The organism is Modicisalibacter sp. MOD 31.J (assembly GCF_020147985.1).
GTDB lineage: Bacteria > Pseudomonadota > Gammaproteobacteria > Pseudomonadales > Halomonadaceae > Modicisalibacter > Modicisalibacter coralii.
In genome coordinates this window covers 282383-339499 of sequence record NZ_JAGXFF010000006.1, presented here as the reverse complement: position 1 = coordinate 339499, position 57117 = coordinate 282383, and the positions used below count along the sequence as shown (strand labels likewise).

Here is a 57117-nt window from a genome sequence, read left to right as displayed (position 1 = left end):
ATGGAAGCCGGGCGCCTGGACATCGTCTTCCTCGACTTCCCGGTGGGCAAGTCGACCCTGCTCGACAGCGAGGATGGCAACTACAAGGTGGTCGGCAGCATGATCACCAAGCCCAAGAAATACTTCGGCGACGGTTTCGGCATCGCCTTCCGCCAGCGTGACGAGGATCTCGCCAAGCAGTTCAACGAGGCACTCGCCACCCTCAAGGAAAACGGCACCTACGACGAGATCTACAACAAGTATTTCGAGAACCAGCAGTAAGCCGACCCGCCCCGGCCATGCCGGGGCGCCTGCCTCCCCGCTCCCTTTCCTCCCGGACTTCCATTTCCCCCTTCCCGCCTGCCAGTTCGGTTGGCTTGAAGGGCGCGAACGCCTACTCTGTGCGCATCCACGCAATCACTCAGGGCCGTCGATGATTCGCACCTTTCAGCTGCAGCGCCAGACCATCAAGGAAGTCACCGAAGAGACCCAGCCCCTGGCCAGCCGCCTGGGGCAGGCCACCTGGATCGACGCCCACGAACCCGACGACGCCGAGCGCGAACGGCTCAACGCCTTTCTCGCCGACGAGTTGCCCGCCACCGACGAGGTCGAGGAGATCGAGTCCTCGGCACGCTACTTCGTCGATGCCGACGGCATTCACGTGCACTCACTGTTCCTGTCGCAGAGCGAGGGGCGCCATGGCACCACCACGGTGGCCTTCATCCTGCAGCCGGAACGGCTGATCACCTTCCGCGATTGCGAACTCGCCGATTTTCGCCTTCTGCGGCTGCGCGCGCGCAGCGGCCAGGTCGAGGCCGACTCGGCCCAGAACCTGATGATGACGATCTTCGAGCAGAAGGTGGAGAATCTCGCCGACACCCTCGAGGACATCCATCGCAAGCTCGAGGACGTCAGCCACCTGGTGCTCGAAGAAGAGGACTCGGACCTCGAGGATGCCATCGACCAGCTCGCCAAGCTCGAGGACAGCAACGGCAAGATCCGTCTGTGTCTGATGGATACCCAGCGTTCGGTGTCGTTCCTGATTCGCCACCTGCGCGGCCACGGCGACATTCAGGAAACCGCCCGCGAGGTGATGCGCGACGTCGAGACGCTGATGAGCCACACCGCCTTTCTGTTCGACAAGATCAACTTCCTGATGGACTCGACCCAGGGCTTCATCAACATCCAGCAGAACCAGATCATCAAGATCTTCTCGATCGCCGCGGTGGTCTTCCTGCCGCCGACCCTGGTGGCCAGCATCTACGGCATGAACTTCGAGCACATGCCGGAACTCTCCTGGCCATTCGGCTACCCCTTCGCGCTGGGGCTGATGGTTGCCGCCGGGGTGTCACCGTATCTGTACTTCAAGCACAAGAACTGGCTCTAGCCCGCCACCCAGCGCCCGTCTCAATGAGCGTGGGTACCTCCGACATGTTCCACCGCCGTGGTGGGCGGCGTATCGGCCTTCTCCTCGTCGGCGGGCTGAGCGAGCTCACGCAGGATGCCGCAGGCGCCGGTCTCGCCATCGCCGCGACAGCGCGCCCTCAGATCGACGAGCGCTTGGCGCAGGCTCGCGAGCTGGACCAGGCGCGTCTCCACGTGGCCGATGTGCTCATCGATCAGTTCGTTGACCTCGGCACAGTCGCGTTCGGGATGATCGCGATGCATCAAGAGGGTACGGATCTCGCCGAGGGTCATGTCGAGCGCCCGGCAGTGGCGGATGAAGGTCAGGCGTTCCACGTGTGTGGCGTCGTAGAGCCGGTAGTTGCCGGCACTGCGTGACGGCTCGGGCAGCAGGCCCTCTCTCTCGTAGTAGCGAATCGTCTCCACCTGGCAGGCGGTCTGACGCGCCAGTTCGCCGATCTTCATGTCCGTCTCTCCCGTCGCTCGCACCACCCGGGGGCAGTTCCCGACACCAAGCGTCTTACCACCCCAAGGATACCAGTGTAGAGGCTTGGCCAAGCCTCTGACCATCCTCCCCCGAACGCCCCGTTGGCCATGAAATTGCTTGATGCATGGCATCACCACGCCGACCCGGAGGCGACATGTTGAACTACGGACTGGAAGCGGCACGCATCGATCCCCACCTCATGGCGCCCTATACCACACTACGGCTGGGGAACGGCACGACCTGGCGCGTGCCTCATCGCGAGAACGTCATCCTGTTGCCCAGCGACGCCCGTCGTCGCCGGTTGCGGCGGTCCGGCCTGCCGGCGAGCGCCCTGTGGTGGGATGCCCGGGGCATTCGCAACGCCCGCGAGCACTGGTACTGGCAGCCCGAGGTCTCGGGCGAGACGGCACCCTGGCTGGAGACCATTCATCGCAGCTGGCCCTACCATCCCCCCGGCTGGCTGCTCGACGCCGATCTGGTGGTGCTGCACGGCAACGCCTTCGCCCGCGAGAAGACCCGACGCCAGCACCAGCAGCGCGCCCTGATACGCTTCTGGCGGCACCGTCGAACGCCGCTGCTCTACCTGGCCATCGACGGCCGCGATGCCTGGCACATGCAGCGGCTGACCAGCGAACGCTGACCGCGCACCGTTGCGGGGCGAACCCGGCCCGAGCCGCACCGCGGACGGGCGACCTCCTTCGCTCTTGCCCGCCCTTGCGTGCTGCCAGCGCCGCCGCCGCGGGCCTCGGCGGATTGGCACGGAAACTGCTTTATCTTCCGTGCATCGCCTCAGCGGCGGTATCCCTCGCGGGTGCCGCCGCTCGTTTTATCCGCTCGCAGCGTCACGCCGCGCGCCGTTCGATCGCCTCGCGCATGAAGTTGAGGATCCAGCGCACCATCAACTGGTCGTCGACCGGCGCATTGAGCGAAGCCAACCCTTCGCGTACCCGGTTGCCGGGGATCTTGTCACGGCGCCGCGTCATCAGATCCGCCGAATAATCCTTGGCGAATTCCGGATGGCCCTGCACGCCGAGGAAGATCTCGCCGACCTGCATCACGTAGATCGGGCAGAAGTCGCTCTCGGCGAGCACACAGGCACCGGCGGGCAGTCGGCTCACCTGATCCTGATGACTGACCACCAGGTCCAGCCCCTCCTGCCACGGCTGCATCCACTCGGCGCGTTCGGTGAGACGGTTGAACGACATCCCCACGCCCCAGCCGCGTTCGCTCTTGACCACCTCGCCGCCCAGCGCCTTGGCGATCAGTTGATGACCGAAGCAGATCCCCACCAGCGGCTTGTCGGCGGCCCACAGCTCGCGGATGAACGCACACAGCGACTCGATCCACGCATCGCCGTCGTTGACGCCGTACTTGGACCCGGTGGTCAGCCAGGCATCAACGGCATCGACATCCCCGGGAATCTCGCCGTCGAGACAGCGCCAGACGCGAAATTCCAGGGTCGGATCGACGGCACTGAACAGCCGCTCGAACATCTCGGGATAGTTGCCGTGACGAGGCTGCAGCGCCTCGTCGACGTCGTCGCACTGCAGCAGGCCGATTCGCATATCGCAGACTCCTCGGTTGGCGAAAGTGGCGGTTTCGCCAATAGTCTAAAGGCGTCCCTCCACCGCCGACAGGAACACCGCCTGGTAGCGTTGCGCATCGAAGGCGATCGGGTTGGAAGCCGACGACGGATCCGCCACGGCCATCCGCCCCACCCGCTCGGCGCGGGCGCCATCGATGCCCAGCTCGGTCAGGCTGTGCGGAATGCCCAGACGCTCGCGCAACTCGAGAACCCAGTCGATCACCGCCGTCGTGCCCGGCTGGCGCAGATCGAGATAGCGCCCCAGGCGCACCATGGGCTCGCCGATCGCGCATTCGTTGGCCCGCAGTACATAGGGCATCAGCACCGCGTTGAGCGTGCCGTGGTGGGCGTCGTAGAGCGCGCCCAGGGGGTGCGCCAGGGCGTGCATCGCCCCCAGGCCACGCTGGAAGGCGGTGGCCCCCATCATCGAGGCCACCAGCATCTGCTGGCGTGCCACCCGATCCTCGCCGTCGGCATGGGCGGCCGGCAGGAAGTCGCGGATCCGGCGCATGCCCTCGACCGCGATACCCTCGGCCATGGGGTGGTAGTTGGGTGAACACCATGCCTCCATGCAGTGGGACAGCGCATCCATGCCGGTGGCGGCGGTGATCGCCGGCGGCAGCCCCACGGTGAGCTCGGGATCGAGGATCACCGTCTTGGGCATCATGCCGGGATGAAAGATGATCCGCTTGACCTCGGCCTGCTCATCGGTGATCACCGACGCGCGCCCCACCTCGGAGCCGGTGCCGGCGGTGGTGGGCACGGCGACCACCGGGACGACCGCCCGGCCATCGGCGTTCTTCCAGTTGTCGCCGATATCCTCCAGCGACCACAGCGATACCCCGTCGGCCTGCTTGGCCATCAGCGCCACCGCCTTGGCGGCATCGAGCCCGGAACCGCCGCCGAAGGCGATCACCCCGTCGTGGCCGCCATCGCGGAAGGCCGCAACACCGTCGGCGACGTTACGCCCGGTGGGGTTGCCCTTGATGGCGCTGAACACCGCACAGTCGAGCCCCGCTTCGCGACAGCGCTCGACGGCCGACGCGACCATCGGCAGCTCGGCAAGCCCCGGATCGGTGACCAGCAGCGGCGCGGTCATGCCCAGCGCCCGACAGGCATCCGGCAGCTCCCGGGCACGCCCCACGCCGGTGAGGATCTGGGCCGGATAGTTCCAGCCCGTGGTGAATCGACTCATATCGTCTTGGCTCATGATGACCTCGTTTCGTTAGCGCCATAAGCCTGAAGCTGTAAGCGTTAAGCCCCCCATTCAGCTTACGGCTTCAAGCATGCTTGAGATGAAAGGACTTGGGCCTCGTCAACGTCTCGTACCCCACCCGCGACAGCGAGCAGCCGCGCCCCGACTGCTTGACCCCGGTCCAGGCCAGCTCGGGGTCGAGATAGTCGCAACGGTTGGTGAACACCGTACCGGCCTCGAGGCGCCGGGCCAGCGCCTCGCCGGTGGCGATGTCGCGGGTGAACACCGCCGCGGTGAGGCCGAAGTCGCTGTCGTTCATCAGGGCCACGGCCTCGTCGTCGGAGTCCACCGCCATGATGCCCACTACCGGGCCGAAGCTCTCCTCGCGCATGACCCGCATGGAGTGATCCACCCCGGTCAGCACCTGGGGCGCCAGGTAGGCGCTGCCCGGCCGCGACAGCGGGTAGTCGCCGGGGTCGATCCAGGCCCGGGCCCCGGCGGCCACGGCCTCCTCGACCTGGCCGCGCACGAAATCGGCGGCGGCGGGCTTGACCACCGGCCCCAGGGTCGTCGCCGGGTCGGTGGGATTGCCTAGGCGCAGCTCACGGACCCAGGCCACCGCCCGCTCGAGAAAGGTGTCGAAGATCTCGCGATGGACGTAGAGGCGCTCGATGGCGCAGCAGCTCTGCCCCGAGTTGAAGAAGGCCCCGTCCATGACTCCGGGCACGGCGGTGTCCAGGTCGGCGTCGGCGCGCACGTAGGCCGGGTCCTTGCCCCCCAGTTCCAGCCCGGTGGCGATGAAGCGCCCGGCGGCATTGCGCTCGACCATCTCGCCGCCGCCAACCGAGCCGGTGAAGGCGACGTGATCGATGCGCGGGTCACGGATCAGTGCCTCGGTGGCCGCGTGGGAGAGGTGCAGGTGCTGGAAGACGCCTCCCGGCAGGCCGGCGGCGTCGAAGGCCTCCTGGAGGCGCTCGGCGCACAGCGGGGTCTGGGCCGAGTGCTTGAGGATCACCGCATTGCCGGCCATCAGCGCCGGGACGATGGCGTTCACCGCGGTCATGAAAGGGAAGTTCCAGGGCGCCACGATGAAGGACACCCCCAGCGGCTCACGGGTGATATAGCGGGTGAAGCCCGGCTTGTCGGGCAACACAACGGGGGCCAGGGCGGCCTCGGCCAGGCCGATCATGCCCCGGGCGCGCTCCTCGAAGCCGCCGATCTCGCCGCCGCCGGCGGCGATCGGCCGGCCCATCTGCCAGGTCAGTTCCTCGGCCAGGGAGTCGCGGCGAGCGACGATGGCGTCGACCATCGCCGAGCAGTAGCGGGCGCGCTGGCCGAGCGGGGTCTCGCGCCAGGCCCGCTGGGCCGCCACCGCCCGATCCAAGGCCGCCTCCACCCGGGCCGGATCGGCCAGCTCGCGCTCGACATAGACCGAGCCGTCCACCGGAGAAATCGTCTGTTGTATGGCCATGATCTGGCGTTCTCCCAATCAATATTGTCGCGTAGGAAACCTTGAAGACGCGTCATGAGCGAACGCAGGTCGTGCGCGGCCGGAGCGCAGGATCCGGAGCCTACTCCAGTAGGGGAGGAATCCTGACCGGTCTGGCGTTCCAGCACCGCCCGCGTACGAGATGCGCAGCGCAATAGCGTATTCATCGTTTCCTCAAATGATTTCGAAGTAGCGGTCCAATTCCCAGTCCGTGATATGCCGCCGGAACTCCCGCTCCTCCCACTCCCGGGTGGCGGCGAAGTGCTCGACGAAGGCATCGCCGAACAGCTCGCGCGCCGCCTCGGAGGCCCTGAGCCGCTGGGCGGCCTCCCAGAGGGTGGCGGGCAGCGCCTGGTGGGCCGGGTGATCCAGCTCGTAGGCATTGCCCTGGACCGGCTCGTCGGGCTCCAGGCGCTGCTCGATGCCGTATAGACCGGCGCCGATGGCGGCGGCCAGCGCCAGGTAGGGGTTGGCGTCGGCGCTGCCCAGCCGGTACTCGACCCGCTGGGACTTGTCGCTGCCGGGGATCACCCGCAGGGCCGTGGTGCGGTTCTCCACGCCCCAGGTGGCCTCGGTGGGCGCCCAGAAGCCGGGGATCAGCCGGGTGTAGCTGTTGATGGTGGGCGCGAACATCGCCAGCAGCTCCGGCATCAGCTTCTGCTGACCGGCCACGAAGTGACGCTGGACATCGCTCATCCGGTAGGGCTGTTCGGCATCGAAGAAGGCCGAGCGTCCCGAGTCGCGCTCGCGCAGCGACAGATGGATATGGCCGCTCTGTCCCGGGTAGTCGGGCGACCACTTGGCCATGAAGGTCGCCATCAGCCCGCGGCGCTGGGCCCAGACCTTGGTGAAGGTCTTGAACAGCGCGCCCTTGTCGCCGGCGGCCAGGCCACCATCCACGGCGATGGCCGCCTCGAGCACGCCCGGCCCGGTCTCCGTGTGCAGGCCCTCGATGGGGAAGTCCATGGTCTCGGCCAGCGCCAGCAGCTCGTGGTAGAGCTCGCTGTGCACCGAGCTCCTGAGCATGGAGTAGCCCATCATGTCGGGTGTCAGGGGCCTCAGGTTGCGAAAGCCCTTCTCGCGCACCGACTCGGGAGTCTCCTGGAACAGGAAGAACTCGTACTCCAGGGAGCCGAAGGCGTCGTAGCCCATCTCGCGGCCCCGCTCGAGCACCCGCTTGAGCAGCCCCCGGGGGCAGATGTCGCCGGCGGGGCCGGCGAAGTCGGCCAGGAACAGCAGCATGCCGCCGCCCTCGCGGGGCAGCTCGCGGCAGCTCTCGGGAATGACCCGTAGCGGGGCGTCGGGATAGCCGGTGTGCCAGCCGGTAAACTGCACATTGTCGTAGAGCTCGTCCTTGCTGTCCCAGCCCAGCACCACGTCGCAGAAGGCGAAACCATCCTCCAGGGCCGAGAAGAACTTCTCGCGCTGCATGTACTTGCCGAGCATCACACCGTCCATGTCGAACATGCCCACCTTGACGTGGCTGAGGCCGCGCTCCTCGACGATGCGCCGGGCATCTTCCGCGGTCTTGATGTCTCGCGCCTGCATTCCGCTCATCGTGGGGTCCTCGTTGAGTCTGTTGCTGTTGTTGTCGACGTCGTCGCCGGTCCACTGCCGGAGTGACGAGTCGTAAGGATTAGACCGTGCCCGGGGCCGGGTCTTCATCCGCCAGCTCCTGCTCGGCCCGGGCGATGGCCTCGAACTCCTCCTCCGGTGCCTGGGCTACCAGATGGTGACGGCTGTAGAGGCCGAAGTAGGCAAGCATCACGGCATAGAAGACCGCCGACCACAGGGCCGCCTCGACGCTGACCACGAAGGTCGACAGGAAAGCGACGATGGCCAGCCCGAAGGCCATGCCCGAGGTCAGGGTGCCGCCCGGGGTCCGGTAGGGGCGTTCGAGTTCGGGCTCGCGGCGGCGCAGCAGGATATGGGAGAGGGTCATCATGGCGTAGGAGATGGTGGCGCCGAACACCGCCATGGTGATCATCAGGTCTCCCTTGCCGGTGAGCGACAGCAGAAAGCCGATCACGCCGGGCACGATCAGCGCCAGGTAGGGCACCTTGCGCACGCCGGTAACCGATAGCCAGCGCGGCAGGTAGCCGGCCCGGGACAGGGCGAAGGTCTGGCGGGAATAGCCGAAGATGATCGAGAAGAAGGAAGCGATCAGGCCGGCCAGGCCCACCAGGTTGACGAAGCCGGCCGCCCAGGAGTCGGGGCCATAGACCGCCTGCAGGGCACCGACCAGGGGCGCCGCATGCTCGCTCATGGCCGCCGCCCCGGCGCCGCCGGGTGCCAGCAGCAGCACGCAGGCGGCGAACACCAGCAGCACCAGCATGGCGGTGATGATGCCCCGCGGCATGTCGCGGCCCGGATCCCCGGCTTCCTCTGCGGCCAGGGGCACGCCCTCTACGGCCAGGAACAGCCAGATGGCGAAGGGCAGCGCCCCCCAGATGCCCATGACGCCCTCCGGCAGGAAGGTCGAGGCCCCTACGGCCCCGGCAGTGGGGGCAATGTCGAAGAGGTTGTCAACGCTGAAGTGCGGCACCATGCCGACCACGAAGACCAGGATGGCCACCACCGCCAGCGCCGTGATGCCCATCATGATCTTCAGCGCCTCCCCGGCGCCCCACAGGTGGATGCCGACGAAGAGCGCATAGAAGGCGGCATAGACCAGCGGGCCATTGAGGCCGATCAGCTCGTTGACGTAGCCGCCGATGAAGATGGCGATGGCCGCCGGGGCGATGGCATATTCCAGCAGGATCGCGGTGCCGGTGATGTAGCCCCCCCAGGGGCCCAGGGCGCGCCGTGCGAAGCTGTAGCCGCCGCCGGCGGTGGGCAGCGAGGAGGACAACTCGGCGATGGACAGCACCATGGCGGTGTACATGATCGCCATCAGCACGGTGGCCACCAGCATGCCGCCGAAGCCGCCGGCGGCCAGGCCGAAGTTCCAGCCGGCGTAGTCGCCGGAAATCACGTAGGACACGCCGAGACTGGCCAGCAGGATCCAGCCCGCCGCGCCCTTCTTCAGCTTGCGTTTCTCGAGGTAGTTCGTGTCGACGGACTCGTAGTCCACCGAGGAGGGGTGGGAATGGCTCATCGAAGTCTCCCTATGGCTTCTTGTCATTGTCGGTGACGACCAGGCCGGGGCCCGACCGTGCAGGAATTGCCACGAGCTTGGGCCAGTGTGGTCCTCGGCGATTGCCGGCAGCAAACAGCATCGGCGTGGCCGACGGCTTGGCTATAGGTAAAATCGATAGTGCGTATCCAGGGTGCGTCCCAGGGCCATCCGGCCCCGTGACGGCGAGGTCTCAGAGTCCCTGGATATCGGGCACCACCCAGGGAAGGTGGCGCTGCAGTTCACCGAGGAAGCGGCCCTCCAGTAGGCGGCGGCTGTCGCGGGCCAACCGGGCAGGCAAGCCACCGAGCTCGTCCCGGCGTGCCACCAGGGTCAGGTCGCGGCGCAGGGGACCGAGGGGAAGCGGTACGGCGCGAACGTCGAGGTGATCCAGCCCGGCCTGGTAGAGGCACAGCGGGGTGGTGATGGTCCAGCCGGCTCCGCCGGCGACCAGGCTCAACACGGCGTAGGTGTTGTCCAGGTGCAGCCTGCCCGGCAGCTCCAGTTGGTTGAGGCGCAGGTGGCGCTCGATGGCCTGGCCGATCAGCGCCTGAGGGGTGTAGCGCACGAAGTCCAGTTGCCGAGCCAGCCAGCGCAGGTTGTCCACCGGACCATCCCAGTCCGCGGGCAGTACCAGCACGAAGGGCTCGCCGAGCACGGGATGGCGCTCAAGGCCGTCGTAGTTCTCCAGGCGATCGTCGGAGAGGATGATGTCCACGTGGCGGGTCAGCAGCGCATGGCCATGCATGTGGGAGAGCCCGGTGGTCAGGGTGTAGTCAGCGGTATGCCGGCGGATCACCTCCAGCAGCGGCTGGCCAACGGCAGTGGCCAGGGAATCGACCAGCGCCAGCCGCACCTGATGGAGTTGACGGTAGGTACGCCCCTGCAGCTCGCGACGCACCGCCCGGGCATCGTCGAGCATCTTGCGCGCCCGGTCGTAGAAGAAGCGCCCCGCCGAGGTGGCCTCCAGGGGCCGTGAGTGGCGCTTGAACAGCGGCGTACCCATCGCCTCCTCGAGATTGGCCAGGCTCTGCGAGACCGTCGACTGACGCACGCCCAGGCTCCGTGCGGCCGCGGTCTGACTGCCGCGCTCGAGCACTTCGACGAAGATCTCCATGCTGCGTAGATCGAATCCGAAACCGCCACGCATCCTGACCGCTCCCTGACATCGACACCGCTCTTCGGCCCCTCGCAGATACCACGCCAGCACTGGCAAGCGGCGGCGTCTCCCGCTATCGTAGCGCGTCGCATGCCATGGAGCCCGCTATGCGTACCACCGTTTCTTCACGTCCCGGGGCACTCGCCCGCCCCTCCTCGGCCTGGATTGGCTGGGGGCAGTGGATCGCCCTGATCACCATGACCCTCGACCACGTCACGCGCTATCTATTGCCCGAGGCCTGGCATGCCGACTGGGTCGGCTCGTCGCTGGGCCGCATCGCCTTTCCGCTGTTCGCCGGCATGGTCGCCTGGCACGCCCTGTTCAACACCCGCGATCCAATGCGCTACGCGCGACGCATCCTGATCATCGGCCTGATCGCCCAACTGCCCTATCTGACCATGCCGCGCGACGGCTTCCAGTGGAACATCTGCTTCACCCTGGCACTGGGTCTGTACTGGGGCAGCTGGCTGCGCAAACTCACCCGCCGCGACGCCACCACGACCTGGCGCACCGCCCTTCCGGTTCTGGTCGGTTCGCTGCTGGTCTGGCTATGGCTGGGTCCTTGGATGGAGTACGGGCATCGAGGGCTATTGCTGGTCCCCGCCTACATGCTGGCGATCCACGCACTGCACCGTGCCAGTGAGACACCGCTGGAACGCCTATCGTCCCTGGCCGCGAGCCTCCCACTGCTGCTGACGGCGGGGCTGATGAATCATTCCTCAATGGCCAAGTCGTTCACGGTCGCCACCGCCACGGTCGTCCTGCTGATGGCCATCGGCGCCTCACAGCGAATCCCCGCGATCGGCTATCGTATGCCGCGCCGTCTCTGGCTGGCCTGGTATCCGGCGCATTTCGCCGCTATCGCCATGCTTTTGTACCTCATACCGGATCTCGCTCGCTGAACGTCGGCCGGACCTCAACGATTCGAGTGGGCGTGACGGCGCTCCTCGAAGACCTCGAGCAGCGCCGCGTACGGCATCGGCCGAAAGAACCGGAAGCCCTGGAAGCAGTGACAACCGTGGGTCTCGAGAAAGGCCTGCTGCTCCGCGGTCTCGATACCCTCGGCGACCACGCTCAGGTGCAGATGCCCGGCCACGGCGATGATGGCCTGGACGATCGCCGCGTCGTTGCTGTCGTCGAGTTCCTGAATGAAGCTGCGATCGATCTTCAGCTCGTCGAGTGGCAGTCGCTTGAGATAGGACAGCGACGAATAGCCCACCCCGAAATCGTCGATCGCCAGTCCCACGCCGATCCCCTTGAGAATGCGCATCGTCTCGATGGTCTCGAACAGGTCGTCGATCAGCACCCCTTCGGTTATCTCGAGCTGCAAACGCGCCGGATCGATGCCCGAACGACTCACGCAGGACTCGACGGCCTCGATGAAGTTCGCCTGACCGAACTGACGCGGACTGATGTTGATCGACAGCCGCGGCAGGCAACGGGCATCCAGCCGCTGCAGGGTCTCGCAGGCCCGAACCAGCACCCAGTCGCCGAGTTCGAGGATCAGGCCGCTCTCTTCCGCCACCGGAATGAACTCGGCCGGCGAGACCATGCCGCGCTTGGGATGGTGCCAGCGCAGCAGCGCCTCGGCGCCGATGATATGCCCGTCGCTGTCCACCTGCGGCTGGTAATGCAGCTCCAGTTGCCCCGGGTTCTCGAGCGCCTGGCGCAGGTCCTGTTCGAGGGTCAGGCGCTGCAGGGCGACCACATGCATGCTCGGCAGGTAATGACAGGCCCTGGCGCGTCCTTCCGCCTTGGCCTGGTACATCGCCGTCTCGGCCTGCTTGATCAGATCGACGGCGCTTGTCTCGTCATCGCCGAACAGCACGAAACCGATGCTCGGGGTGATCTTGAGACTCCGCTCGGCGATCCGGTAGGGCACCGACAGGGCCTGCATGATGCGCTCGGCGACACGCCTGACGGCAGCACCGGCCTGGTCGTCGTCATGCCTGAGCGAGGGGATCATCACCACGAATTCGTCGCCGCTGACCCGGGCGGCGAGGTCGTCGTCGCGCAGCAGCGCGACCAGACGCTGGGCCGCGACGGTGAGTATCTGGTCGCCCGCCGCATGACCCAGCGATTCATTGACCTTCTTGAAGCGGTCGAGATCGACGAACAGCAAGGCACCGCGCTCGCCTCGCGCCCGACAGCGTACCCGGGTCTGGTCGATCCGGTCGAGCAGCAGACGCCGGTTGGGCAGCGCCGTCAGCGGATCGTAGAAGGCCTGGCGATGGATGGTCGCCTCGGCCTGACGGTGCTCGGTCAGATCCTCGACCACCGCCACCCCGCCGGTGATCTCGCCACGGGAATCGCGGATGCCGCTGAACAGCACACGCAACGGCCGCGAGACCCGGGTCAGGACCGACGTGTAGTCGCCTTCGAAATAGCCCTGGCCGACCGACAGCGCCTGGCTGATCCCGCGGATGAAGCGGGCATCCTCGAGCGTGCCGAACAGGTCCAGACCGATCACTCGCTCTCGCGTGGCACCCATGAACTCGAGCAGCTTGTCGTTGCAATCGATCAGCCGGCCATCCCGGTCGAAATGAAAGACCCCCAGCGGCGAGGCGTGAAAGATCGCCCGATAGCGACTCTCGCTTTCGCGCAGGTCGCGTTCGCGGGCCCCCATCTCGACCTTGAGCCGGATGTTCTCGTGCAACACGCGACTCAAGCGGTAACTGGCCACCAGCACGAAGGCCAGAAACAACGCGACCATCGTCGCGAGCTTCCAGGCCGGCCCGCTGCCGACCCAGGCATACTGGAGGGCCAAGGGTGCGATGAGAGGTACCAGAAACAGCGCCGCCACCCACCAGACGGACGCCAGCGTCGTCACGCCGGCGGCACCGACGCCGGCAATGGTGAGCACCAGGGCCAACTGGTATTGCAGATACTGATGGGGAAACAGCGCGAGACTCGCCGCCCCCCACAGGGCGCCGGACACCAGAGCACCGACGGCGGCGAGGCGCAACCAGCATGGCCGAGCCTGTTCGTCAGGCGGCAGACGGCGGTAACGGCGACCACAGTCCAGGCGGATCAGCGAGACGACGAGCATGGCGATGAACCACGCCAGCAACTCGGCGTGGGCGACCACCGGCCAGAGTACCCCGACCAGCAGCGCGGCGACCAACAGGCTCGCGACGACCGGCTGCCACACACCCTCGTAGAGCATGCGGACCTGCTCGCTGCGTATTCGGTGGCACGTTGGTTCGCTGTCCTGGTCTCTGCTCGGCAAGGCCGACGCCCCCGCTGTGTTCCCTGGTGATAGACCTAGACGCCCGATGATCTCCGGAGCGCACGACATCACTTCGCTCCTCGCGCCGGGTCTGTTTACAGACTTTGCATGTTTGTTTTCTCTTGTTTAGCGAACACCCGCCGGACGAATTAAGCAACCCGCAATAGGGCGAATTCGCGTCAGAAAATGCCTGGCGAGCCGAACGCCCCGACCTCCCCTACCCGGTTTTTCGGCAAGGATGGCGAAAACATGAATCAACGCCCCGCTCGCCCCTTCGCCGGGTGCCGTATACCCGGCAACGCTCTCGGGGCGAGGCGCCGATCCTTTGCAGCGACCAGGGTTGGACGCGTGCGGTTGCATCGCGCTCAGTCCTGCTATGCTTGCCAGGGTGGTAAGTTTCACCTCGAAAGACCTACCATCGATCATTGAGTCATCGCGCGACCGGCGGCGGGAAGCCAGCCGCTGGTCCGCACTACCGTTCAACGAGCCTAGGAAGACCGTATGAAACGCCCGTTTCGCATTGCCGTCACCGGTGCTGCCGGTAGTATCAGCAACTCGCTGCTTTTCCGCCTTGCCGCCGGGGAGGTGTTCGGCAACGACCAGCCCCTGATCCTGCAACTGATCGAGCGGCCGGAGGCCATGGAAGCGCTGCGCGGCATGGCGATGGAGCTCGAGGACTGTGCCTTCCCGTTGCTGCACAACGTTCGTCTGCACGACAACGCCGAGGAGGGTTTCCGTAACGTCGACTTCGCGTTCTTGATCGGCGCCAAGCCGCGCGGACCCGGCATGGAGCGCGCCGACCTGCTCGCCGCCAACGCCGAGATCTTCAGCGCCCAGGGCCGCGCGCTCAACGACCACGCCAATCCCGACGTGCGGGTGCTGGTGGTCGGCAACCCGGCCAACACCAACGCGCTGATCGCCAGCCGCAACGCGCCGGACCTGTCACCCGCCCAGTTCACCGCCATGAGCCGACTCGATCACAACCGGGCCAAGGGCATGATCGCCAACCGGCTGGGCTTCAACAGCGCCGACATCAAGAAGGTCGCCATCTGGGGCAACCACAGCGCCAGCCAGTACCCCGATCTGCATCACGCCGAGGCCATGGGCCAGGCGATCTGGCCAGAGCTGGATCCCAAGTGGGTGGACGACGAATTCATCCCGCGGGTCCAGAAGCGTGGCGCCGAGATCATCACCGCCCGCGGTCAGTCGAGCGCCGCCTCCGCAGCCCAGGGTGCCATCGACCAGATGCGCGACTGGTACCAGGGCACGCCGGACGACGACTTCGTCAGCATGTGCGTGGTCTCCGACGGCAGCTACGGCGTGACCAAGGGCATCGTGTTCTCCTTCCCGGTGCGTTGTCGCTACGGCCGCTACGAGATCGTCCAGGGCCTGCCCATCGACGACGCGGGACAGAAACGTATCGACGCCACCGAGAAGGAACTCCTCGAGGAGAAAGCCGCCGTCGAGCATCTGCTCCCCGACGAGACCGAGGCCCAGCATCTCGACATGCGCGCCACCCTGCGCTCCGGGGCGACACGCTACGGCGAGGAGGACACCCTCGACGACAGCGAGGCCAGCGTCCTGCGCACCGATCGCGTGCTGTAACCCCGCCCGCACCGGCGCGCCCGCCACGGGCGTGCCGGCTCCCCCAGCCCGGCCGCCCCCCCCCCGACGTGCCGGGGCTGACATTGCAATCCTCCTCGCGGCTTACCATGCTGGAAACACTGGCCCGAGGAGACGACCATGAACGACCGTGTATTCCTGATCACCGGCGCTTCCAGCGGCATTGGCGCCGCCACCGCCCGCGCCGCCCATCGCCACGACTACCAACTGGTGCTGGCCGCCCGCTCGGCGGACAAGCTCGAGGCCCTGGCCCGGGAGTTCGGCCCCGAAAAGGTGCTGACCGTCAGTTGCGACGTGACGTCCATGGAGGATCAGCGCGCCATGGTCGAGCAGGCCGTCGAACGTTTCGGACGCCTCGACGTGGTCTTCGCCAATGCCGGCCGTGGCGGTTCACCCGGTGGCTTCAGCGAGGCAGACCATCACGCCTGGCGCGACATGCTGCTGACCAACGTCTACGGGGTGGGGCTGACCATCCAGGCCACGCTGCCCGAATTGCGACGCAGCCACGGGCACATCCTGCTCACCGGCTCCGCCGCCGGCCGCGCCACCATACCCGGCTCGATGTACAGCGCCAGCAAGTGGGCGGTGAGCGGCATCGGCTACAACCTGCGCGAGGAGCTGCGCGGCAGCGGGATCCGCGTCACCCTGATCGAACCGGGTATGGTCGATACGCCCTTCTTCGATCAGGTCCCCGAGAACGCCCTGGAGGCACGCGACATCGCCAATGCGGTGATGTATGCCGTCGATCAGCCGGCCCACGTCGACGTCAACGAGATTCTCGTGCGGCCCACGCCGCCGCGCGACTGACGTCTCGACCAACTCTTGTGGGAGCGCTTGACGGGCGACAAGAAAAAACCCCGAAAAGCGACAATTTCCTCTGGCCTAAGCCGCAAAAATTTCGCATGCTGAGGCAGTCCGATAGCCAGACGATGGAGCCTCATGGACCCGGTACGAAGACGCAGTGACTGTGCCAGACCGGCGCAGTCGACCCAACTGCAGCGCGATTTCGATGTCAGAGACATGGAACGTCGCACCCGACTGATGCGCGTACTGACCCGTCGCATCGCCCTCTCCGAACTCGGCAACCGGGAAATCGCCCGGCGCGCCGGCATCCCTACCCAGCGCATCAGCGACCTGCTCGCCGGACGCCTGGAACACTTCTCCGCCGACGATCTCGAAGCCATTCACGACAGTGTGGCCGGCGTGGTCGATCACGAAGAAGCCCCCACGCGAATCACACCACCCTAAAGTAGGCGAATCCCACATCGTACAGATCATCCTGAAAACGTTTGAGTTCCTGGGGCAGCGGCCTTCAAGCCATCGTGCGCCGGCCCCAGTCACGACCGTTTGCGATCAGAGATCCAAGCTCGCTGAGAGCATCACAGTACGAGGCGCCCCCAGCGCCAGGGTTGTGAAGTGCGGCTTTGCCCAATAGGACTTGTTGGTCACATTTGTCACCGTGGCGCGCAACGTCAGCGGGTGTCCTGACATCGATGTGGTATACCGAGCACCTGCGTCGAACACGGTATGACCGGGAACTGACAACGAGTTGTCCGCATTGAGGTATTGCTTGGATACCGAGGTCGCGTTGGCCGTCAGTGTCAGGCCTTGTGTCGTGGGAAGATCCCACTCCGCCCCGAGCTTCGCCTGCCACTGGGGCACGCCCGTGGCCTGTTTGCCCTCATTGCGGGTATCAGTGGCTTTTGTTACCTCGGCATCCAGATAAGCAACACCCCCCATCAGGCGTACATCACTCAGGGGCGAACCAAAGAAGCCCCATTCCACGCCTCGGTTGCGTTGTTCCCCACCAAATGAGAAGACATTCGTGGCAGGATCGGTGTAGCTGCTCGGCCGCTTGATCTCATACACACTCAAGGTGTGGGCAAAGTCACCCAAGTCGAATTTAAGGCCAACTTCCTTCTGCTTTGTCTTGTAGGGAGCAAATATCTCGCCAGCATTTTCCGCCGTATTGGGTGCCGCTTCACCTTGGCTCAACCCCTCGATGTAGTTGGCATACACGGATACCTGGTCAGTGACTTCAACCAGAATTGCCGCGGCTGGCGTCGTCGCACTTTCTTCGTAGCGCTGGCCTATTCGCGCCCCCGTCGCGGCGAGGAAGCTTTCGTCGACGACCTCCTGGCGGCGCGCACCAAGGGTTAAGTGCACCTTGTCATCCAGAAATGACAGCGTGTCTGCGAAGCCGAAGCTGGTCAGGCGGGTTTCCGTACGGGTAATCGCCGGCACGGGAGAAGGCCGTTCTGGTTCTGGCCCCCACACTGGGTTGTATATATTTGAGACCCACTCTTGAGGTAAAAGGTTGATGAAACCGTTAAGATGGTAGTCTTCATTGTAGCTCGTTGCGTTGACCGCGAACTGGTGGCCTATCGAACCTGTTTCGAGGGTCCCCTTGAGGCCTATTTCAGCTGACTTACGCTCCATCTCATCGGAGACACCGCTATAATTTATCGCAAAGTCGCCAGCCTCATTGGTGATCTGTGGCGCCCCCATGATGGAATCGAATTCGGTCTTGCTGATACCCGCCAAGGCATAGGCTGTCAGTTGATTGCTCAGATCGAACTCACCATTGATCATGGCACCTTTGTCCTGGGTGTCATAGAAGCTCCAGGGCGGGTTGAATGCAACATCAGAGCTGGGCACCCTGGGCAAGGACAGCCCGGGTGCAAGCGTAAAGCCTCGCGTCACGCCGTAGATACGATCCTGACTTTGGTAAAGATCGGCAGAGATCCTCGCCCTCTCCCCTCGCCAGTCAAGCCCTAAAGCCAGTTGCTTGGCTGTTTTATCTTGCTCTTCCAAGGCAGTCTCGCCATCTCGATAGGTGCCATTGAAACGAACACCAAACTGTTGGTTCTCGCCAAAACGGCGGCCGATGTCGATATGACCACCAACATGGGCTTCCGACATGTAGCTTGTCGTCAGGCGTGTCAATGGCTCGTCGCCGGCGCGCTTGGTCACGAGATTGACCGCACCGCCTGCCGATCCTTTGGGGGGCATGCCGTTGAGCAGGGCCGAAGGCCCCTTGAGCACTTCGACACGTTCGAACATCTCGGGCGAGCTACGGTAATAGCCTGCCATGCCCGCCAGACCGTTGACGATCACATCACCCACGCTGGAGGGCAGACCACGAATCGAGTAACTTTCATTGCTCTCTCCCGGGATACCGCTCCTGAACACCGCCGGATCGGTCTTGGATATCACTTCCTGGATATCCGTCGCCTGCTGATCTTCAATGAATTTCTTCGTATAGGAGATGGTGGAAAAGGGCGTTTCCATGAAGTCCCTATCACCCAGAAACCCCATGCGCCCCCCCGTGGCTACTTGCCCACCGGCATACGGAACGGTCGGCTCGGCGGCATCTCCTATCACTTGCACCGAGGGTAGTATCATTAAATCTTCAGGGGCTTGGGGAGCGGTCCGCTTATCGTTGACATCCGTTTGCGTATCGACGGTCTGTGCCCCCACCCATGGGCTAGCCGTCAGGGTACCGATCGCCAGTCCAAGCAGTAGCGTTTTTTGCATGACAGCGACTCTGCAACCCAACGGGAATAGCCTGTGCGGGTGTACGGGCTTGGGTAGAAAGTGCGCGACATGGTCGTTGTAGAAGAGTTTCGTCATTTCAGATTCCTTTTAATTATTCCACGTTGAGCCAGGCTTTTGATAAATATATTTATAAAGCAAACGATAATCATTAATATTTATGTTTATAAAAAGATCTCGACGCCCGCATAGCATCACTGGCGGTATCCCTTGATGACATCGTCGATGATGAGCTCCAGGGACGTCACACTCGCCGCCGTAACGTACCAGGCCTCGGCATCGGTAAAGACCACGCGATCGTTCTTCCAGGCCTTGGTATCTCTCAACAGCGGGTTGCTCAGGGTCTCCGCACTCAAGGCGGGACGGTGCTCCATCACGGCGGTGCGATCCACTATGTAGATCACATCGGGGTTGGCCTGCTGAATGAACTCGCTGGATACCGGCTGACCGTGCAGCCCCGTTTCGGCTGTCGGGCTGGCTGGCGTCACACCCAGTGCATTGAAGACGAAGCCGTAGCGCGACTGCACACCGAAGGAGCGGAAAGCGCCATTGTTGTGCATCAAAATCAGCGCCTTCTCGGGGCGTTCCTGCGTGATGCGTTTGACGTCCTCTACCCTGGCGTCGAGTTCAGCCGCTTTTTCATGGGCGAGGTCTTGTTTCCCGAAGATCTGCCCCAGGGTCAGAAGGTGCTCCTTGATGACCTCTATGTGCTTGACCTCGCTGTCCCGGTAATCCACATCGAAATGGATCGTTGGGGCGATCTCGCTCAACGCCTTGTAGTGCTTCGCCTGGAGCGGCGTGATCAGAATCAGATCAGGTCTGGCCGCATGCACCTTCTCCAGGTTGGGTCGAACGATCGCTCCCGTGTCCACCACCTCGGGGTCGTCCTTGTACTGGGCGAGGAAATGCGGCACGAAGTCCTTGGGCATTCCGGCCACGGGAACGTCCAGTTGATCGAGGAAATCGACTTCGTTCATGTCGAGAGCCACCACGCGCTGCGGGCGTTTCTCGATCACGGTCGTCCCCAGCTTGTGCTCAACCGTTATGGGTCCATAGGACGACTGCTCGGCTTGCGCAGTGGCCGGTGATGTCGACGCCTGAGACGACTCCTCTGGCTCCCGGCCGCAGCCTTGCAATGCGACCATTACGGCGGTCAGGAGGGCAAACAGCCAATGCCCCGATGGATGATGGAAAATCATTTCATTTCTCCTGGTGGGTTGAAGTAGTTGCACAGGCAGCCACGCTCGTTCTGGGTAATCTCGAAATCCAGTCCGTAGAGTTCCTGTAGCCGGGCCTCGGTCACGACGTCTGACACGGGGCCGGCGCAATGCATCTCACCACCCTTCATCGCCACGATGTGGTCGGAATAGTTGGCGGCGAAGTTGATGTCATGCACCACCAGGATCACGGTGCGGCCGTGCTCGTCGCAGAGGCGCCGCAGCGCGCGCATGATCTGAACGGCGTGCTTGATGTCGAGGTTGTTCAGAGGCTCATCGAGCAGCAGGCACGGCGTCTGCTGGGCGATGGTCATGGCCAGGAAAGCCATCTGACGCTGCCCGCCGCTGAGCTCGTCGAGGTAGGCAGTGCGCAGCGGATCCAGCGTCAGGAAATCGATGGCCTCGTCGATGGCCTGGTGGTCATTGGCGGTCAGCGCTCCACGGCTGTGGGGAAAGCGGCCGAAGGCGACCAGTTCTTCCAGCGTCAGGCGCAAATTGAAATCGAGGGACTGGCGCAAGGTGGCGACACGCTTGGCGTAGTCGCCAATGCGAATATCCCCGATCCTGCTGCCCTCGATCAGAATGTCACCCCGGGTCGGCTCCAACAGCCGGGCGATCATCATCAACAGCGTTGTTTTACCCGCGCCGTTGGGACCAATCAGCGAGGTCAACCGTCCGGCCGGGAAACTCAGGTTCACGTCGCTGAGGACGGTTTTAGTGCCGTAGGTCTTGGAAAGGTCATGGATGCTAATCATGCCGTCCCCCGCGTACGCGCCATCAGCGCGAGGAACCAGGCGCCACATATCAGGTTGACCAGAATGCCGACGGTCGTTCGGTAATTGAAGATGTGTTCGACCGCTAGCTGGGCCAGGATGAACATCCCGATGGCAATGGCACTGCCCGTGGGTAACGTGACCCGGTGCCTGAAGCTACCGGCGAGCGCATAGGTGATGTTGGCGACGAAGATCCCCATGAATGCAGTCGGTCCGAGCAGACTGGTCGAAATGGCGACCAAGACGGCGATCAACGCGAGGAAAAACCGTACGCTGCGCTGGTAATCCACACCCAGGGATATGGCCTGATCGCGACCCAGCGCAAGCGTATCCAGCGTCGGCAGGGTATGGAGCGCTGCGACACACACCATCGCGACCAGTATCGCCGACACGAGCAGTTGCCCGGGCTCCGCCTTGCCAAAGGACGCCTGACTGAAGCCCTGCAGGATGGCAAATTCACCGGGACTGACCTTGTACTGGACGAACTGCGTGAAGGTGTTGATCACCATCGTCAGCACCAGCCCCAACAGCAGCAGGAAGTAGACGTTGTTCCTGCCATCGCGGAACAGCCAGCGATGGAGGGCCCACGAGTAGCCGAGCATCAGGAGAACGGACAGGAAGAAGTTACCGTTCCCGCCGAGCACGACCAGGCTCCGGGTGCCCATGGCGAGGACAGCCAGGGCTTGCAGCAGCAGGTAGAATGCCTCATAGCCCATGATCGACGGCGTTAATATCCGGTTGCCGGTGATGGTCTGAAACGCGATCGAAGACCAGGCAATGCAGACGCCGCCAATGAGCATGGCGGCCAGCCGGGCAAGCCGTTTAGGAATGACGTACTCGAAATCGAAGCCGGAACGGTAAAACAGGAAGGTCAGTGCCAGGGCGATGACCACCAGCCATACTGCGTGCCGGGAAGCCATGCGAATCACTTGTTCCTCCAGATGATGAGCACGAGAAACAGCACGCCGCCTATGCTGCCGGCCGTCAGCCCGATGGGCACCTCGAACGGGTAAATGAGCAGGCGACCGAGAATGTCACAGGCCAGCAGAAACGATGCGCCGCCCAATGCCACGACGGGCAAGGTGCAGCCCAGGTTGTCGCCATAGTGCAGCGCGACCAGATTGGGGATGACCAGTCCGACGAAAGGGATCGCCCCGACGGTGATGACCGTGGCGGACACAGTGACGGCCACCAGCATCAGGCCCAGCGCCACCGTAGCGGGGTAATTCAGCCCCAGGCTCGTTGCCATGCCCTCCCCCATGCCCAGCACGGTGAAGCGATGCGCGAACAGATAGGTGAGCGCGACGATCGGCAGGATCAGGTAGATGATTTCGTAATTGCCCTGGACGACCTTGGAGAAGTCCCCCAACAACCAGCCCTGCATGCTTTGCAGGATGTTGTGGCGGTAGGCGTAGAACTCGGCAATGGCACTGAGCACGCCGCCGTACATCAGGCCGATCACCGGAACGAGGACCGTGTTCTTGAAACGGATGCGGCGAACGATCGCCACGAAGATCAGACTGGCGGCGAAGCAGAAAACCAGCGCGAACAGCATCCTGCCAACCGTTCCCGTCGTTGGCATCGTGGTCAGCGCGACCAGAATACCGAGCTTGGCCGCATCCAGCCCGCCCGACGTGGCGGGCTCGACAAACTTGTTGCGGACCACGTGCTGGAGGATGACACCGCAGACGGACAGACCCACGCCCGTCAGCACCAGCGCCACCAGCCGAGGCAGGCGACTGGCCGTCAGCGTCAGCCGGGCATCGCTCACCGGCGAGAACAGCTGAGACCAAGCCAGTTGCTGCGCACCGACCAGCAGTGACGCCCCACACAGCAGGATGAACAGGCCCAACAGACTGGCGCGCATCAGGACGACGCTCCATCCGACGCGGCATGGGCAATGCGCCAGCCTTGGGCAGCCCGGTGCTGGGCAAGGAATTGCGCGTACCGCCCCTGAGTGTCGCGCAACTGTCCGGGCGTTCCCTGCTCGACGATCCGGCCGCCTTCCAGCACCACGATCTGATCGGCCATTGCCACCGTCGATAGTTGGTGTGCGATCACGATCAAGGTACGCCGGCCACGCAGCCGCGCCAGCGCCTGGGTGATGGCGGCCTGGTTCTCGACGTCCAGCGCGGCGGTGGCCTCGTCCACCAGCAGGATCGGCGCGTCCTTTAGCAACGCCCGGGCGATGGCGATACGCTGGCGCTCGCCACCCGACAGGCGTGCGCCGCCTTCACCGACCGGGGTATCCAGCCCCTGCGGCAGACGCGCGACGATCTCGGCCACGCCGGCCTGCCGCGCCGCCTCCATGACGTCGGCGTCGCTGGCATCGGCTTTACCCATGCGGATGTTATCGGCGATGCTGCCCGTGAACAGATAGCTGTCCTGGAAAATCTGGCTGATCTGGCCGGCCAGTTGCGCCTCCGACATCTGTTGCACGTCCACGCCGCCGGCTCGCACACTGCCCTGGCCCACATCGAAGAAACGCGCGATCAGCCGAACCAGCGTGGTCTTGCCCGATCCGGATTCGCCAATCAGCGCCGTCATGCTGCCCGGCTCGATACGCAGGCTCACACCACGCAGCACCTCCGGTTCATCCGGTGCGTAGCGGAAATGCACGTCCCGCAGTTCGACCGAGGCATCACGCGGTGGCTGCGGCGCAACGGGCACCGGTAGCGGTTGGACATCGAACAGTTCGCGGATGGCATCGAGCTGGCCACGCGCGCCACTCAGCACCTGGCCGTAGCCGGCCACTTCCAGCAACGAGTCGATGAAGCGGGCCACGAGCATCAGAGAAGCGATGACCGCGATGGCCTCGCCGGTCGCCAGCCCGCCACCCAGTTGGTCGCTCAACCACAGCCCCGCCGCGATGAGCAAGGCGGCAAACACGGCCTGCACGGCCCAGGCGTTCAGCACGCTCGACCCGGCCGAGAGCCAGATCAGCCGCGCGCCCGCTTGGCGTTGCTCCTCGAATACCTCTTCCAGCCAGCGTGTACTGCCACCCTCACCGTTGAAGGCGCGCAGCACCGACTGGGCCTGGGCGAACTCCACCACGCGCTGGCTGGCGTCGGCGAAGCGCCGATGGAAGGCCTCGTCGGCTCGCCGCGAAAGCCGGCCCGTCAGTAAAAGAACGCCCGCCAGCAGCGGCAAGGCGACCAAGGCGATCAGCCCCAGCGGTCCATGCAGCACGAGCAGGACCGCAACCAGCACCATCGGCGTCACCACGCCGGCGATGAGCGGGGTAAATACATGAGCCGGAAGCTGGGCCACGTCCATCATGCCTTGCGTGACGGCATGGCCGAGCCGGGCCGTGTTCTGCGGCGTGAACCAGCCCAAGGGAAGGCGTGCGACATGATCGCCCAGACGGTGCCGCCCACCTCGCAGGATGGCGACGCCTACACGCACACCCGACTGTTCCACGTAGCGCCGCAATATCCAGCAAACCAGGACTCCGGCCAACAGCACGCTCAGCCACGCAACCGTGCGCTGCGTGTCAGCGTTCAGCAGATGGGTCAGGATGGGCACCAATGCCGCGATGGTCAGCCCGCAGAGTACCCCGTAGACAACCGTCAGCCAGACGTAACGGCGGAAGATGGGCACGTCCTCGCCCAGCAGTTGGATAAAGGTCTTCAGCATGGCGGGCCCTCCCGGTCCGTCGTCGCTCCGTAGCCGCCCAGCGCCCAGAGCCGGGCATAACGCCCGTTGTTCGCCAGCAGTTGCCGATGAGTGCCTTGTTCCACGATGCCGCCATTGTCGAGTACGAGGAGTTGATCGGCGTGCATCACGGTATCGAGTCGGTGCGCGATGACCATCAGGCTGCGACCCTGCGCGAAGCGCGACAGCGCGCTTTGGATTGCCACTTCGTTGCCGGCATCGGCGGCGGCCGTGGCCTCGTCGAGCACGAGCACGGGCGGATCAAGCAGCACAGCGCGGGCGATGCTCACACGCTGGCGCTCGCCGCCGGAAAGCTGCGCGTCCTCGCCGACCACCGCGTCATAACCGCGTGGCAGGGCCAGGATGCGCTCGTGGATGTTGGCCGCACGTGCGGCGTCCTCGATTTCCTCCTGGCTGGCCGAGGGCCGCCCCATCGCGATGTTGTCGCGCACGCTGGCGTGGACCAGGCGCACCTCCTGCAAGACGAAACCGATGCGTTGGTATAACTGCGAGGTCTCGATATGCCGCAGATCCACGCCACCCAGTGTGATTCGCCCCTCGCTGGGATCGAAGAAGCGCAGCAGCAATCGGGCCAGCGTCGACTTGCCCGCGCCCGACGGACCGACGATCGCTGTGACCGTGCCGGGCGCCAGCGTAAAGCTGATGTTCGACAGCACCGGCCGTCCATCGCCATAGGCATAGCCGACGTTCTCGAAGCGCACCTCGTGTCCGGCGGGGCTCTGCTGCCGACCAGGTACCACCGGCTCCAGCACGGGCGTTTCCAGCAGCGCCAGCACACGCTGTGCCGCGCCCGTGGCGCTGTTGAGATCGTGCAGCATGGTGTGCAACAGCAGCAGCGGCGCACAGATGCCCGGTGCCACCAGGGCGAAGGGCAGTATGTCAACGGGCGCCATCCAGCCGCGAGCCGCGAACAGCGCGCCGAAGGCCAGCACCACGCCCAGCACCGTGACCGGTGCAATCATCGCGTGGGCATGGGCCATCATCGCGACCAGCGGGCGGGTAAAGCGGATGAAGGCATCGGCGAAGGCATCGACGGCCTCACGGTAGCCGCCATGCGCCCGGCCGGTTGCGCCGAAGGCCTTGACCACGGGAATACCGCCGACGAACTCGACGGCGGCGCTGTTGATACGGCCAAGCCGCGCGACGAACTCCTGCCTGTCTGAGCCGCTGGCCTTCATGGCCCGGTGCAGGAACAGGAAGAAGCCGGGGAAAGGCAACAGTGCGACGATGGCCATGCGCCAATCCATCGCAAACAGGTAGACGACCGAGATCAGGATCGCACCCGCTGCGCGCCCCACGGCCGTGTAGAAATGCGCGGTCAAGCTGTGCAGCGTGGCAATGTCGTCCTGCATCGCCTGCTTGACCTCGCCCGAGGCCCGGCTGGTGAACCAGCCCAGCGGTACCTGGGCCAGCCGCCGCGCCGCGGCCAGGCGCAGGTGGTGGGTGATGCGGTTGTCGGCCAAGTGGGCGATCAGCTTGCCGGCCGATACCAGCGCCATGCCGGCGAACATGCAGGCCACACTGGCGATGACCGTCCACCAGAGCGCTGCCGCTCCCTCCCGCGTATCGCCTGCGTTGCCAAGGGCAATACTGGCGATGTGGGCAATGCCAGCCAGCGGCACCAGAGTGAGCATGGCGCCCCAGGCAGCCAGGATGGCCGCGACTGTCAATTGCCCTCGTATCGGCTTCAAGACCCGCCTGATCGGGCCAGGCTCCCCGAACCTGATCAAATCCTCGCCCCCTCTCACGAAAACTCCCTGAACCCACAATTGGCTAAAGGATGATTCACCCTTGGTGCCCCAAGCATCCCGCCAACCCCTTGTCCGGTATCGCCGACAATCCGCTATCTCGGCCCCTGCAAGCCCGCACGACTTCAATCTTGAATGATAATTACTATCATAAATGTAAACGAAATGTGCAATTAGTTGCAACCCATAAACTAAATGATGCAAAGTCGTCCAGAGTCAGGAAATAGGCGACGCGACGACCAAGGACACCGCGATGACATCACCGGAACGCCGCAACCCACGAGGTCGCGGACGCCCGCCGACGATCACGCGTCAACGAATCGCTGACGCGGGCATCGAGATAGGTTTGCCAAACATCACCTTCACTGGCGTAGCCGCGGGGCTGGGCGTCAGCCATATGGCGCTCTATAACCATGTGCCCAGTCTTGAGGCGTTGAAGCACCTGGTGGCCGAGGAGATCTTCAGCCGCTGGCAGATTCCTCGCGCCATCGGCAACGGCCGTGAGAGCTTGAGGGACTACCTGCTGCTGTTCGCTGTTTCTGTGCGGGACTTTGTGAAGGCGCACCCGGGCGTGACGCCTTACGTCATTCGCAGGATGGCGACGACCCAGTCCATGCTCGACAAGATTGCCGGGCATCAGCGTCACATTGCCGAGGCCTACGGGCTGTCATTGGCGCAAGCACGTTGGCTGCTGGCGACCGTGGCCTTCCACGGCATGGCCGTGGCCGATACGGTGTATTCGGTCGCAGACCGGGAGCCAGCCGTGGATACAGACCGCGCCGAGGAAGAAACCGAGATGGAAGGCGAGCTTAGTCAGGGGATGCACGCTCTCGTCATCGGTGCGCTGGCGATGCTGGAGGACGAGGGCTAGACCGGCAGGTGGACGATCGCCCCGCGTACCGCCGAGGCATCGAGCCACAGCTTGCCGACGCAGATCGGCAGGCGAAAGCGCCGACGGCCGGCCGCGCCGGGATTGAACAGCAACCGGCCGTCGCGCCATTCGTTGCGCGGCTTGTGGGAATGCCCGTGAAGGATGACCTCGGCGGCGGTCGCGGCATCGGCGTCGGCGATGTCGTGCACCAGATGCAGCCGGCGGCCGTTGACGTTGAGATCGAGATGCGCCGGCAACGACTCGGCCCAGCCGGCGGTGTCGATGTTGCCGCGGACCGCGAATACCCGCGCCCGATCCTCGAGCCGCGCGAGGATCGCCCGGTCCTCCTCGCGCGCCCCGACATCGCCGAGGTGTACGATCGCCTCGCAGTCCGCCAGCACGGTCAGCGCCTCGGGGCGCAACTGACCGTGCGTGTCGGCGATCACGCCCAGCGGCGTGGCGATGTGCAGCGTGGTCACGGCATTCACTCCGGCAGGTCGCTGACCGCCCCCAGCGAGGCCGAGGACACCGTGCGCGCGTACTTGGCCAGCACCCCGCGCCGGTAGCGCGGTTCGGGCTGTCGCCAGGCGGCGCGACGACGCTCCAACGCCTCCGCGCTCAGGGCGACATCGATGGTATCGGCCTCGGCGTCGATGGTGATCTCGTCGCCGTCCTCGACCAGCGCAATGGGGCCACCGTTGAACGCCTCGGGGGTGACGTGGCCGACCACGAAGCCGTGACTGCCGCCGGAAAAGCGCCCATCGGTGATCAACGCCACCGCGTCGCCGAGGCCGCGCCCCATGATCGCCGAGGTCGGCGTCAGCATCTCGCGCATTCCCGGCCCGCCGCGCGGCCCCTCGTAGCGGATCACCACCACGTCGCCGGCCACCACGCTGCCATCGTTGATGCGCGCCTGGGCCTCCTCCTCGGAACCGAACACCCGTGCGCGGCCGGTGAAGCGCGTGCCCTCCTTGCCGGTGATCTTGGCCACCGCCCCTTCCGGCGCCAAGTTGCCGCGCAGGATGCGCAGATGGCTCTGTGCCTTCACGGGGGCGTCGAGCGGCTGAATGATCCGCTGATCGCTCGGGTAGGGCGCGACGTCGGCGAGATTCTCGGCCAGCGTACGCCCGGTCACGGTCAGGCAGTCGCCGTGCAGCAGGCCGGCATCGAGCAGCGTCTTCATCAGCGGCTGGATGCCGCCGATCGCCACCAGTTCGCTCATCATGTAGTGGCCGCTCGGGCGCAGGTCGGCGAGTACCGGGACGCGCTTGCCGATGCGCGTGAAATCCTCCAGCGATACCTCGACGCCGATCGCGCTGGCCATGGCGATCAGGTGCAGCACCGCGTTGGTCGAACCGCCCAGGGCGATGACCACGGTGATGGCGTTCTCGAACGCCTCGAAGGTCATGATGTCGCGGGGGCGGATGTCACGCTCGAGGAGCTCGAGCACCGCGGCGCCGGCGGCGCGGCTGTCGTCGCGCTTGGTCTGCGACACGGCGTTCTGCGCCGAACTGCCAGGCAGGCTCATGCCCAGCGCCTCGATCGCCGAGGCCATGGTGTTGGCGGTGTACATGCCGCCACAGGAGCCCGGCCCGGGGATCGCCGTTTCCTCGATCTGCTTGAGTTCGATGCGATCGATGTCGCCGCGGGAGTGCGCGCCCATCGCCTCGAACACCGAGACGATGTCGGTATGATTCTCGCCCGGCAGGATGGTGCCGCCGTAGACGAACACCCCGGGCCGGTCGAGGCGTGCCAGGCCGATCATGCAGCCCGGCATGTTCTTGTCGCAGCCGCCGATCGCCACCACGCCGTCGAAGCCCTCGCAGCCCGCCACCGCCTCGATCGAGTCGGCGATGATCTCGCGCGAGACCAGCGAGTACTTCATGCCCTCGGTGCCGTTGGCGATGCCGTCCGAGATGGTGATGGTATTGAAGATCACGCCCTTGCCGCCCGCCGCGTCGGCCCCGGCGCGCGCCTCGTCGGCGAGCCCGCCGATATGGCTGTTGCAGGGTGTCACCTGGCTCCAGGTCGAGGCGACGCCCACCTGCGGCCGGGTGAAGTCCTCGTCGGAAAAGCCCACCGCCCGCAGCATGGCACGACTGGCGGCCTTGCCGGGGCCGTCCACCACCGGCGCGGAATGGCGACGGCGCTTGTCCGGGTTGTGCTGATCGCTCATGGGATCTCCTTCGGGGCTGTTCGTTGTGGTGTCAGCATATAGTGCGTCCAGTCTGAAAGCCCGCCGGGTGCCACGCAAACGCCACGCCCACCTCAAGCGGCTCACTCCACTTGCCAGGCCCGACGCGGGCGAAGCGCGGCGACCAGCAGCGCCACCAGCGCCGACGCCGCCAGGGCCCCGACGAAGGGCGCCAGGGTCGGCGCGCCGCCGGGAAAGCTCGCAGCCAGCAAGGCATCGCCCAGGCTGCCGCGGAGGATCCAGCCCGGCAGGATCGCTCCCGCCAGGCCGGCCAGCGCCCCGGCCACGGCGGCTTGTGTGCTCATCCGCGACCACAAGCCCAGCATCACCGGCACCACCGCCGTGGCACACAGCAGGTCGGCGATCAGAAACAGTCGCAGCACCGAGTAACCCTGCAGCGCCACCAGCACCGCCGGCACCATCAGCGCCACGGTGATCCAGCGCGCGCCCCGCAGCGACAGGCCACTCCGCGTCTCGCGCTCGCTTTCGCCGACCAGCAGCGAGGCGATGCCGTTCTGCAGGGTATCGACGCTCGACGCCACCAGCGTCACCGCCAGCACCAGGGCGAGCAGTGATACCCAACCGGGGGCCAGCAGGGCAAAGAACGGCATCGGCGGCGTGCCCAGGCTCGCCCCGCTCATCGCCGCCAGGATGCCCAGCCCGCCGATCACCGCCACCACTACGACGGTGGTGATGCCGCCCAGCAGCGCACCGCGCCCCAGCGACCCGACGTCACGAGCCGCCCAGACCCGCTGCCAGTAGCCCTGATGGAAGAGATTCGCCGTGGTGACCGCGATCACCAGCGTCACCGCCACGCCCCAGGCCTCGCCGGCCGGCACCGACGGCAACGCGGCGTTCGTAGGCAACGCCGGCATGTCGACCAGCACCGCGCTGCCGACCACCACCAGCAGCACGCTCAACAGCAACGCCTGCCAGCGGTCGGTGGCCAGGCTCGCCCGCAATCCGCCCCAGGCGGTGTAGGCCAGCGTGGTCACCGCCACGGCGACGATCACCACGCCACCCGACAGCGGCGAGAGCAGCGCGGTGATACCGCCGATCGCGCTCAGTTCGGCGGCCAGGAAACACGCCATGTAGAGAACCGAGATCAGCGCCACGTAGCGCCGCACACCATCGCCGAAACGCACGGCGGCGAACTCGCCGATGCTGCGACCCGCCGGCAGGCGGCGCCGAATCGCCGGCCCGCACAGCGCCAGCACCACGAACGGCAGCGCCGAGCCCACGGCATAACCGGCGAGCGCCAGCGGGCCGACGAAGGCACCGACCTCCGGGGGCGCGAACAGGATCCAGGCCCCCATGCCCGAGGCCAGGAACGACAGCCCCAGGGTGGTGGCGGACTGCGAGTTCCGCGCGGTCATGTAGTCATCGAGTCGCAGATCGCCGCGGCCGCCGCGCAGCCCGAGAATCGCGAACAGCACCAGCGCCGCGCCCAGCGCGGCCAGGGTCGCATAAAGCATGTCGCACTTCCTCCGCCGGCATGAACCGGATCAGGTTCCAGGGTCAGCGGTGTGTCGTGACCGCACTCTCAGCCCGCTCTCGCAGGACTCCCCTGGCGACAATGAATGTGGAATTTCGTTAAAGATTCGCGCGCGAATGTCGATAACTCGTGTTATCCGCTCATCTCTCGTCGATGCGCGGCACTCGAGCAGTGTATCGGCGTCGAACCGGCACGCTACCCTATCAAAATGCCAGGCAACGAGCAGTCATCGAGAACGAGCCATGATGAAATACAATGAAGCCAAGGAGCATGTCCCGGGACGCCTGCATCGGATCCTCGACGACCCCTATCAGGCCTTCGTCAATGAGACGCCCGAACGCTGGGAGCATCTGAGCCTGGCCCTGCATGCCCTGCTCGACCGGGCGCTGAACCAGGACACGCTCACCCTGCGCGTGATTCATGGCTGGGAAAACGGCAATTTCGACCCGGCCAGCCTCGCCCACAGCGACCACCTGATTCACGACATCGACGACATCCGCCAGGTATCGGCCGTCTATGAAAGCGCACGGGACGCCATCGAACCCGCGCCCTGCGATGCCGGCTCGCTGCTGCAGGGCCAGCTCGACGACGCCATCCGCCGCGCCGAGGACACCGGCCAGCCCATCGACGAAGAGACCCGGCGCAACCCGGCCCGCTGGCCGACCTTCGAACAGGGCCTCTATCTCTATACCTTCTTCAAGGTCTACAACCGTCTCACCTACGGCGAGGACGACAGCTATCGCTCGATCCTGTGCCAGACCCCCGAGGGTGAATGCGAGATCCACGAGTTCCATCTCGAGGAGGGCGAGTTCGCCATCGTCCTGCCCACCGACGAAGCGGCCACGGCAGCGACGCAGTTGATCCTGCACGAGAGCCAGCTGGAACCGATGAGCCAGTTGCTCGAACGTTGCCGGATCACCGCGTGTCTTCAATAGACCGGTAGTCACGACGCGGCTCAAGCGCGCGCTCGGCCTGACGAGGCTCGCGCGCGACGGCGATTTTCGGCACCATGGTTCGCATCGAGTCGCCGAGGATTCCGCATGAGCCAATTCTGGCGGGATGCCGCCCTGCCCTTCGTCGAAAGCCGCCGCGCCAGCCATAGCCGTGCCTGCTATCGCGCCCACAGCCATCCCACGCTTTCCATCGGCGTCGTCGATCAGGGCCAGAGCCTTTTCCAGTGCGCCGACCAGCACGCCACTCTGACGCCCGGCAGCCTGGTCAGCATTCCGGCCCATGCGGTCCACGCCTGCAATCCCCTGCCCGGCCGCGGCTGGAGCTATCAGATGCTCTATCTCGATCGCGCCTGGGTCGCCCATGTCCTGGGCGACGACAACGCGGATATCGACACGACGGCCTTCGTCGGCGAGTCGCCGACGGCCTACCGGGCGTTCTGCCGGCTCAACGACCTGCTGTTCTCCGGCGCGTCCGTCAGGACCAAGCAAGCGGGGCTGATCGACTTCCTGGTCGCGCGTCACTGGCGCGGCGGGGCCGCCCTGCTTCTGAAACGGCCCGCGGCGACGCGCCTGCAGGCCATCCAGGACCATCTACTGCAATCCCTGGCGCACCCACCCGGGCTCACGGCCCTGGCCCGCAAGCACGCCATGAGCCGCTATCAGTTGATTCGCCTGTTCCGGCACGAGACGGGGCTGACCCCGCATGCCTGGCTGCTGGATCAGCGTATCCAGCGAGCCAGGCAACGCCTGCAACAGGGCGCCGCACTCGCCGATCTTGCCCAGGAACTCGGCTTCGCCGACCAGGGCCACTTCCAGCGCGTCTTCAAGGCGCGGGTGGCCAGCACGCCGGGAGGCTATCGCCTCGGCTAAGGAAACGCTGCATAAATGCCTGCGCGGACTCGGCGTCCCCAACGAATCGCTTCGTTGCGTGGTACTCGAAAACTCGCCTAACTTCACGTTATGTCTCGTTTTCTCCGTTCCATGCGCCTCGCGCTTCATCTCGCTCGTCGATTTATTCAGCATTTCCCTAGTCGCTGCACTTTTCTTCAATACCCCGGCGGCGGCGTCCGTCAGCATGGCGGTTCCTGGATACCGAGGGACCGTCATGCTGCAACAATTCCTGCTGGTCGCCGGGGCGCACTTCCTCGCCCTGTTGAGCCCGGGGCCCGACTTCTTTCTCATCCTGCGTTACGCCATCGTACGCGGGCGCTGGCCGGCGGCACTGGCTTGTCTCGGCATCGCCCTGGCCAACGCCGCCTTCATCGCCCTGGCGCTGCTGGGGCTGATGGCACTCAGCGCGCACAGCGAGTTGTTTCTCGCCCTGCAATTGGCCGGTGCCGGCTTCTTGATCTACATGGGGGTGAGCTTCCTGCGCCACGCCGGCCGGACCCGACTCGGGCAAGCCAATGTCGATGCCGGCTCGCAGAGCGCCTCGCTGGGCGCCCTGGCGGCGGGGCTGGCCTCGGGTCTGCTCAACCCCAAGAACGCGCTGTTCTACGCCAGCCTGTTCGCCCTGCTCAACGCACGCGACACGCCGCCGACCGTCCAGGGTCTCTATGCGGTGTGGATGGTCGGCGTGGTGCTGGGCTGGGACCTGCTGGTGGCGCGCATGGCGGGGCACCCACGGCTGATCCAGCGCCTGGGGCGCGGCCTCAAGACCATCGAGCGGCTCGCCGGCCTCGCCCTGCTGCTGCTGGCGCTGGGTATCGTCGCGTCGCAGCGTCAGGCACTGTGGGCGCTGCTCGCGGGGTGACGGCACACCGCGAGAGGTGGCCGACTCAGCCCATCGAGATGGTGCTGTTGATGCCGAGGGAGACGTTCTCCGGCTCGAACCAGCGCGACGTCACGGTCTTGGTCTGGGTCCAGAAGGCGATCGCCTGCTTGCCGTTGGGTCCCAGGTCGCCGAGCTTGGAGCCGCGCGAGCCGGTGAAGCTGAAGTAGGCCACCGGCACCGGGATCGGCACGTTGATGCCTACCTGGCCGACGTCGATGTCGGCCTCGAAGCGCCGCGCCACCCAGCCGGAGTTGGTGAAGATCGCCGTACCGTTGCCGTTGGGGTTGGCGTTGATGAAGTCGATGGCCTCGTCGAGGGTCTCGACGCCGACCACGCACAGCACCGGGCCGAAGACCTCCTCGCGATAGATCGTCATCCCGGCGGTCACGTCGGCGAAGATCGTCGGCCCGACGAAGTTGCCGTCCGGATAGCCGTCGACCGTCAGCCCACGGCCATCGAGACGCAAGGTCGCCCCCTCGCTGACGCCCTGACCGATCAGCCCGACCACCCGGTCGCGGGCCGCCGGCGAGACCAGCGGCCCCAGGTCGGCGTCGCGCTGGGTACCGGGACCGACCTTGAGATGGCGCGCCCGGTCGACGATCTCGTCGAGCCAGTCACGCGCCTCGCCGACCAGCACCAGCACCGAATTGGCCATGCAGCGCTGGCCGGCGGCCCCGAACGCCGAACCCAGCACGTTGTTGATCGCCTGACTGCGGTTGGCATCGGGCATCACCACGCAATGGTTCTTGGCGCCCATCATCGACTGCACGCGCTTGCCGGCGGCACCGGCACGCTCGTAGATGTGCGTGCCGACCCGGGTCGAGCCGATGAACGACAGCGCCTTGATGTCCGGATGGTCACAGAGCCGGTCGGCGACCTCGGGGCCGCCGTGAACCACGTTGAGCACCCCGGCCGGCACGCCGGCCTCGTGGGCCAGCTCGACCAGCCGCATGGTCGACGACGGATCCTGCTCGGAGGGCTTGAGCACGAAGGTATTGCCGGTGGCGATGGCCAGCGGAAACATGAAGCACGGCAGCATGATCGGGAAGTTGAACGCCGTGATCCCGGCGCCCACGCCCAGCGGCTGATGCAGTGAATAGACGTTGACGTCGCTGGCGGCATTCTCGGCGATCTCGCCGAGCTGCAGCGAGGTGATCGAGCAGGCATGCTCGACCACTTCCAGCCCGCGACCCACCTCGCCCTCGGCGTCGGGCAGGGTCTTGCCGTGCTCCTCGGTAATCAGCGCGGCGAGCTCGGCGGCGTGCTCGCGGATCAGTGCCTGAAAGGCGAGCATGATCCGCATGCGCTTGGCCAGCGGCACCTTGCGCCAGGTCCGGAAGGCATCCTTGGCGCTGGCGACGGCACGGTCGACCTCCTCCAGCGAGGCGAATGGCACCCGCGCGACCACCGCCTGGGTCGCGGGATTGACCACGTCGCGCCACTCGCCGGACTGCGAGGGAACGGGCTGGCCATCGATATACAAGGCGATTTCACGAACGGACATGCTGGCGGCTCCTGACGGCGCGAGCGCGGCAGCGGCCGGCTCGCCGATTGTGGTTGTTCTGCGCGCGGTGCCGCGGGTAACGGCAGACCCGGACAGACGCGGCGACTCATCCCCTCAAGATTAGTCACACCCCGATTCGCCGGACAATAGGTGAATCCCCAGAGAGCGTGTACGAGATCGCCGAGTGCCGCCAGCTTGCCATCCCCCTCTCAGGTGCCGCAGAACGTCCGGAACACCCGCTCGCTCGGTGCCGCCGGCAGCGTGTACGCCTCGCGGCCGGGCTGCGCCTCGAAGGGCCGCGCGAGCACCTCGCGCAGGGTCTCGAAGGGCGCGAAATCGCCCTCGTAGGCCGCCGACAATGCTTCCGCGACCCGGTGGTTACGGGGGATGTAGCATGGATTGACCCTGCGCATCCGCGCGGCGATGGCGGCCCCGTCGGCGTCCTCCTGGGCCAGTCGGGCCTGCCAGCGCTCCAGCCAGGCCTCGAGGGGCTCATGACGCTCGGTCAGCTCGAACAGTGCCGGGCGGGCCTCGGCGGACTCGGCGACGTCGGCCAGTTGGCGAAAGCTCAGGGTGAAGTCGGCACCGCCGGCCTGCAGCGCCTCGAGCAGCGACTCGGCGAGTTCGACATCCCCCTCTTCCTCGCGGGCCAGGCCGAGCTTGGCACGCATCACGGCCAGCCACTCGGCGTCGTACTGGCCGGGGTAGCCCTCGAGGACCCGGGTCGCGCGCTCGACGCCGCGCTCACGGTCGTCGTCGATCAGCGGCAGCAGGGTCTCGGCGAAGCGCGCCAGGTTCCACTGGACGATGCCCGGCTGATTGCCGTAGGCGTAGCGCCCGCGCTCGTCGATGGAACTGAACACGGTGCGCGGATCGTAGGCCTCCATGAAGGCGCAGGGGCCATAGTCGATGGTCTCGCCGGCGACCGAGGTGTTGTCGGTGTTCATCACGCCATGGATGAATCCCACGCCCATCCAGCGGGCCACCAGCGCCGCCTGGCGCTGCTGCACGGCCTCGAGAAGCGCCAGGTAGCGTTCCTCGTCGGGCCGCTCGGCGAGTTCGGGGTAATGGCGTGCGATCGCCTCGTCGGCCAGGGTGCGCAGCGCGTCGACATCGCCCCGGGCGGCGAAATACTGGAAAGTCCCCACCCGCAGATGACTGTCGGCCACCCGGGTCAGCACGCCGCCAGGCTCGGGCACGCGGCGCAAGACCCGTTCGCCGCTGGCCACCGCCGCCAACGAGCGGGTGGTGGGCACGCCCAGCGCGTGCATCGCCTCGCTGACCAGGTACTCGCGCAACACCGGGCCCAGCGGCGCCCGACCGTCGCCGCCGCGGGAGAACGGCGTGCGACCGGCGCCCTTGAGTTGCACGTCGCGCAGCCGGCCGTGGCGGTCGGTCACCTCGCCGAGCAGCACCGCCCGGCCATCGCCCAGGCTGGGCACGAAGTTGCCGAACTGGTGACCGGCATAGGCCTGGGCCAGCGGCTCGGCACCGGGCGGAACCCCATTGCCGGAGAACCACTCGGTCGCCTGGCGCTCGTCGAAGGCCGCGAGATCGAAACCCAGCTCCTCGGCCAGCGGCCGGTTGAAGGCGACCAGGCGGGGCGCCTCGACCGGCACGGGATCGAAGCGGGCGAAGAAATGCTCGGGCAGGCGCGCATAACGCAGGGTGAAGGGGGAAAACATGGGCGCTCCCATCGATGACTGAACTCGGATTACCTTCACCATAAACCATAGTGAATTGGTCAACTATGCCGACATGGCAGCCACCCGGAAAACGTGCCAGAGCGACAGGCCGCCCTCGGCTGGCCAAAAGATAGCCGTCGTCGCGAACCCGTTCGCGCCCACCGGAATGGCTCAGCCGACCTCCAGCGCCCTGACGCTGGCCACGAAGTCGCTGAATCGCTCGCCCTGGATCAGCACGTGCTCGCGCAGCTGGCGCTCGGCCCGTTCGGCGTCGCCACTCTCGATGGCCGCGACGATCCCGCGATGCTCGTCCAGCGAGGTCGCCAGGCGGTGGCGCACCTGGAGCTGCAACCGCCGGTAGGGCTTGAGGCGCTGCTTGAGCTGGTGCGCCTCGCGGGCCAGGAAGCCGTTGTGGCTGGCCGTGTAGATGCCGTGGTGAAAGACCTCGTTCTCGTAGTAGTAGGCGTCGGGATCGCCGAGCTCGGCGGCGGCCTCGCAACGAGTCAGGGCGTCACGAAGCGCGACGAGCTCCTCCGGCGTGATACGGCGTGCCGCCAACCGTCCGCACATGCCCTCGAGTTCCGCCATCACCTCGAACATCTCGATCAACTGCTCGATGCCCACCTTGGCGACGAAGGTGCCCTTCTTGGGTGACACCGTGACCAGGCCGCTGGCGACCAGTTGCTGGATCGCCTCGCGAACCGGGGTGCGCGACACCTGGTACTGCTTGCCCAGCGCCTCGGGGTCGAGCCGCTCCCCCGGGGCGCGCCGCCCGTTGATGATGTCGTTTTCCAGCGACTCCTTGAGACGCTGGGCGTTCGACGGTTTCTTGCCGCTCACGGCTGCCTCCCCTCTTCGCGGCGCCGAGGTCGTCGCCTCGGCGCCCTCACCACGGTGCAGCGGTAGCATCGCCGTGCTGCCACCAAGGTCTACCTGCCCCGGTTTGACACGGGTATTCCGGACCGCCTATTAAAGTATACATCAGCATCGCTGATACATATTACACAACAACAAGTTCAGGAGACGCCATGAAAACCTCCCTCAAGATCGCCCTCGCCACCCTCGGCCTGAGCGCCGTCGTCGGCGGCAATGCCGCCGCGGAAACGACACTGCGTGCCTCGCACCAGTTCCCCAAGGGGGATGTCCGCGACAAGATGGTGCAGATGATCGCCGACGAGGTGGCCAAGGCCGACGTCGACCTCAAGGTGCAGGTCTATCCCGCGGAATCGCTGTTCGGCGCCAAGGAACAGTGGTCGGCGCTGGTCCGCGGCCGTCTCGACATGACCGCGCTGCCGCTCGACTACGCCAGCGGCCGCCATCCGGAGTTCTCGGCGACGTTGATGCCCGGTCTGGTGCGCAACCACGAACGGGCCCAGCGCCTCAACGATTCCCAGTTCATGGACATGATCAAGACGGTGATCAACGATGCCGGCGCCCGCGTGCTCTCGGATGCCTGGCTGGCCGGCGGCTTCGTCTCGGACAAGCAGTGCATCACCTCGCCGGAGACCGTCGAGGGCCAGACCCTGCGCGCCGCCGGGCCGGCCTTCGAGGAGATGCTCGCCAGCGCTGGCGCCTCGATCGCCTCGATGTCCTCCTCGGAGATCTACACGGCGATGCAGACCGGCGTGCTCGACGGCGCCAATACGTCCTCGGGCTCGCTGGTCTCCTACCGCATCTTCGAGCAGGCCGACTGCCTGACCGCCCCCGGCGAGAACGCGCTGTGGTTCATGTACGAGCCGATCATGGTCTCCGAGCAGAGCTGGCAGAAGCTCGACGAGAAGCAGCAGCAGGCGCTGACCGACGCCGGCGAGAAGGCCGAGGCCTACTTCGCCAAGCAGGCCGCTGATCTCGACCAGGAGCTCGTCGACGTCTACAAGGAGCACGACGTCGAGGTGGTGACCATGTCGCCCGAGGACTTCCAGGCCTGGCTCGACGTCGCCAAGCAGAGCGCCTACAAATCTTTCGCCGAGAAGGTGCCCAACGGTCAGCAGTTGATCGACGCCGCGCTGGCCGTCGACTGAGGCGGCCATGAAGCCCTCTCTCGATGCCGCGCCCCTCGACCACGCCGTCCACCCGGCTGCCTCGCGCGAGGCAGCCCCGCCTGCTGCGACGCCGGAGGGTGTCATGCCACACGCTCAAGCCCGCTCGACGGGCCCTCGCCACGGGCTGGTCGGCGGTTATATCCGCCTGATGGACGGCCTGTCGATCGCCACCGCCGTGCTCGCCGGCGCCCTGCTGGTGATCGGCGTACTGGCCGTCTGTCACATGATCTTCGTGCGCTCGGCGCTCGGCGACAACACCACCTGGCAGACCGAATTCGCGGTCTTCGCGGTCACCGCGTCGATGCTGTTCGGGGCGCCCTACGTGCTGATGACCGGCGGTCACGTCGCGGTCACGGTACTGCCCGACACCCTGGGTGGCAAAGCACGGCAGATCATGCGCGGGCTCGCCGCGCTGGTCGGCCTGGCCTTCTGCATGGCGCTGACCTACGGCGGGTGGCACTACTTCCTCGAAGCCTATGGGATGGGCTGGACCACCGGCACGGTCTGGAACCCCCCGCTATGGCCGGCGCTGCTGCCGCTGGCCGTCGGCGCCAGCCTGCTCACGCTGCAGTACATCGCGGAAATCCTGCGCGGCGAGCGTGCCGTCGACACTGAACAACAGAGCGGAGGAGATACCTGACATGGATCCCATCACCAGCGGCATCCTGGTCATCCTCGCCCTGTTCGTGCTGATGGCCATCGGCACGCCCATCGCCTTCGCCCTCGGCGCGGTATCGCTCGGTGCCCTGGTGCTGGGCAGCGGCATGCGCGAGCTGACCTACTTCGGCGAGACCTTCTTCGAGAGCATCGCCTCGTTCGGCTTCGTGGCCATTCCGATGTTCATCCTGATGGGCGCCGCGGTCGCCTCGTCGCCCACCGGCCGCGATCTCTACCGCTCGCTGGATTTGTGGCTGGGCCGCGTGCCGGGCGGGCTGGCGATCTCCAACATCGGTGCCTGCTCGATCTTCGCCGCGCTGTCCGGTTCCTCGCCCGCCACCAGCGCAGCGATCGGCAAGCTGGGCATTCCCGAGATGCGCAAGCGCGGCTACCCGGACGGTGTCGCCGCCGGTTGCATCGCCGCCGGCGGCACCCTGGGGATCCTGATTCCCCCCTCGGTGACCATGATCGTCTACGGTATCGCCACCGAGACCTCGATCGGCCGCCTGTTCATGGCCGGCGCCCTGCCCGGGCTGATGCTCGCCGGACTGTTCATGGCCTGGACGCTGATCGCCTGCAAGCTGGCCGGGGGCTACGGCAGCCCCATGGCCGACGCCGGCGCGGCGATCAAGCGCAACGTCGAGGGCAACCTCAGGGCGCTGGTGCGGGTGCTGCCCTTCCTGGCCGTGGTCACCGGGATCCTCTTCACCCTCTACGGCGGACTCGCCACGCCCTCCGAGGCCGCCGGCGCCGGGGCCTTCCTGTGCCTGGCCCTGGCGATCGTGGTCTATCGCATGTGGCAGGCCAAGCCGCTGCTGGTGATCCTGCGCGACGCCCTGCGCGAGAGCGTGATGATCATGCTGATCATCGCCGCGGCGGAGATCTTCGCCTATGCGCTCTCCTCGCTGTACATCACCCAGACCTTCGCCGGGGCGATCGCCGACCTGGCGGTCAATCGCTGGGTACTGCTGGCCGTGATCAACCTGTTCCTGCTGGTCGCCGGCTTCTTCCTGCCGCCGGTGGCGGTGATCGTGATGACCGCGCCGATCCTGTTGCCGATCATCCTCTCGGCCAACTTCGACCCCTACTGGTTCGCGGTGATCCTCACCATCAACCTGGAGATCGGCCTGATCACCCCGCCGGTGGGGCTCAACCTGTTCATCATCAAGGGCATCGCCCCGGACATCGCGTTGAAGGATATCCTGCTGGGCAGCCTGCCCTACGCCCTGTGCATGGTGGTGGGCATCGTGCTGCTGTGCCTCTTCCCCGGGATCGCCACCTGGCTTCCCGACCTGATCCTCGGCTGACAACCGCCTCGGAGTCGCGACCATGAACACCAGCTTCCTGCAGGATCTGTTCAGCACCATCACCCGCCGCGATGCGCTGCGTCGACGCCGCGCCGGCGGCGACGCCCCGGCCGATCATGCCCAGCTCATCGAGGCCTGCCGACAGCTGCTCGACAGCGACGGCGAGGCCTCGAGCATCGCCCTGGCGAGCCGCGCCCTGGAGCGCTACGGCCGGCTCGACGCCGCCGAGAAACGCCGCTTCTTCGAGCGCCTGACCCGCGACTTCTCGGCCGACCCGGAGCGGGTCGACAGCGCCTACGCCAGCTACCGCGAGTCGCGCGACAACCGCGACCTGCAGACACTGTTCGACGCCTGCGAGCCGCGCCGCCAGGAGCTGCTACGCCGGCTCAACCTGACCAGCGGCGGCACCCACGAACTGGTCAAGATGCGCGAGGACCTGCTCGGCATGCTCGACGGCGGCGACGAGCTGCGCGCCCTGGACGCCGACTTCAAGCACCTGTTCGCGTCCTGGTTCAACCGCGGCTTCCTGGTCCTCAAGCGCATCGACTGGAACACCCCGGCGGCGATCCTCGAACGGATCATCCGCTACGAGGCGGTCCACGAGATCCACGACTGGAACGACCTGCGCCGGCGCCTCGACGATCGCGACCGGCGCTGCTTCGCCTTCTTCCACCCGGCGATCGGCGACGAGCCGCTGATCTTCGTCGAGGTCGCCCTGCACAAGGGCCTGCCGGACCAGATCCAGTCGATCCTCGACAGCACCCGGCGCGACGTCGACGATGCCGATATCGCCGACACCGCCGCCTTCTTCGGCATCAGCAACTGCCAGACCGGGCTGCGCGGCATCTCGTTCGGCAACTTCCTGATCAAGCAGGTGGTCCAGGAACTCAAGCAGGAGCTGCCCAACCTGCGCCACTTCGTGACCCTGTCGCCGGTGCCGGGCTTTCGCCAGTGGCTGGAGAGCACCCAGCTCGGCGAGGACTCGCCGCTCGACGACGAGGCCCGCGAGACCCTCGCCCACCTCGGCGATCCCGACTGGCACGACGACCCGCAACGCGCCGCGGCGCTCAAAGACGTGGTGCAGCCACTGGCGGCGCGCTACCTGCTGCACGCGAAGAACCGCCACGGCCTGCCGCTCAACCCGGTGGCCCGCTTCCACCTCGGCAACGGCGCCGAGCTGCATCGCATCAACTGGCTCGGCGACGTCTCCGCCAAGGGGCTCGAACAGGCCGCCGGGCTGATGGTCAACTACCTCTACGTGCTCGACGATATCGAACGCAACCACGAGCAATACACGACCGAGGGCACGATCGCCTGCGCCTCCCGCGTGCGCGATCTCGATCGGCGTGGGCGAAAGCTGCTCAAAGGAGACGTCGTAAAATGAACCACAACCTCTTCGCCACCTTTGCCGAGCGCATGCACGAGCGCGGCGACGCGCCCTTCGTCACCACCCGCGACGGTCATGGCTACAGCTACCGGCAAGCGCTGGAGACGACCGCCCGGCTGGCCGGCGCCCTGCACCAACTGGGCGTCCGCCCCGGCGACCGGGTCGCCGTGCAGGTCGACAAGAGCCCCGAGACGCTGCTGCTGTATCTCGCCTGCCTGCGACTCGGCGGCGTCTACCTGCCGCTCAACACCGGCTATACCGCCGCGGAGATCCGCTACTTCCTGAACGACGCCGAACCGGCACTGTTCGTCTGCCGTCCCGACGACCTCGACAGCGCGCGCCGCGTCGCCGAGGAGACCGGCTGCCCCCAGGTCGCCTCGCTGGGCACCGCCGTCGACGGCAGCCTGATCGAGCACATGCAGCGCGCCGCACCCGTGGAGGTCATCGAACCGCGCGACGACAACGACCTGGCGGCGATCCTCTACACCTCGGGCACCACCGGGCGCTCCAAGGGCGCAATGCTCACCCACAGGAACCTCGCCTCCAACGCCGCCTCGCTGGTCGAGGCCTGGCGCTTCACCGAGGCGGATCGGTTGATCCACGCCCTGCCGATCTTCCACACCCACGGCCTGTTCGTGGCCTGCAACGTCTGCCTGATGGCCGGCGCGAGCCTGTTGTTCCTGCCACGCCTGGACATCGACGCGATCATCGACGAGCTGCCCCGCGGCACCACCCTGATGGGCGTGCCGACCTTCTACACCCGGCTCTTGCAGGACGAACGCCTGACCCGCGAACTGACCGCCGACATGCGCCTGTTCACCTCCGGTTCGGCACCGCTGACCGCCGAGACCCATCGCGAGTTCGCGCAGCGCACCGGGCACGCCATCCTCGAGCGCTACGGCATGACCGAGACCAACATGAACACCTCCAACCCCTACGACGGCGAGCGCATCGCCGGCACCGTCGGCCGCCCGCTGCCCGGAGTGGAGATCCGCATCACCCAGCGCGAGGGCCACGCGCCGGTGCCTGACGGCGAGATCGGTATCCTCGAGGTGCGCGGCCCCAACGTCTTCGCCGGCTACTGGCGGATGCCCGAGAAGACCCGCGAGGAGCTGCTCGACGACGGCTTCTTCATCACCGGCGACCTGGCGCGCATCGACGAGCACGGCTACGTGCAGATCGTCGGCCGCGACAAGGACCTGGTGATCTCCGGCGGCTACAACGTCTACCCCAAGGAGGTCGAGCAGATCATCGACGAACTCGACGCCGTGGTCGAATCGGCGGTGATCGGCGTGCCGCATCCCGACTTCGGCGAGGGCGTCACCGCGGTGGTGGTGCGCCGGCCCGGCGCCACGCTCGAGGAAGCGCAGGTGATCGAGTCGCTGGCCGGCCGGCTGGCCAAGTACAAGCAGCCCAAGCGGGTGTTCTTCGTCGACGAACTGCCCCGCAACACCATGGGCAAGGTGCAGAAGAACCAGTTGCGCGAACGCTACGAGGCCATCTACACGACCTCGTGACGGCTCGGGTCGCGACTCGTGATGATCGAGCATCGAGCGCTTGGCCGGGCGCATCCTGGTCAACGGCTGGCCGACCGGGGTCGAGGTGTGCCATGCGATGGTTCACGGCGGGCCCTACCCGGCGACCTCGGACTCGCGCACCACCTCGGTGGGCTCGGCGGCGATCCATCGCTTCCTGCGCCCGGTGTGCTACCAGAACCTGCCGGACGCACTGCGTCCCGAGGCACTCAAGGAGGCCAATCCGCTCGATCTCAAGCGGCTGGTCGACGGCCGGCGCGAGGGCTGAGCGCCGACGGATCACCACCGGCACATGACCCCGACGGGACGGCTTCGGCCGTCCCGTCGTCGTTTCGGGCCGGAAAACAGCTACCCATCATTGCCCTCGGGCGCCTGACGGGCCAGCTCGCGCAGATGCTCGATCAGTACCCGCGCGGCCGTCGACAGCGGCTCGTCGCGCAGGTGCTCGACGCCGAACGAGTTGGGCTGACTGACATGCGTCAGCCGCCCGATCACCAGGTCGAGACGCTTGTATTCGATCAGCAGACGGTCGCTGGTCAGCTCCTGCAGGCTGACCGTTGCACAGCACATGCCTCGGTGGCGATGGCCACCGGCCGCGTGCACACCCCGGCCACCACCAGCGCCGCACCGGCCAACAGCAACGTGCCGGCAGTGGCGCAGACGGCCAGCACGCCACCGATGCCGAAGACAACGCCCCCCAGCGCCGCCCCCAGGGCGATTGCCAGCTGGATCGAGGCGACGATCAAGCCACCACCGCTCTCGGCTTCGTCCGGCACGACACGAGTGATCCAGGTCGACCAGGCCACCGGCACGGCGCCAAAGGCGAAGCCCCACAGCGCGACCATGAGGGCATCGGTCCCCATCGAGAAGCCGCCCAGCGTTGCCATCAACCAGCCCAGCGCGCCCATGACCAACGGCATCAGCAGCAGCGTTAGACGCAGGCTGCGCTCGAGCAGATACCCCGCAACCAAGGTGCCGAGGAAGTTCGCTACCCCGAACGCCAGCAGGGTCGATGAAAGCGCATTGATCCCCATGTGCGACACGCCCTCGAGAAATGGACGGACATAGGTAAAGAAGGCGAAATGGCCACAGAACACGAGCAGGATGGCCACGATACCGACCATCATGCTCGGTCGTTTCATCACGCTCACCAGCGTGCCCAGCGGCGCGGGACGCTCCGGCGTCATGGTCGGCAAGGTGACGTACTGGAAGATCAGCGTCAGCACCGAGATCGCCGTCGCGAGCAGAAAAACGCTGCGCCAGCCGATCAGGTCGCCGAGATAGCTGCCCAGCGCCGCGGCACTGATGGTGGCGATGGGGACTCCGGCGAAAAGCAGCGACAGCGCGCGCGGCACGTCGTGCTCAGACACCAGTCGCATGACGGTAGCGGCGGAGAGCGCCCAGAATCCGCCCAGTGCCAGTCCCAGCAGCACACGCCCGGCCAATAGCCAGATCAGATCCGGCGAGTAGGCGACCAGCAGATTGGCGGCGATCATCAACCCGGAAAACGCCAGCAGCACATGGCGACGATCAAGTCGCTGGGTCACAGCAGTAACCAGCAGACCGGAGAGCAGCGCCACCACGGCGGTGGCGGTGACAGCCTGGCCGGCCTGACCTTCGCTGATCGCCAGAGAGTCCGCCATCGGAGTCAGCAGGCTGGCCGGTAGAAACTCGGCCATCACCAGGCTGAAAACGCCCAGCGTCAACGAGAAAACGGCGCTCCAGGCGCCTCGGGACGCTCCCGTCGGGCGCGTATCCTGCGAGTCGTTCGTGGTCATGGGAAGCATCCATTGTTCATTGAGATGCTGTGTAGGCTAAAGCGGCACCACAAGATCGGCTATCATCAAAAATCCAGAATCTTTGATCTTGAGTCCAAGATTATGACAAAGCCCTCCATGCCCCAGCCGGCCGCTCCGGACCCGCGCACCCCATCCCCCGATATCCGAGCGACCGACACGCCGCCACCGGTTGGTCAGTTGCCGCACGAGGAGTCCAGCGAGTGGATCAACACTCTGTTGCTCGGGATGCGTCTGTCCGGCTTGAACTACCGGCGAATGCAGATGAGAGCGCCGTTCGGCATCGCCTTCGATACCGATGCCCTCTGCGCGCAATTTCATTTCATCGCGCAAGGTTCAGCGATCCTGCGAATCGGCGACGAGGTCCAGCGGCTTGAGAGCGGCGACGCGGTGTTGCTGCCGCGCGGCGGGTATCACTGCCTGCTCTCCTCCCCCGGGGTGGAAAGTCGCGACATCGAGCAGATCGACGCCATCCCGCTCTGCGACTCGTTCAGCTGTATCGACGACGGCTCGTCGCGCTTCGAGCAAGGCCAGGGCGTGCGTCTGTTCAGCGGCTGTATGCGGTTCGATCTTGGCGGCATGCAACCACTGATCTCGATGATGCCCGCCGTGATGCATGTGGGTACGCTGCTGTCGCGCTATCCGGAAATGCTGCCGATGCTCGAGGCGATGGAGCGCGAGGCGTGCCTGAACCGGGCCGGCGCCGCCGGCATCCTGTCGCGGCTCGCGGACGTGGTGGCCGCCAGTATCGTACGCGGCTGGGTCGAATGCGGCTGTCGGGAAATCGGCGGCTGGGTCGAGGCGCTGCGCGACCCGCGCCTGGGCAGGGTGATCGTCGCCGTCCACCGCGAACCAGGACGCCGATGGAGCGTGGCCGACATGGCAGCGGAAATGGGCAGTTCAAGGTCGGCCTTCGCGGCACGTTTCCGCAGTACCCTCGGCGTTTCGCCGCTGGACTACGTAACGCAGCTACGGATGCGACTCGCCACGCAGTGGCTCCGCGAGAAACGCCTCTCCATCGATCAGGTCGCCTGGCAGCTGGGCTACGGCTCCCAGGCAGCCTTCAGCCGCGCGTTCAAACGCGCGACCGGGCAAACACCGGGCGAGGCGAGGGTCGGTTGACGACCATGCCCTCCTGCCACGATGCCGCCCGCCGGGTTACGCCATCGTCAGTGACGCCCCCGTCCCCCAAGGAGAAGGGACTCAAACGCTGAGCCCTCAAGGAAAGTGTTCCACCAGGTAGTCGATCAGGGCGCGCACCCGCCGCGGCAGCAGCGTCTTCTCGGGGCGCAGAATGGAAATGGCGGTGCCGACCTGGGTGTCGCGGTAGGCATCCAGCAGGGGGTGGAGCCGCCCGGCCGCAAGATCTTCGGCCACCATGTAGCGGGGCAAACAGGCGATCCCCCGCCCATGCAGGCAGGCGGCATGCAGGGTCTCCAAGGAATTGGACAGGAAGCCGGGCCGCCAGCGTGGGCTTTCCCGCAGCCCCCACATGGAGACGCCCCGTGCCAGGTTCAGGAACAGGCAGGTATGGCGCGCCAGCTCGTCGAGGCTCGCCGGCCAGCCGTGTCGTGCCAGACGCCGGGTTGCTAAGCTCTGTCTGAAAAGTCGGCGAGCGATGGCCAGACAAGGCAAAAATTGACGAAAAAGCGGAGTTTACAAGCCGTAAATGAGCATTTTGACCGGGCTGGCGCACCAGTCAATTTTTAACGCCGTATGGGCGAGCGCAGACATTTTTCAGACAAAGCGTAGGCCCGCGCTCGGGCGTTGGATGACAGAGCCGTGCGTGCAGCACTGACACGGGTGCGTCATCACCGATAGTATATCTGCCCACCGGAGCACTATAGTTCGTCGCACCGCGATACCAGAACCATGGCAACATCCAGCCCACCAACCCGCGGCACGTTTGATTAACAGGGATCCCTATGGACGGGCGTATCACCGTTCAGAGCGAACGAGCAATCACGGCGAATGAACTGACTTATGCGAAGCAGGTTCTGGTGCTCAAGCGCATCGAGCTTCGCGCCTACATGCTGATCGGCGCCTTCTTCCTCGCCATGGCGGGGACACTGATACCGGTGCTGGTTTTCGGGCTGTCGCGGGCAAGCCTTTTTGCAATACTGCTCTTGGGCGTACCACTCGTGGGTCTTTGTTTTTACGTCGGCCAGGGGATAGGCGGCCAGGGGCGCAAGAAAAAGGCCGTACTCGAAGGCAAGGTCTTTTCGCTCAAAGGCCCAGTCACTTATGTCACCCACCACGTGGAAGGCGCCCAGGATCAGGTGTTCTTCATCGGAGACATCATACTCCGACTGCCCCCCGCGACATCACCGATTGCCTTCGCCGCCAGTGAGCAAAACGGGTATCGGGAAACCGAGTTGGATGTCGTTTTTATCGAAACCCGCGCGAAGCAAACGCCGAACGGTGAAGGCGGCGACACAAAAAGAGAAGCGGTCGTGGTGTATCTCGAGGACTACATCGATATCGATACCGTACTCAGTCGGCATGGCCGGCACTACCTCATCTGGGAGTGCGTAAGCATGCTCGTAGTGACGGTTTTTTGTCTGGCCGTCGGTCTTTTGGGCTTTTTATATGTCTTCCCGACAGAACGGTTGCGGGAAACGAATCTACTGGTCCTGTTACTGGCCGCGCTCACCGACATCGTGATCGTCGCGCTTGGCTGTTACCTCATTAAAAAGCTCTACGTGGCCGTGCGTCAGTGCCTGGACCCGCACTACAGGCCCAGTACATATAGTGAACGTCTCAGCGGCAAACGATAGGGCCTGGGGCAATACTGCGGCGGCAGCTATTGCTCGAGAAAGGCCTACGCAATCTCGTCACCGGGCGCCTGCCGGGCCAACTCGCGCAGATGCTCGATCAGTGCCCGCGCGGCCGTCGACTGCGGTTCGTCGCGTCGCGTGATGATCCCGTAGTAGTCGAGCGGCTTGCCGATGACGCGTTCGAGCAGCACGTACTGGCCACTCTCCAGAGGGCGGCGCAGCACCGACCACGGCAGTACCGCCAGCATGTCCGAGTTCAGCAGGAGTTGCAGGGTGGCCTGGATGGAGGTGGTCTCGACGACATCGTCGGGGGAGGCCACGCCCTGCGCCGCCAGCGCCGCCTCGAACACGCCGCGCATCGGGCTGGTCATGGGGTGCAGGATCCATGGCCAGCGGCTGAGCGTGGCCAGATCCGGCATGCCGTCGCCTGCCGCCAGGGGGTGGCCGCGGCGAACCACCACGCGCAGCGGCTCGTCGCGCAGGGGCTCGAAGTCGAACTGATTGTGCTGGCTGACATGGGTCAGCCGCCCGATCACCAGATCGAGGCGCTTGTATTCGAGTTCCACCAGCAGCCGGTCGCTGGTCAGTTCCTGCAGGCTGACCGACAGCCTGGGGCGCTGGCGCTTGAGCCGGGCGATCGCCGCCGGCAGGATCTCCGGCGCCGCCGCGGCGATCGCGCCGATCAGCAGTTTGCCATAACCGCCCTCGCGCAGGTCGTTGATGTCACTGACCAGCCGGCCCGCGTCGTTGAGCAGTCGCCAGGCATGGCGGATGACCTGTTCGCCCAGTTCGGTCGGCTGCATGGCGCGCGGCAGCCGCTCGAAGAGCGCGACGCCGAAATACGCCTCGAGATCGCGCAGCATCTTGCTCGCCGCCGGCTGGCTGAGATGCATGGCGCGTGCCGCGGCGTGCATGTTGCGGCTCTGGTCCAGTGTGGTCAGCAGAACCAGATGCTTGAAGCGAAGCCAGCCGAAGAGACTGGTGGATGACAAGGAATCCATGGACCGGCTCCAGGACGTGAGACACACGCCTTCCGATAACCCAGAGTGATTGCAGCTATAAAATAGTGATTGGAAGGTTATCGCAGTTCCCGCCTACCTTGCCAACAGACTCGACTCCCGGCGTTGTCCGGCAATACGGCAAGGAGCAGGCATGACCACCATCACCCATCTCGACGTGCGGGATATCCGCTTCCCGACCTCCCGCGACCTCGACGGGTCGGACGCCATGAACGCGGCACCCGACTACTCGGCGACCTACGTGATCCTTTCCACCGACGCCGGTGACGGCCACGAGGGCCACGGCCTGACCTTCACCATCGGGCGCGGCAACGAGGTCTGCGTGGCCGCCGTGCGTTCGCTGGCCTCGCGGATCGTGGGTCGCGAGCTGGAGACCATCACCGCCGAGATGGGCGTCTTCTGGCGCGAGCTGACCAGCGGCGACAGCCAGTTGCGCTGGCTGGGGCCGGAAAAGGGCGTGATTCACCTCGCCGGCGCGGCGATCGTCAACGCGGTGTGGGACCTGTGGGCCAAGCGCGAGGGCAAGCCGGTCTGGCAACTGCTCGCCGACATGACGCCCGAGGCACTGGTGCGCTGCCTGGACTTCCGCTTCGTCAGCGATGCCCTGACGCCGCAGGAGGCACTGGCCATCCTCAAGCGCAACGAAGCCGGCAAGGCCGAACGCATCGCTCACCTGCGCGAGTCGGGCTACCCCGCTTACACCACCTCCGCCGGCTGGCTGGGATATTCGGAAGACAAGATGCGCCGCCTGGCCCGCGAGGCCCTGGCGGAAGGCTGGGAGCACTTCAAGCAGAAGGTCGGTGGCGATCTGGCGGAAGACCGCCGCCGGGCGCAGATCCTGCGCGAGGAGATCGGCTGGCAGCGCAGCCTGATGATGGATGCCAACCAGATGTGGGACGTCGACGAGGCGATCGCCAAGATGCGCGACCTGGCCGAGTTCGATCCGCTATGGATCGAGGAGCCCACCAGCCCCGACGACATCCTGGGCCACGCCGCCATACGCGAGCGCCTGGCACCGGCCATCGGCGTCGCCACCGGCGAGCACTGCCACAACCGGGTGATGTTCAAGCAGTTGCTGCAGGCCGGGGCGATCGACTACTGCCAGCTCGACGCCGCGCGGCTCGGCGGGCTCAACGAGGTGATCGTGGTGCTGCTGCTGGCCGCCAAGTACGACGTGCCGGTCTGCCCGCACGGCGGCGGCGTGGGGCTCTGCGAGTACACCCAGCACATCTCGGCCTTCGACTACATCGCCGTTTCCGCCTCGCTGGACGACCGGCTGCTCGAGTACGTCGACCATCTGCACGATCACTTCCTCGATCCGGTGCGCATCGAACGCGGCCACTACCGCCTGCCCGAAGCGCCCGGCTACAGCATCACCATGCACGCCGAGTCCCTCGCGCGTCACGCCTTCCCCGACGGAGACGCCTGGCGGGCGTAACCCATGACGGGTCTTCGACCAACGGACAAGTCTCATCGGCCAGCGCAGTCGTGTAAGTTCAACATAGACAACAACGAAGTAAACATTCACCAGCATAGTTTGCTCATTTGTGACCGGGTCGCGGCACCTGCCCGCCCGGTCCACACGCCACGTGTCCCGGACACGTCAGCCATCAAGGAGCCAAGCATGAAAACAACCACAATGACCCGCGTGACCTCGCTGATCGGTGGCGCCCTGCTGGGTCTGACCGCCCTGCAGGCCAGCGCCGCCAGCGAGATGCCGCCGATTCCCGACGTCAAGGGCGACGTCGTGCAGGCCGACGGCGACTTCAAGATCAAGTTCAGCATCGGCACCACCCAGTCGGGCGCGCAATATCGCGGCCTGGAATACTTCGAGAAGATCGTCGAGCAGCGCAGCGACGGCCACATCCAGGTCGAGCTGTTCCCCGGCGCCCAGTTGGGCGACGACCTCCAGGCGGTCAGCGGCCTGCAGTCCGGCACCCTGGAAATGACCGCGCCGTCGACCTCGCCGCTGGTCAGCATGTTCCCCAAGTTCGCCCTCTTCGACCTGCCCTTCCTGTTTCCCACCCCGGAAGTGGCCGACGAGGTACTCGACGGCGAGATCGGCCAGCAGATGCTCGAGGAGGCCTCGACCAACGGGCTGGTGGCGATCGGCTGGGCGGAGAACGGCTATCGCCAGCTGACCAACAGCCAGCACGAAGTGACCTCGCCGGCGGACCTCGACGGGCTCAAGATCCGCACCATGCAGAACCCCATCCACCTCGACATCTGGCGCACGCTGGGCGCCAATCCCACGCCGATGTCGTTCGCCGAGCTGTTCACGGCGCTGGAGCAGGGCGTGGTCGACGGCCAGGAGAACCCCTGGATCACCATCCAGTCCTCCAAGTTCAACGAAGTGCAGGACTACGCCACCGAAACCAACCACGTCTACACCCCGTTCATCACGCTGGTCTCGGAGCGCTTCTGGAAGCGCCTGCCGGCGGACTACCAGCAGTTGCTGCGTGACGCCGCCCAGCAGATGGGCGAGTACGAACGCCACGTCAGCCGCACCATGAACGACCAGATCAAGCAGGAACTGGCCGACTCGGGCATGCAGATCACCGAGCTGACGCCGGAGCAGGTGAAGGTCTTCCAGGAGAAAGTGGCCTCGGTCTACGACGACTGGCGCGACAAGATCGGCGGCGAGCTGATCGACAAGGTTCGCGCGGTCTCCCAGTAACCATCGACCGGCACCGGGCGGACGCAGCGATCCGCCCGGTGTGCCGTAGCCGGAGGGCGCCATGAACGCAACCCACTCCTCCCACCGTGTGCTCGCCCTGCTCAAGACCACCCTGGAAATCGCGGTCGGTCTGCTGGTGCTGGGTGTGGTCTTCTGCGTGGCGGCCAACGTCTTCGGCCGCTTCGTGCTCAACTACTCCTACGCCTGGGCCGAGGAACTCTCGCGCGTGCTGTTCATCTGGCTCGTGCTGCTCGGCGCCGGCCTGGGCAGCATCGACCGCGAACACGTCGCCGTCGACTACTTCAAGGAAAAGGCCCCCGCGCCACTCAAGCGCGTGTTCGCCCTGCTGTCGATCGCGATCATCTATGTCGTCTGCGTGTGCATCCTGCTGGGCTTCCAGGACCAGGTCTCGGGCTTCACCAGCGCCACACCCATGCTGCAGATTCCCAGGACCGTGCTCTACAGCGCCATGCCGGTGATGGCCGGGCTCACCCTGATCGCCAACACCCTGGCGCTCTACCATCTGCTCAGGAGGCATCCGCAATGATCCTGTGGAGCATCCTCATCGGCCTGGCGATCTGTATCGTCATCGGCCTGCCAATCTCGTTCGGGCTGGCCGCGATCAGCCTGTTCATCTTCTTCTACGCCGACTACTCGCTGTCGCCGATCGTCGCCCAGGCGGTCAACGGCCTCGACTCCTTCCCGCTGCTGGCGATCCCGCTGTTCATCCTGGTCGGCGAAGTGATGAGCCAGGGCGGCATCGCCCAGCGCCTGGTACGGCTGGCCAGCGCCCTGGTCGGCTTCGTCGCCGGCGGGCTGGGCCAGGTGGCGGTACTGACCTCGATGTTCTTCGGCGGCATCAGCGGTTCGGCGGTCGCCGACGCCTCCGCCGTGGGCAGCATGATGATCGAGCCGATGAAGCAGCACCGCTACAGCGGCCCGCTGGCCACGGCGATCGTGGTGGCGGCCTCGGTGGTGGGGATCATCATCCCGCCGTCGATCCCCATGATCCTGTTCGGCGTGGTCACCAACACCTCGATCTCGCAACTGTTCATGGCCGGCATCGTGCCCGGCATCCTGATCACCCTGGGCCTGGCGGTGACCACCTACCTGCAGTCCCGCAAGACCGGCAAGGGCCAGCCCTTCGAACTCCGCGAACTGTGGCTGGCGCTCAAGGACTCGCTGCTCGCGCTGCTGCTGCCGGTGATCATCGTCGGCGGCATTCTCACCGGGGTGTTCACCCCCACCGAGAGCGCGGCGATCGCGCTGATCTACGCCATCCTGGTGTCGATGTTCGTCTACCGCAGCCTGACGCCGCGACGCTTCTTCCGGCTGTGCATCGCCACCGGGCGGCTGACCGGCGTGGTGATGCTGCTGCTGGCCTTCGCCAGCGTGCTCGCCTGGCTGCTGACCGCCAACATGATTCCCCAGCAACTGGTCGTCAGCCTGTCGGCGATCACCGAGAACAAGCTGCTGCTGTTGCTGATCCTGTCGTTGTTCCTGCTGGTGGTGGGCTTCTTCATGGACCTGACGCCGGCGATGGTGATCCTCGCCCCGCTGATGACCCCGGTGGTGGTCAAGCTGGGCATCGACCCGGTCTACTTCGGCGTGCTGATGTCGTTCGTCCTCGGCCTGGGCCTGATCACGCCGCCGGTGGGTACCGTGCTCTACGTCGGTTGCGGTGTCGGGCGCGTCGGCATGGAACAGCTGGTCAAGAGCCTGCTGCCCTTCTATTTCACGCTGCTCCTGCTGCTGGCGGCCTTCCTGATCTTCCCGGGCCTGATCCTCTGGTACCAGTGACATTACGCAAGGAGACGCCGATGGGTTCCGCCGTGAGCGACCTCAAGAGCTACCTGACCGAGCGCCTCGGCGCCGGCGGCATCGTCGACGACCCCGCCGACCTGCCCCGCTATACCACCGACTGGGCCGGCGAGCGCCGCGGCGAGCCGCTGCTGGTCGCCCGGCCCCGCACCACCGACGAGGTCGCGGCGGTGGTCGGCTACTGCCATCGTCATGGCATCGCGATGGTGCCCCAGGGCGGGCATACCGGCCTGGTGGGGGGCGCCCAGCCCGACGCCGAACGTCCGGAAGTGGTGATCAGCCTCGAGCGGTTGAACCGGATCCGCACCATCGACCCGCTCAACTTCGCGATCAGCGTCGATGCCGGCTGCGTGCTGCAGACGGTCAAGGACGTTGCCGCCGACCACGATTGCGACTTCCCGCTGAGCCTCGGCGCCCAGGGCAGTTGCCAGATCGGCGGCAACATCGCCACCAACGCCGGCGGCCTCAACGTGCTGCGTCACGGCATGATGCGCCAGCTGGTGCTGGGGCTCGAGGTGGTGCTACCCGACGGCCGGGTCTGGGACGCCATGCATGCCCTGCACAAGGACAACCGCGGCTACGACCTCAAGCAGCTGTTCATCGGCGCCGAGGGCACCGTGGGCATCGTCACCGGCGCGGTACTCAAGCTCTCTCCCCGAGCGAACAATACACGTACCGCCCTGGTGGCCGTGCCCGACGTGAGCGCGGCGATGGCGCTGTATGGCCAGGCCCGACGCAGTTGCTGCGATCTTCTCAACGCCTTCGAGCTGATCCCGCGCGCCTGCCTGGAACTCGCCTTCGAGGCCGACCCCACCCTGCCCGACCCGCTGGATGCGGTGTATCCCGTCTATGTGCTGCTGGAGGTCGCCGCCAGCGGCCCGGTCGACCTCGACGCCATGATCGAGCAGCTCTTCGAGCGCGGCATGGCGGATGACAGGATTCTCGACGGCGTGCTGGCCGGCAGCGACGCCCAGGCCGAGCGCCTGTGGCAGATCCGCGAGCTCATGGTGGAGGGACAGCAGTTGCGCGGCGAACACCTGCGCACCGACATCGCCCTGCCGATCTCCGCGCTCGATGCGTTCTTCGACGACGCCAGCCGGGCGATGGCGGAACGCTCGCCGGACACCACGGTGATCGCCTACGGCCACATCGGCGACGGCAACCTGCACTTCAACCTGCTGCCACCGGCCGAACTCGACCTCGCGGCCAAGAAGGCCCTGCTCCACGAGCTGGAAAGCGCCCTGTTCGCGCTGGTCGACGCCTACCACGGCAGCATCAGCGCCGAGCACGGCATCGGACGCGTCAAGCAGACGCCCTTCCTGGCCGGCCTCGATGCGCTGGAGCGTGAACTGCTCGGCGGCCTCAAGACGCTCTTCGACCCCGACGAGCTGATGACCGCCGGACGAATCCTGCCGCGCACGCACTGATCCGCACACGCCCCGTTCCGCGACGACGCCTCCTCGCCACTTTCCCGGATGGCGCCGACGCGGGACCTGACAGACGCTCGGCGATCATCGAGAATGCCGCCATCGTCCGTCCATCAGGGCCACCCCATGACCCCACGCAACGCCCTCGTCGCCGGCCTGCTCCTGCTGGCTCTGCTGCCCTGGCTGCAGATCCCCCAGCATCTGGCCCAGGCCACGCTCGACGAATCGCTGAACCAGGCCTTCGCCGCCTTCGCCATCGCCAAGGGCCTCAACGCCACCATCTCGGTGCTGCAATCCTCCACCGTCGACCTGCAGGTGTTCCAGATCACCCCCGGCGAGGCGCTCGACCCGGCCAACGACATGATCGAACGCTTCTCGTGGGTGATGTTCGCCGCCACCGGCTCGCTGGCATTGCAGAAGCTGTTGCTGGCGATCTCGGCCAGCACGGCGATCAAGACGCTGGCCAGCGGCGCCTGCCTGCTCGCGGCGGCGCTGGTGGCGCTGAAGACACGCCTGGGCCAGTCGGCGGTGCTCAAGCTGGCCATGGCCTGCCTGTTCCTGCGCTTCGCCGTGCTCCTGGTGGCGCTGGCCAGCGGCCTGGCCAGCCAGGCCTTCCTCGACGCACCGCGCAGCACCACCATGAACCAGCTGGAAACCACCCAGACCCGGCTCGAGGCGATCGCCGACGAACGGATCGGTGAAGGGCGCGAGGCGCGTGGCTGGTGGCAGCAGCTCAAGGACAGCTTCGACGGCCTGGTCGGCAACCCGGTGGAGAGCGTGGTCGACGGCTTCAACGCCATCACCGACAAGGTCATCGACCTGACGATGATCTTCATTACCCAGACGATCCTCTTCCCGCTAGGCTTCCTCTACCTGCTCTATCGTCTGGGCAGTCCGCTGTTCGGCACGGCCCGCCTGGCGCTCGATCGCCACCGGCTACCGTCCAGGAAATAGGCGCCCACGAGGGAAGCGACCATGACAAGGATCACCGTCTTCGGCGGCACCGGCTTTCTCGGCCGGCACCTCGTCGACCGCCTCGCCTGGGGCGGACACGAGGTGATCGTCGCCGCCCGCCACGACCGCGATGTCAGCGTGCCCGATGCCCCGGGCACGGCGATCATGCGCCGCACCGACGTCCGTGACGATGCCGACGTGGCCGCGGCCCTGGCAGGCGCCACCGCCACGGTCAACGCCATCAGCCTCTACGTCGAGCGCCGCGATCTGCGCTTCGAGGAGATCCACGTCGACGCCGCCACCCGGGTCGCCCGCCAGGCCGCCGACGCCGGCATCGGCCTGGTTCACGTGTCGGGTCTGGGCACCGAGGTCGATTCCGATTCCGCCTACGTGCGCGCCCGGGCCGCCGGCGAACGCGCCGTGCGCCAGACCCATCCCGACGCGGTGGTGGTGCGGCCCAGCGTGCTGTTCGGCCCGAATGACGCCTTCTCGAGCAGCCTGAGGATGCTCGCCCGGCTGCCGGTGGTGCCGCTGTTCGGTCACGGCGAAACGCGACTGCAGCCGGTGCACGTCGGTGATGTGGCCGAGGCCGTGGCGCGCCTTCTGGAACGCGGCATCGCCAACGCCACCTACGAACTGGGCGGTCCCGGCGCTCACCGCTATCGCGACCTGGTCGAAGCCGCACTGACCGCCGCCGGTCGGCACCCGCCGCTGGTGCCGGTGCCCTTCCCGCTATGGCGCGGCCTGAGTGCCGTGCTCACGGCGCTGCCCAGCCCACCGCTGACCCGCGATCAGGTGATCCTGCTGGAGAAGGACAACGTCGTCGGCGACGGCGCCAACACCTTCGCGACACTGGGGATCGAGCCCCGCGATCTCGTCAGGAACGGGCTTGGTGGCCAGCATTGACCCGGGACCGGCCGCGCCTATCGAGCGAGGACGAAAGCATCGCCTTAATTGAGAATGGTTATCAATGGTGATAACCTCTCCCGATCGCAACGGGAGACCACGC

Annotated in this window: 50 protein-coding genes, 1 pseudogene and 1 riboswitch (1 of these 52 running past the window's edge); of the genes and pseudogenes, 26 read left to right on the top strand and 25 right to left on the bottom strand. The window is 66.0% G+C overall.

Going from position 1 to position 57117, the window contains the following annotated elements:
• Positions 1-261 carry the 3' end of a transporter substrate-binding domain-containing protein gene (locus tag KGR00_RS21365; protein WP_224419252.1) on the top strand. Its footprint begins 510 nt before the window's first position, so 261 of the gene's 771 nt are visible here — the last part of the coding sequence; the start codon falls outside the window, past its left edge; its stop codon occupies positions 259-261.
• A 151-nt stretch (positions 262-412) separates the two neighbouring features.
• On the top strand, positions 413-1366 hold the full coding sequence (gene corA, locus KGR00_RS21360) for a magnesium/cobalt transporter CorA (RefSeq protein ID WP_224419251.1): 954 nt from the start codon (positions 413-415) through the stop codon (positions 1364-1366).
• Positions 1367-1386: 20 nt separating this feature from the next.
• Here the strand turns inward: corA and cadR are convergent, their stop codons facing one another.
• On the bottom strand, positions 1387-1848 hold the full coding sequence (gene cadR / locus KGR00_RS21355; RefSeq protein ID WP_224419250.1) for a Cd(II)/Pb(II)-responsive transcriptional regulator: 462 nt from the start codon (positions 1846-1848) through the stop codon (positions 1387-1389).
• 176 nt (positions 1849-2024) lie between these two features.
• Here cadR and KGR00_RS21350 point away from each other — a divergent pair, with 176 nt between their 5' ends.
• Positions 2025-2510: a hypothetical protein gene (locus KGR00_RS21350; protein ID WP_224419249.1), complete on the top strand. Its 486-nt coding sequence runs from the start codon at positions 2025-2027 to the stop codon at positions 2508-2510.
• A gap of 202 nt (positions 2511-2712) precedes the next feature.
• On the opposite strand, the gene KGR00_RS21345 is transcribed toward KGR00_RS21350, so the two are convergent.
• From KGR00_RS21345 to KGR00_RS21320, 6 genes are all read right to left on the bottom strand, one after another.
• Complete coding sequence (locus KGR00_RS21345; protein WP_129141388.1) at positions 2713-3435, bottom strand: gamma-glutamyl-gamma-aminobutyrate hydrolase family protein; 723 nt, start codon at positions 3433-3435, stop codon at positions 2713-2715.
• 45 nt (positions 3436-3480) lie between these two features.
• Complete coding sequence (locus KGR00_RS21340) at positions 3481-4665, bottom strand: iron-containing alcohol dehydrogenase (protein WP_224419248.1); 1185 nt, start codon at positions 4663-4665, stop codon at positions 3481-3483.
• A 70-nt stretch (positions 4666-4735) separates the two neighbouring features.
• Complete coding sequence (locus KGR00_RS21335) at positions 4736-6121, bottom strand: aldehyde dehydrogenase family protein (RefSeq protein ID WP_224419247.1); 1386 nt, start codon at positions 6119-6121, stop codon at positions 4736-4738.
• 192 nt (positions 6122-6313) lie between these two features.
• On the bottom strand, positions 6314-7696 hold the full coding sequence (locus KGR00_RS21330; protein ID WP_224419246.1) for a glutamine synthetase family protein: 1383 nt from the start codon (positions 7694-7696) through the stop codon (positions 6314-6316).
• Between the two features lie 79 nt (positions 7697-7775).
• Complete coding sequence (gene eat, locus KGR00_RS21325; RefSeq protein ID WP_224419245.1) at positions 7776-9236, bottom strand: ethanolamine permease; 1461 nt, start codon at positions 9234-9236, stop codon at positions 7776-7778.
• A gap of 211 nt (positions 9237-9447) precedes the next feature.
• Complete coding sequence (locus KGR00_RS21320; RefSeq protein ID WP_224419244.1) at positions 9448-10404, bottom strand: LysR family transcriptional regulator; 957 nt, start codon at positions 10402-10404, stop codon at positions 9448-9450.
• A 116-nt stretch (positions 10405-10520) separates the two neighbouring features.
• Here KGR00_RS21320 and KGR00_RS21315 point away from each other — a divergent pair, with 116 nt between their 5' ends.
• Positions 10521-11315, top strand: coding sequence for a TraX family protein (locus KGR00_RS21315; RefSeq protein ID WP_224419243.1), 795 nt, complete (start codon positions 10521-10523; stop codon positions 11313-11315).
• Positions 11316-11329: 14 nt separating this feature from the next.
• Here KGR00_RS21315 and KGR00_RS21310 read toward each other — a convergent pair whose 3' ends face one another.
• Positions 11330-13579 carry an EAL domain-containing protein gene (locus tag KGR00_RS21310; protein WP_129141381.1) on the bottom strand — a complete coding sequence of 750 codons (2250 nt, stop codon included), beginning with the start codon at positions 13577-13579 and terminating at the stop codon, positions 11330-11332.
• Between the two features lie 564 nt (positions 13580-14143).
• On the opposite strand from KGR00_RS21310, the gene KGR00_RS21305 reads away from it, so the two are divergent.
• The 3 genes from KGR00_RS21305 (at position 14144) to KGR00_RS21295 (ending at position 16513) form a co-directional block, all read left to right on the top strand.
• A complete protein-coding gene (locus KGR00_RS21305; RefSeq protein WP_129141380.1) occupies positions 14144-15247 on the top strand; it encodes a malate dehydrogenase in 1104 nt (367 codons plus the stop codon).
• A 138-nt stretch (positions 15248-15385) separates the two neighbouring features.
• Positions 15386-16072 (top strand): SDR family oxidoreductase, encoded by a 687-nt coding sequence (locus KGR00_RS21300; RefSeq protein ID WP_129141379.1) that lies wholly within the window; start codon positions 15386-15388, stop codon positions 16070-16072.
• Positions 16073-16204: 132 nt separating this feature from the next.
• Positions 16205-16513 carry an XRE family transcriptional regulator gene (locus KGR00_RS21295; RefSeq protein ID WP_224419242.1) on the top strand — a complete coding sequence of 103 codons (309 nt, stop codon included), beginning with the start codon at positions 16205-16207 and terminating at the stop codon, positions 16511-16513.
• A 105-nt stretch (positions 16514-16618) separates the two neighbouring features.
• Here KGR00_RS21295 and KGR00_RS21290 read toward each other — a convergent pair whose 3' ends face one another.
• From KGR00_RS21290 to KGR00_RS21260, 7 genes are all read right to left on the bottom strand, one after another.
• The gene (locus KGR00_RS21290) at positions 16619-18898 is read right to left on the bottom strand and encodes a TonB-dependent siderophore receptor (RefSeq protein WP_224419241.1); all 2280 of its coding nucleotides are present in this window, start codon (positions 18896-18898) and stop codon (positions 16619-16621) included.
• Between the two features lie 116 nt (positions 18899-19014).
• Positions 19015-20019, bottom strand: coding sequence for a siderophore ABC transporter substrate-binding protein (locus tag KGR00_RS21285; RefSeq protein WP_224419240.1), 1005 nt, complete (start codon positions 20017-20019; stop codon positions 19015-19017).
• Positions 20016-20792, bottom strand: coding sequence for an ATP-binding cassette domain-containing protein (locus KGR00_RS21280; RefSeq protein ID WP_224419239.1), 777 nt, complete (start codon positions 20790-20792; stop codon positions 20016-20018). Before KGR00_RS21280 ends, KGR00_RS21285 begins: the two co-directional genes overlap by 4 nt.
• Positions 20789-21730: an iron chelate uptake ABC transporter family permease subunit gene (locus KGR00_RS21275; RefSeq protein ID WP_224419877.1), complete on the bottom strand. Its 942-nt coding sequence runs from the start codon at positions 21728-21730 to the stop codon at positions 20789-20791. Before KGR00_RS21275 ends, KGR00_RS21280 begins: the two co-directional genes overlap by 4 nt.
• A gap of 5 nt (positions 21731-21735) precedes the next feature.
• Positions 21736-22677 carry an iron chelate uptake ABC transporter family permease subunit gene (locus KGR00_RS21270; RefSeq protein WP_224419238.1) on the bottom strand — a complete coding sequence of 314 codons (942 nt, stop codon included), beginning with the start codon at positions 22675-22677 and terminating at the stop codon, positions 21736-21738.
• On the bottom strand, positions 22677-24446 hold the full coding sequence (locus KGR00_RS21265) for an ABC transporter ATP-binding protein (protein WP_224419237.1): 1770 nt from the start codon (positions 24444-24446) through the stop codon (positions 22677-22679). Before KGR00_RS21265 ends, KGR00_RS21270 begins: the two co-directional genes overlap by 1 nt.
• On the bottom strand, positions 24440-26233 hold the full coding sequence (locus KGR00_RS21260; protein ID WP_343232814.1) for an ABC transporter ATP-binding protein: 1794 nt from the start codon (positions 26231-26233) through the stop codon (positions 24440-24442). Before KGR00_RS21260 ends, KGR00_RS21265 begins: the two co-directional genes overlap by 7 nt.
• Positions 26234-26486: 253 nt before the next feature.
• Between KGR00_RS21260 and KGR00_RS21255 the strand changes: the two genes are divergently transcribed.
• On the top strand, positions 26487-27104 hold the full coding sequence (locus tag KGR00_RS21255; RefSeq protein ID WP_224419235.1) for a hypothetical protein: 618 nt from the start codon (positions 26487-26489) through the stop codon (positions 27102-27104).
• On the opposite strand, the gene KGR00_RS21250 is transcribed toward KGR00_RS21255, so the two are convergent.
• From KGR00_RS21250 to KGR00_RS21240, 3 genes are all read right to left on the bottom strand, one after another.
• Entirely contained in the window at positions 27101-27583 is a 483-nt protein-coding gene (locus KGR00_RS21250; protein ID WP_224419234.1) for a metallophosphoesterase family protein, read from the bottom strand. The genes KGR00_RS21255 and KGR00_RS21250 overlap by 4 nt on opposite strands.
• A gap of 5 nt (positions 27584-27588) precedes the next feature.
• Complete coding sequence (gene ilvD, locus KGR00_RS21245; protein WP_224419233.1) at positions 27589-29280, bottom strand: dihydroxy-acid dehydratase; 1692 nt, start codon at positions 29278-29280, stop codon at positions 27589-27591.
• 101 nt (positions 29281-29381) lie between these two features.
• Entirely contained in the window at positions 29382-30773 is a 1392-nt protein-coding gene (locus tag KGR00_RS21240; RefSeq protein WP_224419232.1) for a sodium:solute symporter, read from the bottom strand.
• A riboswitch (TPP riboswitch) is annotated at positions 30763-30877 on the bottom strand. (Overlaps the previous gene by 11 nt.)
• 158 nt (positions 30878-31035) lie before the next feature.
• On the opposite strand from KGR00_RS21240, the gene KGR00_RS21235 reads away from it, so the two are divergent.
• The 3 genes from KGR00_RS21235 (at position 31036) to KGR00_RS21225 (ending at position 33499) form a co-directional block, all read left to right on the top strand.
• Positions 31036-31728, top strand: coding sequence for a hypothetical protein (locus KGR00_RS21235; RefSeq protein ID WP_224424521.1), 693 nt, complete (start codon positions 31036-31038; stop codon positions 31726-31728).
• Between the two features lie 105 nt (positions 31729-31833).
• Positions 31834-32616: an AraC family transcriptional regulator gene (locus KGR00_RS21230; protein WP_224419230.1), complete on the top strand. Its 783-nt coding sequence runs from the start codon at positions 31834-31836 to the stop codon at positions 32614-32616.
• Between the two features lie 235 nt (positions 32617-32851).
• The gene (locus tag KGR00_RS21225; RefSeq protein ID WP_224419229.1) at positions 32852-33499 is read left to right on the top strand and encodes a LysE family translocator; all 648 of its coding nucleotides are present in this window, start codon (positions 32852-32854) and stop codon (positions 33497-33499) included.
• Between the two features lie 25 nt (positions 33500-33524).
• Here KGR00_RS21225 and KGR00_RS21220 read toward each other — a convergent pair whose 3' ends face one another.
• From KGR00_RS21220 to KGR00_RS21210, 3 genes are all read right to left on the bottom strand, one after another.
• Positions 33525-35024: a CoA-acylating methylmalonate-semialdehyde dehydrogenase gene (locus KGR00_RS21220; protein ID WP_224419228.1), complete on the bottom strand. Its 1500-nt coding sequence runs from the start codon at positions 35022-35024 to the stop codon at positions 33525-33527.
• Between the two features lie 209 nt (positions 35025-35233).
• The gene (locus KGR00_RS21215) at positions 35234-36709 is read right to left on the bottom strand and encodes a YdiU family protein (protein WP_224419227.1); all 1476 of its coding nucleotides are present in this window, start codon (positions 36707-36709) and stop codon (positions 35234-35236) included.
• Positions 36710-36880: 171 nt separating this feature from the next.
• The gene (locus KGR00_RS21210) at positions 36881-37549 is read right to left on the bottom strand and encodes a GntR family transcriptional regulator (protein WP_203234925.1); all 669 of its coding nucleotides are present in this window, start codon (positions 37547-37549) and stop codon (positions 36881-36883) included.
• 188 nt (positions 37550-37737) lie between these two features.
• Here KGR00_RS21210 and dctP point away from each other — a divergent pair, with 188 nt between their 5' ends.
• The 6 genes and pseudogenes from dctP to KGR00_RS21180 all read left to right on the top strand — a co-directional run.
• A complete protein-coding gene (gene dctP, locus KGR00_RS21205; protein ID WP_224419226.1) occupies positions 37738-38730 on the top strand; it encodes a TRAP transporter substrate-binding protein DctP in 993 nt (330 codons plus the stop codon).
• A 103-nt stretch (positions 38731-38833) separates the two neighbouring features.
• Positions 38834-39391: a TRAP transporter small permease subunit gene (locus KGR00_RS21200; RefSeq protein ID WP_224419225.1), complete on the top strand. Its 558-nt coding sequence runs from the start codon at positions 38834-38836 to the stop codon at positions 39389-39391.
• 1 nt (position 39392) lies between these two features.
• Entirely contained in the window at positions 39393-40715 is a 1323-nt protein-coding gene (locus KGR00_RS21195; protein WP_224419224.1) for a TRAP transporter large permease, read from the top strand.
• 22 nt (positions 40716-40737) lie between these two features.
• Entirely contained in the window at positions 40738-42099 is a 1362-nt protein-coding gene (locus KGR00_RS21190; RefSeq protein ID WP_129142120.1) for a malonyl-CoA decarboxylase, read from the top strand.
• The gene (locus KGR00_RS21185) at positions 42096-43619 is read left to right on the top strand and encodes a malonyl-CoA synthase (protein ID WP_224419223.1); all 1524 of its coding nucleotides are present in this window, start codon (positions 42096-42098) and stop codon (positions 43617-43619) included. The genes KGR00_RS21190 and KGR00_RS21185 overlap by 4 nt, the downstream gene beginning before the upstream one ends.
• Before the next feature lie 28 nt (positions 43620-43647).
• Positions 43648-43905: pseudogene (locus tag KGR00_RS21180) on the top strand (aldehyde dehydrogenase (NADP(+))); the annotation flags it as partial.
• Between the two features lie 80 nt (positions 43906-43985).
• Here KGR00_RS21180 and KGR00_RS21175 read toward each other — a convergent pair.
• Complete coding sequence (locus KGR00_RS21175; protein ID WP_224419222.1) at positions 43986-44207, bottom strand: hypothetical protein; 222 nt, start codon at positions 44205-44207, stop codon at positions 43986-43988.
• Complete coding sequence (locus KGR00_RS21170; RefSeq protein WP_224419221.1) at positions 44174-45415, bottom strand: MFS transporter; 1242 nt, start codon at positions 45413-45415, stop codon at positions 44174-44176. The genes KGR00_RS21175 and KGR00_RS21170 overlap by 34 nt, the downstream gene beginning before the upstream one ends.
• Before the next feature lie 12 nt (positions 45416-45427).
• On the opposite strand from KGR00_RS21170, the gene KGR00_RS21165 reads away from it, so the two are divergent.
• Entirely contained in the window at positions 45428-46555 is a 1128-nt protein-coding gene (locus KGR00_RS21165) for an AraC family transcriptional regulator (RefSeq protein WP_224419220.1), read from the top strand.
• A 96-nt stretch (positions 46556-46651) separates the two neighbouring features.
• Here the strand turns inward: KGR00_RS21165 and KGR00_RS21160 are convergent, their stop codons facing one another.
• Positions 46652-47068, bottom strand: coding sequence for a LysR substrate-binding domain-containing protein (locus tag KGR00_RS21160; protein WP_224419219.1), 417 nt, complete (start codon positions 47066-47068; stop codon positions 46652-46654).
• Positions 47069-47358: 290 nt separating this feature from the next.
• On the opposite strand from KGR00_RS21160, the gene KGR00_RS21155 reads away from it, so the two are divergent.
• Positions 47359-48210, top strand: a complete 852-nt coding sequence (locus tag KGR00_RS21155) for a hypothetical protein (RefSeq protein ID WP_224419218.1) — start codon at positions 47359-47361, stop codon at positions 48208-48210.
• A 44-nt stretch (positions 48211-48254) separates the two neighbouring features.
• Here the strand turns inward: KGR00_RS21155 and KGR00_RS21150 are convergent, their stop codons facing one another.
• On the bottom strand, positions 48255-49211 hold the full coding sequence (locus KGR00_RS21150; protein WP_224419217.1) for a LysR family transcriptional regulator: 957 nt from the start codon (positions 49209-49211) through the stop codon (positions 48255-48257).
• Between the two features lie 151 nt (positions 49212-49362).
• Between KGR00_RS21150 and KGR00_RS21145 the strand changes: the two genes are divergently transcribed.
• From KGR00_RS21145 to KGR00_RS21115, 7 genes are all read left to right on the top strand, one after another.
• A complete protein-coding gene (locus tag KGR00_RS21145; protein ID WP_224419216.1) occupies positions 49363-50667 on the top strand; it encodes an L-fuconate dehydratase in 1305 nt (434 codons plus the stop codon).
• A gap of 186 nt (positions 50668-50853) precedes the next feature.
• Positions 50854-51906, top strand: coding sequence for a TRAP transporter substrate-binding protein (locus tag KGR00_RS21140; RefSeq protein ID WP_129141773.1), 1053 nt, complete (start codon positions 50854-50856; stop codon positions 51904-51906).
• A 61-nt stretch (positions 51907-51967) separates the two neighbouring features.
• Positions 51968-52453, top strand: coding sequence for a TRAP transporter small permease (locus KGR00_RS21135; RefSeq protein WP_129141772.1), 486 nt, complete (start codon positions 51968-51970; stop codon positions 52451-52453).
• Complete coding sequence (locus KGR00_RS21130; RefSeq protein WP_129141771.1) at positions 52450-53706, top strand: TRAP transporter large permease; 1257 nt, start codon at positions 52450-52452, stop codon at positions 53704-53706. The genes KGR00_RS21135 and KGR00_RS21130 overlap by 4 nt, the downstream gene beginning before the upstream one ends.
• A gap of 20 nt (positions 53707-53726) precedes the next feature.
• Positions 53727-55154, top strand: a complete 1428-nt coding sequence (locus KGR00_RS21125; RefSeq protein WP_224419215.1) for an FAD-binding oxidoreductase — start codon at positions 53727-53729, stop codon at positions 55152-55154.
• A gap of 126 nt (positions 55155-55280) precedes the next feature.
• Positions 55281-56108, top strand: a complete 828-nt coding sequence (locus KGR00_RS21120) for a hypothetical protein (RefSeq protein WP_224419214.1) — start codon at positions 55281-55283, stop codon at positions 56106-56108.
• 21 nt (positions 56109-56129) lie between these two features.
• Positions 56130-57014: a complex I NDUFA9 subunit family protein gene (locus KGR00_RS21115; protein WP_224419213.1), complete on the top strand. Its 885-nt coding sequence runs from the start codon at positions 56130-56132 to the stop codon at positions 57012-57014.
• Positions 57015-57117 lie beyond the last annotated feature (103 nt).

Excerpts from the sequence above, each read along its gene's own strand:
- KGR00_RS21150 (WP_224419217.1), bottom strand. The coding sequence starts at position 49,211 with ATGGATTCCTTGTCATCCACCAGTCTCTTCGGCTGGCTTCGCTTCAAG.
- KGR00_RS21240 (WP_224419232.1), bottom strand. The coding sequence starts at position 30,773 with ATGCTTTATGCGACCCTGGCCGCGCTGGGCGCGGCGCTGGTGCTGTTC.
- KGR00_RS21120 (WP_224419214.1), top strand. The coding sequence starts at position 55,281 with ATGACCCCACGCAACGCCCTCGTCGCCGGCCTGCTCCTGCTGGCTCTG.
- KGR00_RS21185 (WP_224419223.1), top strand. The coding sequence starts at position 42,096 with ATGAACCACAACCTCTTCGCCACCTTTGCCGAGCGCATGCACGAGCGC.
- KGR00_RS21130 (WP_129141771.1), top strand. The coding sequence starts at position 52,450 with ATGATCCTGTGGAGCATCCTCATCGGCCTGGCGATCTGTATCGTCATC.
- KGR00_RS21155 (WP_224419218.1), top strand. The coding sequence starts at position 47,359 with ATGGACGGGCGTATCACCGTTCAGAGCGAACGAGCAATCACGGCGAAT.
- KGR00_RS21295 (WP_224419242.1), top strand. The coding sequence starts at position 16,205 with ATGGACCCGGTACGAAGACGCAGTGACTGTGCCAGACCGGCGCAGTCG.
- KGR00_RS21265 (WP_224419237.1), bottom strand. The coding sequence starts at position 24,446 with ATGCTGAAGACCTTTATCCAACTGCTGGGCGAGGACGTGCCCATCTTC.
- KGR00_RS21190 (WP_129142120.1), top strand. The coding sequence starts at position 40,738 with ATGAACACCAGCTTCCTGCAGGATCTGTTCAGCACCATCACCCGCCGC.
- KGR00_RS21300 (WP_129141379.1), top strand. The coding sequence starts at position 15,386 with ATGAACGACCGTGTATTCCTGATCACCGGCGCTTCCAGCGGCATTGGC.
- KGR00_RS21200 (WP_224419225.1), top strand. The coding sequence starts at position 38,834 with ATGCCACACGCTCAAGCCCGCTCGACGGGCCCTCGCCACGGGCTGGTC.
- KGR00_RS21220 (WP_224419228.1), bottom strand. The coding sequence starts at position 35,024 with ATGTCCGTTCGTGAAATCGCCTTGTATATCGATGGCCAGCCCGTTCCC.
- KGR00_RS21285 (WP_224419240.1), bottom strand. The coding sequence starts at position 20,019 with ATGATTTTCCATCATCCATCGGGGCATTGGCTGTTTGCCCTCCTGACC.
- KGR00_RS21115 (WP_224419213.1), top strand. The coding sequence starts at position 56,130 with ATGACAAGGATCACCGTCTTCGGCGGCACCGGCTTTCTCGGCCGGCAC.
- KGR00_RS21215 (WP_224419227.1), bottom strand. The coding sequence starts at position 36,709 with ATGTTTTCCCCCTTCACCCTGCGTTATGCGCGCCTGCCCGAGCATTTC.
- KGR00_RS21255 (WP_224419235.1), top strand. The coding sequence starts at position 26,487 with ATGACATCACCGGAACGCCGCAACCCACGAGGTCGCGGACGCCCGCCG.
- KGR00_RS21320 (WP_224419244.1), bottom strand. The coding sequence starts at position 10,404 with ATGCGTGGCGGTTTCGGATTCGATCTACGCAGCATGGAGATCTTCGTC.
- corA (WP_224419251.1), top strand. The coding sequence starts at position 413 with ATGATTCGCACCTTTCAGCTGCAGCGCCAGACCATCAAGGAAGTCACC.
- KGR00_RS21290 (WP_224419241.1), bottom strand. The coding sequence starts at position 18,898 with ATGACGAAACTCTTCTACAACGACCATGTCGCGCACTTTCTACCCAAG.
- KGR00_RS21225 (WP_224419229.1), top strand. The coding sequence starts at position 32,852 with ATGCTGCAACAATTCCTGCTGGTCGCCGGGGCGCACTTCCTCGCCCTG.
- KGR00_RS21125 (WP_224419215.1), top strand. The coding sequence starts at position 53,727 with ATGGGTTCCGCCGTGAGCGACCTCAAGAGCTACCTGACCGAGCGCCTC.
- KGR00_RS21315 (WP_224419243.1), top strand. The coding sequence starts at position 10,521 with ATGCGTACCACCGTTTCTTCACGTCCCGGGGCACTCGCCCGCCCCTCC.
- KGR00_RS21230 (WP_224419230.1), top strand. The coding sequence starts at position 31,834 with ATGAGCCAATTCTGGCGGGATGCCGCCCTGCCCTTCGTCGAAAGCCGC.
- KGR00_RS21195 (WP_224419224.1), top strand. The coding sequence starts at position 39,393 with ATGGATCCCATCACCAGCGGCATCCTGGTCATCCTCGCCCTGTTCGTG.
- KGR00_RS21140 (WP_129141773.1), top strand. The coding sequence starts at position 50,854 with ATGAAAACAACCACAATGACCCGCGTGACCTCGCTGATCGGTGGCGCC.
- dctP (WP_224419226.1), top strand. The coding sequence starts at position 37,738 with ATGAAAACCTCCCTCAAGATCGCCCTCGCCACCCTCGGCCTGAGCGCC.
- ilvD (WP_224419233.1), bottom strand. The coding sequence starts at position 29,280 with ATGAGCGATCAGCACAACCCGGACAAGCGCCGTCGCCATTCCGCGCCG.
- KGR00_RS21170 (WP_224419221.1), bottom strand. The coding sequence starts at position 45,415 with ATGACCACGAACGACTCGCAGGATACGCGCCCGACGGGAGCGTCCCGA.
- KGR00_RS21135 (WP_129141772.1), top strand. The coding sequence starts at position 51,968 with ATGAACGCAACCCACTCCTCCCACCGTGTGCTCGCCCTGCTCAAGACC.
- KGR00_RS21270 (WP_224419238.1), bottom strand. The coding sequence starts at position 22,677 with ATGCGCGCCAGTCTGTTGGGCCTGTTCATCCTGCTGTGTGGGGCGTCA.
- KGR00_RS21175 (WP_224419222.1), bottom strand. The coding sequence starts at position 44,207 with ATGTGCTGTGCAACGGTCAGCCTGCAGGAGCTGACCAGCGACCGTCTG.
- KGR00_RS21310 (WP_129141381.1), bottom strand. The coding sequence starts at position 13,579 with ATGCTCTACGAGGGTGTGTGGCAGCCGGTCGTCGCGAGCCTGTTGGTC.
- KGR00_RS21350 (WP_224419249.1), top strand. The coding sequence starts at position 2,025 with ATGTTGAACTACGGACTGGAAGCGGCACGCATCGATCCCCACCTCATG.
- KGR00_RS21280 (WP_224419239.1), bottom strand. The coding sequence starts at position 20,792 with ATGATTAGCATCCATGACCTTTCCAAGACCTACGGCACTAAAACCGTC.
- KGR00_RS21235 (WP_224424521.1), top strand. The coding sequence starts at position 31,036 with ATGATGAAATACAATGAAGCCAAGGAGCATGTCCCGGGACGCCTGCAT.
- KGR00_RS21330 (WP_224419246.1), bottom strand. The coding sequence starts at position 7,696 with ATGAGCGGAATGCAGGCGCGAGACATCAAGACCGCGGAAGATGCCCGG.
- cadR (WP_224419250.1), bottom strand. The coding sequence starts at position 1,848 with ATGAAGATCGGCGAACTGGCGCGTCAGACCGCCTGCCAGGTGGAGACG.
- KGR00_RS21275 (WP_224419877.1), bottom strand. The coding sequence starts at position 21,730 with ATGGCTTCCCGGCACGCAGTATGGCTGGTGGTCATCGCCCTGGCACTG.
- eat (WP_224419245.1), bottom strand. The coding sequence starts at position 9,236 with ATGAGCCATTCCCACCCCTCCTCGGTGGACTACGAGTCCGTCGACACG.
- KGR00_RS21335 (WP_224419247.1), bottom strand. The coding sequence starts at position 6,121 with ATGGCCATACAACAGACGATTTCTCCGGTGGACGGCTCGGTCTATGTC.
- KGR00_RS21345 (WP_129141388.1), bottom strand. The coding sequence starts at position 3,435 with ATGCGAATCGGCCTGCTGCAGTGCGACGACGTCGACGAGGCGCTGCAG.
- KGR00_RS21145 (WP_224419216.1), top strand. The coding sequence starts at position 49,363 with ATGACCACCATCACCCATCTCGACGTGCGGGATATCCGCTTCCCGACC.
- KGR00_RS21340 (WP_224419248.1), bottom strand. The coding sequence starts at position 4,665 with ATGAGCCAAGACGATATGAGTCGATTCACCACGGGCTGGAACTATCCG.
- KGR00_RS21305 (WP_129141380.1), top strand. The coding sequence starts at position 14,144 with ATGAAACGCCCGTTTCGCATTGCCGTCACCGGTGCTGCCGGTAGTATC.